Source organism: Candidatus Aenigmatarchaeota archaeon, assembly GCA_016932615.1.
Lineage (GTDB): Archaea > Aenigmatarchaeota > Aenigmatarchaeia > QMZS01 > QMZS01 > JAFGCN01.
On record JAFGCN010000001.1, the window covers coordinates 1 to 49,613 of the forward strand.

The 49,613-nt window shown below is 47.0% G+C and carries 32 protein-coding genes and 1 tRNA gene; 23 read left to right on the forward strand and 10 right to left on the reverse strand.

The window, feature by feature from the left end; translation table 11 throughout:
- The 5 genes from JW727_00005 to JW727_00025 all read left to right on the forward strand — a co-directional run.
- A partial coding sequence (locus tag JW727_00005; GenBank protein MBN2094407.1) for a hypothetical protein occupies positions 1 to 3,043 on the forward strand: 3,043 nt, incomplete at its 5' end.
- A 3-nt stretch (positions 3,044 to 3,046) separates the two neighbouring features.
- Complete coding sequence (locus tag JW727_00010) at positions 3,047 to 4,063, forward strand: hypothetical protein (GenBank protein MBN2094408.1); 1,017 nt, start codon at positions 3,047 to 3,049, stop codon at positions 4,061 to 4,063.
- A gap of 46 nt (positions 4,064 to 4,109) precedes the next feature.
- Positions 4,110 to 5,048 (forward strand): DNA repair and recombination protein RadA, encoded by a 939-nt coding sequence (gene radA / locus JW727_00015; protein MBN2094409.1) that lies wholly within the window; start codon positions 4,110 to 4,112, stop codon positions 5,046 to 5,048.
- Positions 5,049 to 5,070: 22 nt separating this feature from the next.
- Positions 5,071 to 5,523: a hypothetical protein gene (locus tag JW727_00020; protein ID MBN2094410.1), complete on the forward strand. Its 453-nt coding sequence runs from the start codon at positions 5,071 to 5,073 to the stop codon at positions 5,521 to 5,523.
- A 65-nt stretch (positions 5,524 to 5,588) separates the two neighbouring features.
- Positions 5,589 to 5,999 carry a hypothetical protein gene (locus JW727_00025; protein ID MBN2094411.1) on the forward strand — a complete coding sequence of 137 codons (411 nt, stop codon included), beginning with the start codon at positions 5,589 to 5,591 and terminating at the stop codon, positions 5,997 to 5,999.
- A 27-nt stretch (positions 6,000 to 6,026) separates the two neighbouring features.
- Here JW727_00025 and JW727_00030 read toward each other — a convergent pair.
- Positions 6,027 to 6,235, reverse strand: a tRNA-Ile gene (locus JW727_00030).
- Between the two features lie 73 nt (positions 6,236 to 6,308).
- On the opposite strand from JW727_00030, the gene JW727_00035 reads away from it, so the two are divergent.
- The 3 genes from JW727_00035 to JW727_00045 are packed head-to-tail and all read left to right on the forward strand — an operon-like array spanning position 6,309 to position 8,813.
- Positions 6,309 to 7,211: a hypothetical protein gene (locus JW727_00035; protein MBN2094412.1), complete on the forward strand. Its 903-nt coding sequence runs from the start codon at positions 6,309 to 6,311 to the stop codon at positions 7,209 to 7,211.
- Between the two features lie 30 nt (positions 7,212 to 7,241).
- Positions 7,242 to 7,811: an HDIG domain-containing protein gene (locus tag JW727_00040; GenBank protein ID MBN2094413.1), complete on the forward strand. Its 570-nt coding sequence runs from the start codon at positions 7,242 to 7,244 to the stop codon at positions 7,809 to 7,811.
- 6 nt (positions 7,812 to 7,817) lie between these two features.
- Entirely contained in the window at positions 7,818 to 8,813 is a 996-nt protein-coding gene (locus JW727_00045; protein MBN2094414.1) for a DHH family phosphoesterase, read from the forward strand.
- A gap of 184 nt (positions 8,814 to 8,997) precedes the next feature.
- Here the strand turns inward: JW727_00045 and JW727_00050 are convergent, their stop codons facing one another.
- Positions 8,998 to 9,519: a hypothetical protein gene (locus JW727_00050; GenBank protein MBN2094415.1), complete on the reverse strand. Its 522-nt coding sequence runs from the start codon at positions 9,517 to 9,519 to the stop codon at positions 8,998 to 9,000.
- 26 nt (positions 9,520 to 9,545) lie between these two features.
- Here JW727_00050 and JW727_00055 point away from each other — a divergent pair, with 26 nt between their 5' ends.
- Positions 9,546 to 10,208, forward strand: coding sequence for a hypothetical protein (locus JW727_00055; protein ID MBN2094416.1), 663 nt, complete (start codon positions 9,546 to 9,548; stop codon positions 10,206 to 10,208).
- Here the strand turns inward: JW727_00055 and JW727_00060 are convergent, their stop codons facing one another.
- Together JW727_00060 and JW727_00065 are read right to left on the reverse strand one after the other, a co-directional pair.
- On the reverse strand, positions 10,209 to 11,669 hold the full coding sequence (locus tag JW727_00060; GenBank protein ID MBN2094417.1) for a proline--tRNA ligase: 1,461 nt from the start codon (positions 11,667 to 11,669) through the stop codon (positions 10,209 to 10,211).
- A 10-nt stretch (positions 11,670 to 11,679) separates the two neighbouring features.
- Positions 11,680 to 12,123: a hypothetical protein gene (locus JW727_00065; GenBank protein MBN2094418.1), complete on the reverse strand. Its 444-nt coding sequence runs from the start codon at positions 12,121 to 12,123 to the stop codon at positions 11,680 to 11,682.
- 144 nt (positions 12,124 to 12,267) lie between these two features.
- On the opposite strand from JW727_00065, the gene JW727_00070 reads away from it, so the two are divergent.
- The gene (locus JW727_00070) at positions 12,268 to 13,284 is read left to right on the forward strand and encodes an iron-containing alcohol dehydrogenase (protein MBN2094419.1); all 1,017 of its coding nucleotides are present in this window, start codon (positions 12,268 to 12,270) and stop codon (positions 13,282 to 13,284) included.
- Between the two features lie 41 nt (positions 13,285 to 13,325).
- Here JW727_00070 and JW727_00075 read toward each other — a convergent pair whose 3' ends face one another.
- Both JW727_00075 and JW727_00080 read right to left on the reverse strand, forming a co-directional pair.
- On the reverse strand, positions 13,326 to 14,798 hold the full coding sequence (locus JW727_00075; GenBank protein MBN2094420.1) for a glycoside hydrolase family 57 protein: 1,473 nt from the start codon (positions 14,796 to 14,798) through the stop codon (positions 13,326 to 13,328).
- A gap of 50 nt (positions 14,799 to 14,848) precedes the next feature.
- Entirely contained in the window at positions 14,849 to 16,102 is a 1,254-nt protein-coding gene (locus JW727_00080; protein ID MBN2094421.1) for a glycosyltransferase family 4 protein, read from the reverse strand.
- Positions 16,103 to 16,402: 300 nt separating this feature from the next.
- Here JW727_00080 and JW727_00085 point away from each other — a divergent pair, with 300 nt between their 5' ends.
- The 13 genes from JW727_00085 (at position 16,403) to JW727_00145 (ending at position 45,795) form a co-directional block, all read left to right on the forward strand.
- The gene (locus JW727_00085; protein MBN2094422.1) at positions 16,403 to 17,161 is read left to right on the forward strand and encodes a P-loop NTPase; all 759 of its coding nucleotides are present in this window, start codon (positions 16,403 to 16,405) and stop codon (positions 17,159 to 17,161) included.
- A 57-nt stretch (positions 17,162 to 17,218) separates the two neighbouring features.
- The gene (locus JW727_00090) at positions 17,219 to 18,157 is read left to right on the forward strand and encodes a hypothetical protein (GenBank protein MBN2094423.1); all 939 of its coding nucleotides are present in this window, start codon (positions 17,219 to 17,221) and stop codon (positions 18,155 to 18,157) included.
- A gap of 1 nt (position 18,158) precedes the next feature.
- Positions 18,159 to 18,638, forward strand: coding sequence for a hypothetical protein (locus JW727_00095; protein MBN2094424.1), 480 nt, complete (start codon positions 18,159 to 18,161; stop codon positions 18,636 to 18,638).
- Positions 18,629 to 19,459, forward strand: coding sequence for a hypothetical protein (locus JW727_00100; GenBank protein MBN2094425.1), 831 nt, complete (start codon positions 18,629 to 18,631; stop codon positions 19,457 to 19,459). Before JW727_00095 ends, JW727_00100 begins: the two co-directional genes overlap by 10 nt.
- A 70-nt stretch (positions 19,460 to 19,529) precedes the next feature.
- The gene (locus JW727_00105; GenBank protein MBN2094426.1) at positions 19,530 to 20,288 is read left to right on the forward strand and encodes a P-loop NTPase; all 759 of its coding nucleotides are present in this window, start codon (positions 19,530 to 19,532) and stop codon (positions 20,286 to 20,288) included.
- Positions 20,285 to 22,771: a hypothetical protein gene (locus JW727_00110; GenBank protein ID MBN2094427.1), complete on the forward strand. Its 2,487-nt coding sequence runs from the start codon at positions 20,285 to 20,287 to the stop codon at positions 22,769 to 22,771. The genes JW727_00105 and JW727_00110 overlap by 4 nt, the downstream gene beginning before the upstream one ends.
- Entirely contained in the window at positions 22,768 to 23,520 is a 753-nt protein-coding gene (locus JW727_00115; GenBank protein MBN2094428.1) for a P-loop NTPase, read from the forward strand. Before JW727_00110 ends, JW727_00115 begins: the two co-directional genes overlap by 4 nt.
- Before the next feature lie 141 nt (positions 23,521 to 23,661).
- On the forward strand, positions 23,662 to 23,961 hold the full coding sequence (locus tag JW727_00120; protein MBN2094429.1) for a hypothetical protein: 300 nt from the start codon (positions 23,662 to 23,664) through the stop codon (positions 23,959 to 23,961).
- A complete protein-coding gene (locus JW727_00125) occupies positions 23,939 to 24,451 on the forward strand; it encodes a hypothetical protein (protein ID MBN2094430.1) in 513 nt (170 codons plus the stop codon). Before JW727_00120 ends, JW727_00125 begins: the two co-directional genes overlap by 23 nt.
- A 206-nt stretch (positions 24,452 to 24,657) precedes the next feature.
- Complete coding sequence (locus tag JW727_00130; protein MBN2094431.1) at positions 24,658 to 30,021, forward strand: hypothetical protein; 5,364 nt, start codon at positions 24,658 to 24,660, stop codon at positions 30,019 to 30,021.
- Positions 30,022 to 30,127: 106 nt separating this feature from the next.
- Entirely contained in the window at positions 30,128 to 42,469 is a 12,342-nt protein-coding gene (locus JW727_00135; GenBank protein MBN2094432.1) for a hypothetical protein, read from the forward strand.
- Position 42,470: 1 nt separating this feature from the next.
- The gene (locus tag JW727_00140) at positions 42,471 to 43,286 is read left to right on the forward strand and encodes a hypothetical protein (GenBank protein MBN2094433.1); all 816 of its coding nucleotides are present in this window, start codon (positions 42,471 to 42,473) and stop codon (positions 43,284 to 43,286) included.
- A gap of 13 nt (positions 43,287 to 43,299) precedes the next feature.
- A complete protein-coding gene (locus JW727_00145) occupies positions 43,300 to 45,795 on the forward strand; it encodes a hypothetical protein (GenBank protein MBN2094434.1) in 2,496 nt (831 codons plus the stop codon).
- Here the strand turns inward: JW727_00145 and JW727_00150 are convergent.
- The 4 genes from JW727_00150 to JW727_00165 form a co-directional block, all read right to left on the reverse strand.
- On the reverse strand, positions 45,767 to 46,210 hold the full coding sequence (locus JW727_00150; protein MBN2094435.1) for a hypothetical protein: 444 nt from the start codon (positions 46,208 to 46,210) through the stop codon (positions 45,767 to 45,769). The two genes, JW727_00145 and JW727_00150, sit on opposite strands and share 29 nt — an antisense overlap.
- Before the next feature lie 84 nt (positions 46,211 to 46,294).
- Entirely contained in the window at positions 46,295 to 47,653 is a 1,359-nt protein-coding gene (locus tag JW727_00155) for a hypothetical protein (protein ID MBN2094436.1), read from the reverse strand.
- 39 nt (positions 47,654 to 47,692) lie between these two features.
- Positions 47,693 to 48,646 carry a VWA domain-containing protein gene (locus tag JW727_00160; GenBank protein ID MBN2094437.1) on the reverse strand — a complete coding sequence of 318 codons (954 nt, stop codon included), beginning with the start codon at positions 48,644 to 48,646 and terminating at the stop codon, positions 47,693 to 47,695.
- Positions 48,647 to 48,653: 7 nt separating this feature from the next.
- Positions 48,654 to 49,529: a DUF58 domain-containing protein gene (locus JW727_00165; protein ID MBN2094438.1), complete on the reverse strand. Its 876-nt coding sequence runs from the start codon at positions 49,527 to 49,529 to the stop codon at positions 48,654 to 48,656.
- Between the last annotated feature and the right edge of the window lie 84 nt (positions 49,530 to 49,613).

Genomic DNA, 49,613 nt, shown 5'->3' on the forward strand with positions numbered 1-49,613 from the left:
CACAAACGGAAGTTATGCTTTAAACCTCTCGGTCCAAACAGACGGCGTATATAATATTACCGCCATCTCTTATGACCTTGCAGGAAACACTAACTTGAGCACAATCAACCTAACCATAGACACCATAAGCCCGCTTGCAGTCATAGAATTCCCCGAATCCAACAGCACCCTTAACTCCCGAACCCTGATAATAAACTTCACCCTTGTCGAGCCAAATGTTAACGGGACAAACCTTTCCATTAGGAACTCGACTGGAGATGTTGTAAATTCCACAACCTCATCTCAAAACGGCTCTGTGCAGATAAACCTTTCCGTCCCGGAAGACGGAAACTACAACCTGACCTTTCGGGCATATGACCGGGCAGGAAACAACGCCTCAGCTGTTGCATCGAATATAACTGTTCTTACCGCGCCGACTTTGAAGATAAGGCCTTCATGGACAGAAACCTATTATCTGGGAAATGCCACGATTTCGGCGGGGGAATTGGAAAATACAAGCACCACAAGGTCTCTTTACCTTAACTTAAACCAGACAAAGATTCTGCAATTCTTTGTCAACAACTCCGGCGTAAGCGCGCTTGAAAACCTTACTGCAGAGCTTTACGGGTTTTCAAACATCGAGGCAAACCTTTCCTGGGCAGACGGCTGCAACATCAGCGAGCCAAGAAATGTCTCGGCAGGAGAAGCTGTGGCGCTTAACCTTACAATTCACTCGAACGCTTCAGGTTTGTCCACCGGGGGAATATATATAAGCACCCTGAACGGCGAGCCATACCCCGACCTGAACATGTCTCTTGCCGTAAACTCCACAAACTTAACTATTGTCCGGCTTAACTCAAGCAGTGGAATATATTATTCGAACTCGACAGAGGAGGTGGAGGTTGAGTTTTGGGTTTACCTTTATGACAACTCCACTCTGGACACTTCCTGGCTTGGAGCTTACAATGCAACCCTTTTGAATTCCTCAGGGGAGGGAGCGCAAAACCTCACGCTTAGTGTTTTGGATGGGCTTTTCAGTGTGACTCTTAACACTGCGGGCTTATTGGATGGAAACTACACCTTGTTTGGAAACTGGACAGACCTGAACAATAACTCGGTTAGTTTAAACCAGTCGCTACAGCTTTTAACGCCGGTGGACATTTATGCAACAGTTCTTCCAAATGAGAATATGGTTGTCAAAGGAGACAATTTCACCTTCAGGGTTAACGTAACAAAGTCGGGCACTCAGGCCGTTGGAAACGGAACGGTTTGCATAGCCCTGCCAGGAGACATCACGAACCTTTCGGGAGGGCTTTGCCAGCATTTTACGGATTCTGATGGAAATTTTTCCATGCTCCTGAACTGGACGCTTGGCACCTCCGCAAGAGGGACTTATCCCATAAACATTTCCGCTAACTTTACGGACTTCCGGTTCGACAAAGACACGCAAAAGAATGTATCTGTAAAATACGGAGACCTTGACCTTGACTGGAAATACAGCTCTAGTGACCCTCCAAGCGGGGTTGACACTTCAGACAGCTTTTATGTGAGGGTGCAGGTGACAAATGAAGGTGACCTAAACGCGACCAGTGTAGGCCTTGAGATGACGTACAGCTCTTCTTACTTTACCCGGATTAGCGGCACCAACCCGTGTTCCCTTGGAACTCTCGTGCCGAACGAAACTGAGTACTGCACCTGGGTTCTTCAGGCGGGAAGCAGCACCGTGTCAAACAGTGTCATTCAGGTTTCCGTCTCCTCTGCCCAGAATGCTACGCTTCCCTCAGCCATCTCCCGCCAGGTGGATGTAAGCGTGCCATCCACTCAGCAGACAGAAACAACGACCACCACGACAAACACCGTTGCGCCAACCACAACAACCACAAGCATTGCCTCGGCAACTTTTATAAAGCCCACATTTTCTGACCTTACCCTTTTCCAGGGAGACGATTACTCATTTATTGTAAACGTCAAGAATAACGGCACGAAGAAGCTTAACAACCTGCACCTGCAGGTTTCGGGAATAGACTCCGCATATTATAAGCTTGGCTCGAACACAAAGACAATTCTTAACACTGGCCTTTCAAGGGACTTAAATTTCACGTTCACGATTCCGGAAGGCGCTTCGGCAGGCACTTCTGCGGTTGTCCTGAAGGCGGTTTCGGATGAAGGGACCTGGACAAAAAGCATAAACCTTAATGTGCGCGGCTTTGACCTGGCTGTTTCAGGACTTGAAAACCTTTCTGTCACGCAGGGGGAAAACAAATCAGTAAGCTTTTCGATAAAGAACACGGGGGGAAAGAAGCTTGACAACCTTTCCCTGTCTTTGCAGGGCATGGATACAGAAAAGTACACGATAAGCCCGCAGGTCGTTTCAGCCCTTGCAGTCGATGCATCCCAGAATTGTGCCCTATCATTTTCCCTGCCTGAAGATTTTGAGGTGGGCCTTGCAAACATAACGCTTTTGGTGGAGTCCACAGAGAAAAATTTCACTCGCGGCCTTGTTCTGGCGGTCCTGCCCTGCGAGGAAGGAAAGTCAGAAATATTGAACGAATACAAAAAGCTCACAGAAAGCTTTGAGCGGCTGCTTGAGGACTATGAAAGGGTCGATTACGAAAAGGCAAATTCCACTAACCTGACGAGTAAGGTCGAAATTGCAAACCAGACAATGGAGCTTATAAACCAGAGCATAGAGAGAGGAGATTACCTTGAGGCAAGCCGCCTAATAAATGAAGCCCAAACCTCTCTCAACGCTCTTGAGTCTTCAATCGCTGAGGTAAAGTCTCCGGCGGGGCCTGGCTCCACATTCCTGATTCTTGTTTTCGTCTTCGGCGCGATGCTTGTGGCAGCCGCGCTCTTTTACACATACTCGCCAAAACCAAAGCAAAAGGCGGGCAAGGGCTACTATGTCCCTATGCCCGGAGAAAAGGAAAAAGAAAAGCAGGAATCCACACCAAATAAAGGAATCAAAAAATACCTGGCAAAGTTTTCCAAAAAAGCAGAGCAGGACAAGGAGCGAAAGAAGATTATAGAAGAATGGCGAAAGAAATACGGGCCTTCAAAGTAGCATATGGAATTAGACGATAAAAGCCGGGAAATCTGCATACTTCTTTTTTTGTCGCTTATGATTTTCCTGGGGTTCTACCTTTTTTACGCTGCAGGCATGTCTCTGGATTATCTTATACGGATGAATGCAGAGCTTCCGGAGAAGATGGTGATGTCGGCGCAGGGGGAAAACGCTTCCTTTGTGGTTGATTTACTAATGCCTGTTTTTATGTCGATTACTTCGCTTCTTTGCTTTTGCGCCGTTTTTGCAGCGCTTTCAGTGAGAACAATTGGTAAAATCCACTATGCCACTGCAATTCCGATAATAGTATCTGGTGTGCTTTTTGGTTTTTCGATAATGTATCTTTTCTTTGCAGCAGGCCTTTTTGCAGCATCCATTTATTCTGTTCCGCTTGGGGAAACATATCGCCAGGAGCTCAAAAAATGGCGGGAGTTTCGGGTTGGAAGCAATACTGCGTCAAAAGCGCTTTTTGTGCTATTTCTTTTTGTTTTTGCAGGGTCTTACATTGCGCTCTCCCATGACGGCGGGTACAAGGACCATTTTTATTCTGAAGTAAAGTTGGGTGTGGCTGGGCTCGTGCAAAGAGAGGTGGACAATTCCCTGGCTCTCCAGGGTGCCTCAAATGAGGAATACCTTTCGGCATCGATGGCTGCACTTAAAAGCGACAACCCTGCTTTGACTGATGCAGAGATTCGGGCAGCAGAAACGGCAATGAGAGAGGGGCTTTCTGACCAGGAGGAGGATTACGCTGCTTCAAGGGCGCAGGTTGACGGGCTTGTCGAGTCAAGTTTAGAGAATTCACCTCTTATGGGCGCGATTTTGTTCTGGTTTCCGCTGGTTTTCAGCTTTACGATATGGGCCTTCCTGGAGCTTTTGCGCGGGACGATTCTTTCCCCGGCCGCCGGGGTTTTCTCATATGTTTTCTTCAGAATAGGCGCATCTCAGGACGGCTCTCGGGGACAAACACAAACACTAAAGCAAAAACCAAAGCAGATTGGCTATAAGATATTCCAGGAGTAGGTCTTGGATTATTTAAAGGAAACCTGAGGATAATATTATACTTAAAATGGCAGCAAACCCTTTGAAGGATTTACCCGGAGTCGGTGAAAAAACAGCTGAAAAGCTTGTCGAGGCAGGGTACGATGACTTGATGGCAATTGCAGCGGCTTCAATAGGAGAGATTTGCGATGCAATCGATTGCGGGGAGGGCACTGCCGAGAAGATTATTGAGGGTGCGCGCCATGCAGTCAAGATGGACTTTGAGACCGCAGAATCTGTTTTCGAAAAAAGAAAGCAGGTGAGAAGGATCACTACAGGTTCCTCCAAGCTTGATGGGCTTTTGGGTGGCGGAGTCGAAACTGCGGCAATCACTGAGGCGCATGGTGCTTTTGGCTCTTCAAAAACTCAGCTTGCGTTCCAGCTTTCAGTAAACGTGCAGCTTCCTGAAGAGCGGGGGGGCTTGAACGGAAGCGCAGTATTCATTGATACGGAAAATACCTTTCGGCCCGAGAGAATAGAGATGCTGGCTAAAGCTCTTGACCTGGACCCCTCCGAAGTTCTGAAAAATATTTATGTGGCCCGGGCTTACAATTCCGACCATCAGATACTTCTTATTGAAAAGGCAAAGGAGCTTTTAAAAGACAAAAATGTCCGGCTTCTTGTAATTGACTCTCTCACCTCACTTTTCAGAAGCGACTACAGCGGAAGGGGCGAACTGGCTCCAAGGCAGCAGAAGCTTAACCGCCACCTGCACAACATCCAGAAATTGTCCGAAGTGAATAATGTCGCGGTTTACATTACAAATCAGGTTATGGCAAACCCCGGGCAGCTTTTCGGAGACCCGACAACCCCGGCAGGAGGTCACGTTCTTGCGCATGCCGCAACCTATAGGATGTACATGAGAAGAAGCCGGGAAGACAAGAGGGTTGCTAAGCTCATAGATTCCCCATCAATGCCTGACGCAGAGGTAATCTTCCGCGTGACGAACGAAGGCATAAGGGATTAAATACATACTAAGAACAATATTTATGGATTATAAGAAGTCCAGCCCGTTTTTTATAGCTCTTTTGCTGTTGGCTGTTGTGCTGTTTTCGGGATGCATCTGGACGGAAAACCCTGACGAGTCTCTAAATAGCGAAGGCACGCTCCAGCCGCCCATGGAGGAATATCCCCCGCAGGAAACTCCTGAAGAGGAAATAGATCAGATCCCTGTGGAAGAATCGCTTCTTGAAGATGGAATTTCCCTTGTGCTTGGGGTCGGCGAAACTTTCTCGCTTCAGGGCGAGACGAAGCTTTTTGAGTTTGAAGTCGTCAGCATCGGTCAAAATGCCATAACCCTGAGGTATGGCGCAGACACCAGATTGATTTCTCAGGGCGAATTTTTCGACTTTGGTGACGTTCAGGTGAAGGTTATATCAATCCAGTATGCAGATTCTGCAGATGATAGGAGTGTTGAGCTGAGCATTGCAGGCATTCAATAGCAATGCGCAGTTTTAGAGTTTTATCTGTTTTTGATTGTTTCTTTTGCAAAAAGCCCTTAGAAATTATGCCAAGGCAGTATGAGAGGAAAGATTGCAATAGTGTTGCAAAGGTTGGTCAGGTTTTGGAGATAGAGGAGGGTTACCTATCCAGAGTTCAGGAGGTATGTAAACCAAACTTCACTTGTTGCGCGGATATTGAACTGGAAACCGCAGTGTTTTTTGCCGAGCCAGAAAATTTGGATGTCGCTGTTTGGGTTCCTTATAATTCCAGGATTTTGCTTGAGGGAAATAGGTACAGGGTTCTTAGGGGGAAGCCCTTCATAGACTGCCGGGGCGTTTGCTTTGGCACAGAATGTATTCAGGATGATTTTGGCAATCGGTTACCTATGGAGAATTTTGATGGAAAATCCGCCCGCGTGGAATATCTTGGCAGGACAATATTGCCCGATAAGGTTTATAAACCGTTGGTGTATTAGTCTTCTAAGCTGCCATTTTAAAAAATATGGGCCCGGGGAGATTTGAATTCAGTAAGCCCTTTTCTTCTTAAGAAAAGGGATTTCTCCTGACCTCCGGCTTTTACGCCTCATAAGGGGCAAAACTGCCCTTTAGTATGCTTCTCGGCACGAGCCGAAAAACAGGCCTTATAAGACCGGCGCTCTAATTGCCTAGCCAAACTATGGAAGTTTTGGCTTCCAAGCTGAGCTACGAGCCCATAAAAATAGAGCAAAAGTGATAAATTTAGGAACTCTTACCGTTTATGGATATATTATTTGTGTAGTTTCCTTATGGTAGTTAAATATCTTCCTAAAGCAATAGCCAATCATCAGAATATGGTCAGAAAAATTGCCCAGATGGACCTCCCGGAGAGTGAAACTTCTTTTTTAAGAAGCAGCCTTGGGAGGACAAACTCTTACGAAAAAGGGATACTTGGGCCTATGTTTTATCATCTTGGCGGTGGGAGTGAACACGATTTGGAGGCTCTTAAGGATGTGGGAGACTGCCTTTGGTTAATACGGGTGGTGGACAATGTCGTGGACGGACATATTACGGGTCAATCCATGGAACCTGACGCAAGAAAACTGTTTTTATATGGCGTGGCAGATTATATATCCGGCATTTCAGATGAAAAAGAGTTCAGGAAGGTCGTTCCGAAGGAAAGTGGTGTTTTGGGGGCAGTTGAGGTGGCAAAATTTTTTAAAGAAAGTCTTCACGATCCACCCACGCTCTACTTTAGAGAGAATTTGTCCCTTCTGGCGAGAGACACAATGGGACTGCCATCCACAACCATTCAGGACTATGAAAATAACCTGGTGGCTGGAGGGGGTGGTACGGGAACGCTACTCTTGGAATTGGTGTCTGGATATCCCGACTTTTCACACAAGGACCATGAAACCACACGGAGCTTTGCTTCGGATTTTGGTACTCTAATTCAGATTGCCGATGGTTTGAAAGATGGAGATTATTGCCTCTCTAAGTATGATAATTTAAGACTTGCTAAAAGCTATTGGAATCGCCTAAAAACCTACCATGATAAAGAAGAGAGATTTAGAACTTTCGAAAGAGAAGCTTATCTAAGCATAATGGCCTTAGGACTCTTGGGAGTAAGGCCCTATAAAATACTCAGGAATTACTCCACCCACAACATTTGGTCATTGACGGGAGAGGCACTAGGCCTACCCTCTAAGTAACCTATTCAAATAGATTTTCCCTTGCTAATTATGGATAATCTGATAAAACTTGCTGAAAAAATAAAGGACAAGGATTTACGAGAAAAGACCATTTCCCTGTTAAAAGACCCCAAGCTTTCAAACCCCGCCCTGGCTTGCAAGCCGCTGAAAATAGAGGATACTCCTGGCGGCTTTCCCGGCTTTGAGCACCATATGGAAAAAGGTGGGCTGATAAAGCACACGGAGGGAGTCACGCTTCTTGCAATGCAGATGGCGGATTTTGTTGAGGAAAGGTACGGCACTGTAAACAAGGACTTTGTAATCACCGCCGCCCTTCTTCACGACATTATGCGCCTCTACGACTTTGATAAGATTGGTGACGAATACTCCCTTCAGGACAATCTTCTGGAGCATGAGGAGCTGGGTGCGTGCGAGCTTTATGCCCGGGGCTTTCCTGAGGAGATAGTCCACATGGTCCTAAAGCACCTTAAGCCAGAAGGGCAGGGGCTCGAGGGGACAATTCTCCATTATGCAGACTCAGTGGACTCTTTCTCTGACTTTTATTTCCGGGAGCTTTCGGGGCATGAATGCGGCTGCGAATGTTGCCATGACGAGGACTAGCTTAGGATGAGACAAGACGCTCTGGAATTCCTGAAAAACCTGAAGCCCGAGGACAACGTAAAGGTTTTTTCCCACGTGGATGCTGATGGCATCTGCTCCCTTGCGCTACTTATAAGGTTCATGCGGGCAAGGGAAGTAGTCCCTCCAGACAAGCTTCCGGTTTATCAGCTTACTGATGTACCGCCTCTTTTTATAGACCCTGCAAAGAACATGATTTTCATGGACCTCAACTCTGACACCATTTTTGATTATCTCACTGAAACCACGCTCCTTGTTGATCACCACATTTTTGAAAAAAAGCCCACCTGCGTTTTCTACAATCCGCGTGAGACAGAGCCGGAAGCGTACCTTCCGGCAGCTTACCTTATGTATGACCTCTGCTCTGAGCTTGAGTTTATGGAAAACTCGAAATGGATTGCGGCAGTTGGCATAATCGGCGACAAGGGTGAGCTAAACTCTCAGGTCTGCAGGGATTTTTTGAAGAGTTTTGACGACCACGAGAAGCTCCAGAGGGTTGCTGACTTCATCTATTCTGTTTTCCTTGTTGACGGAAATGTGGGAAACGAAAAAATGGTCGAGGCGCTTCTCTCGGCAAGGTCGCCGGAAGACATTCTCGATAACCCCTATTTTAGATACTGCTATGATGAAGTTCAGGGTGAGGTTTCAGGATCAGTCAAAAAAATGGAAAAGGATGGAATTTTCCGCTTTATTGAAACAAAATCAAAATACAACATAAAGTCAATTGTCGCCGCGCAGGCGCTTGACAGGGAAAAAGGGATTATTGTCATCGCCTATTCATATAATGACGAGCACGCAAAGATGTCCCTTCGAACCGACACAATAGTTAACCTTGGAAAAATCACAAAACTGGCCGCGGAGAAAGTCGGGGGCAGCGGCGGAGGGCACGAAAAGGCAGCGGGCGCAAGGGTTCCAAGAAGCAGGTTTAGCGCTTTTAAGGAGGAATTGATTCTTGGCGTTGAAAATGAAACTCAAAGTTCCTAGCGGCAGAAATTGAAATCAATAAACTCATAAAAATGTGCTATTGATTTTTCAATAGTATTTTGCTTTCTTCAAGAGCTGCTTTTACTGCCCTGAAAATTATTTCGTGGCCCTTTGAGTTTGGATGAAGTCCATCCTTCAGTATTTTTTTGTATTTTGTGGTTTGAATCTTACTAAAAAGATCCACCTAGGGAATTTTCTCTTTCAGGCAGACCTCTTTGAGAATTGCATTATATTCTTGAAGATATTCATTTTTATAGCTTGCGTCACGGTCCCATGGAATTGGACTTGTTTTTGAATCATTTATTGGAGTAGTGCCTATAAAAATTATCTCTGGAGAGAACTCCTTGGCGTTTTTTATTAGCTTCACGATATTTTTTCTGAAATCTTCCTTAGGCACTGCAAAATTATTTTTGCTTTTTAGAAATCGCGAATCGTTCTTTCCTATTGCGAAGACAAAAATAGTTCTTTCATCTTTTTCGAACCGTGCATTTGCTTCATGTTTAAATCGCTTGAGTAGAGTCTGTGAATTTTCCCCGATTGTGGAAGCTACACCAAGATTATATACCTGATAGAATTCTTCCTTCCAAAATTCTGGAGTGGATAATAGCTTTTTTTCGAGATAGGTTCTGAGTTTCTGAATCCATCCTCCATTTAAATCCCACGCGCCCCACGCGATGCTGTCACCAAACACGAGTATGCGAGTCATAATAGTTCCTTGCGGGTAAATTAGATATGAATCTCAGGTTTGTAATCGACCAGGAATACGATGAATCATTAGTGGGGGATGAGTGCATGAGGAAAGCGTTTGGTTACAAAAAAGGCGCTCTGCAGAAAATGAGGGATATTTACAAGACTTCAATGCCTTACCTTAAGCTGACCCGCAAGCTCTACCAGGCCTCCTGGAACAAGATCAACAATAGCTTCTCAACGTATGTGGAACAGACCACCAGCTACAATTGGTTTTACACGAAGTATTCCTGTGTGCTCTCGGTTCTTCATGAAGGGGTCTCCAGCTGGGCGGAAGGCCCCAGGATTGTCAGATGGTGGAGAGAAAACCCTTACACTATGAGGAGAATTACTGCCCATGAATTGGTACTCTCCCATTATTTTGAGATTTACAAAAGGCACTATTCAGAACATGGCTTAACTGACAATCAGGTCTGGGCACTTGCTGAAATTGCTGCCTTTGCCCTGACCTCCCTGACACCAGAGGTAAAGAAATTCTGGCCCTGGGGAGATTCTTACTACACTGACCACAATTATCCACACATCGTTCCGCTTCAGAATAAGCTCAAGCGCGCATTTCTTAGCCGAAAAAGTTTTGACGAATACATCCTGAAAGGAATTCGCTTAGTCAAGAAATATCCTCGTATGAGCCCATTTGGGATTCAGTAATCAGTAGCTCCTGCAGCAATAAACATATTCTTTTGCCTCCCTTCCGCAGGCGATGCACTTTTTGCCCTGCGGCCTTGCACCCGAAGGGGTGTTTTCTTCATCAGGATAAACTGTTCCTGCAATCTCGGCAATTTCTTTTAGCGTTTCAGCGCAGGCCTTTCCATCAATTTCCCTCGAGCAGAATGGGACCTTGACAAAGCCCTTCTCGATTTTTTCCTTCAGGCCATCAATAGTTTCAGCTTCGAATATGCGCTCCTTAAAGTATTCCTTTGCCCTAACGCAAAGATTTTCCTCTATTGATTTTTCAATAGCTTTGATGGCTTGCTCCATGTCCTCAATCTTTGCCTGTGACTTTTCCCTTTTGTCTCTCCTGAATATGCTGACTGTCTTTTCTTCGGTTTCACGAAGGCCGACTTCAAGCCGTACAGGGACTCCCCGGATTTCCCACTTGTAGAATTTTGAGCCTGGGCTTTCGTCCCGGTCGTCGATTTTTACGAAGTACTCCTTAAGCCGCTCGCTTATCTCTTTTGCGTAGCAGAGGACTGCTTCCTCGCTTCCCTTTTTGAGAATGGGCACAATTACAATCTGGATTGGCGCGACTGAGAAGGGCAGGCTCAGGCCAAAATCATCCGAATGAAGTGAGATTATTGTTGCAGCCGTTCTTGAAATTGGAGGTCCGTAGCAGGTTTGGTGGACAAACTTCTCCTGCTCGTCCTTGTCTGTAAACTTGATGCCAAATGCTTTAGAGAAGTTTTGCCCCAGGTAATGGGTGGAGGGGAGTTGAAGCCGCTTTCCGTCAGGAAGCATTGTGTCTGCAGCAAATGTGGAAACTGCCCCGTTGAATTTATCCCAGTCTGGGCGCCTGAAAAATAGAACCGGCACATTGAAATGGTTTAGCACTGTTGCGGTGGTGTCCATGTCAGACTTTACCTGTGCTAGTGCTTCTTCTTCGGTTGCAAATGCGTCGTGCGCTTCAATCCACAAAAATTCCCTAAGCCGGATAAGCGGCTTTGTCGCCTTTGTCTCGTACCTGAAAACCGAGCAGCTCTGGAAGCATTTAAGGGGGAGGTCTTCATGCGACCTCACCCAATAAGGGTAGACCGAGTACATTGCAGTTTCGCTTGTTGGCCTTAGGGCAAGCTTTCTTTCAAATTTCGTCCCGCCTGCTTCAGTAATCCAGAAGACTTCCGGAGTAAATCCCTCGACGTGCTCTTTTTCCTTCTCAAAATTTTCCTCTGGAATTACGGTTGGGAAGAGAACTTTTCCGTGCCCCTTTTCTTTCAGCTCTTTTTCCCAGACCGAGTAAATCCTATCTACAATCTCCATAAGCCAGGGCCTCATTATGTAGAAGCCCTTTACATTGTACCTGTCTTCGACAAGCTCTGCCGCCGAAAGAATTTGTAGGTACCACTCTGAAAAGTTTTCTGACTTTGGAGTTAAATTTCTTGGCTTTTCTACCATAATTATCTAATTATTTCTTCTCTGGAGATGCCTTTTCCTTTTTTGGCTTTGCCTCCTTCTTTGATTTGGTTGGTCTTTCTTCTGCCTTCTTCTCCAGCTTTGACTCCTTTTCCTTTTTTGCAGGCGCCCTTTTGGCAGGTTTTTCCACCTTTTTCTTTCCGTTTATAATCTGGGTGTATTTTTTCCTCTTGTCTTTTTTTAGGCTCATTCTGGAGATAATTCCGCTTTCGTAAATTGCCTTTTCTGCGTCAGCAACCTTGTCAGACTTAAGCGCGATTTTAAGCTTTGTAGGAACCAGGTGCTTTAGGTTGCACCTTTTCGCCTTGCACATGCCGTATTTCCTGACTCCTGCGATATTTGCGAAGTGGCCTTCCACGCTTAGTACGATGCAATACCTTCCGGCCTCTCGCCCATATATCTTTTTGCATACCGTTCCAGCTTCAATAATCACCATTACTTACTTTCACCAAATTTTAAATATTGCCCCTTTGAGGGCAAAGAGGTGCATTTTGCGCCGGAAGGCAGGTTTCTGGGCATATATGCCAGAAAGCCATACAAAAACGCAGGCAGCATTGCCTTAAGTTTGGCCACTAAAGTTATGGAGCTTGGAGATATTCTTGCCGCACGCCGGATAGAGCTTAAGTATATAGAGGGGCCTTGCTACAAAAGTGAGAACCTGCCTCCAAAGCTGGTAATTACGAATGACGATGAGTTTACCAAAAATCTTCTCCGGTCTGCGGGTTTTGACAGGTTTCACCTGGTTTCATCGGCTTCAGTCGAGGTGGCGGACGCAATTTCGCATAGCGCTGGAGAAGGTGAAATACTGGGCGTTGGGGGCGGAAAGGCAATAGATGTGGCAAAAAGGGTGGCGCATATCCTGGGACGCCCCCTTATTGCGTTTCCAACAGCCCCCTCCCATGACGGGCTCCTGTCAAGAAACTGCTCCCTTGTAAACGGCTCCGGGAGAAAGTCTATCCCTGCAAAGTATCCCCGAAAGCTTGTCATTCCCCTTCACCTTTGGAAAAACTCCGGCCGGCTTCGCATGGCGGGAATATGCGACATTTTGTCCAATATTGTGGCGCTTGAGGATGTCTCCCTTGCCGCTGATAGAGGCGTTTCCTTTGACCCCTTTTACAGGGACCTGAGCTTGTCCTCAATAGAGCGAGTTGCCGGAATGAAATGCGACCGGGACCTGGCAGAAGCGCTTGTTATGTCAGGAATAGCCATGGAAAACGGCTCAGAGTATTGCTCAGGAAGCGACCATGAGGTGGAGCGGCTTCTTGAGGGGCACTTTGGCGGAAAATACCTTCACGGCCAGCTTGCAGGCACAGGGACGCTAATATCCGCAAAGGTCTACTCGATGAATGCAGGCCGCCTGCCGCGAACTCTTACATTTGACCCAAATGGGCTTTACGGCAAGGTTTTGGAGCGCATGAGGGAGAAGGGGGTTCTGGATTTTGCCATTATGCCCCTGAAAGATCCTTCCTTTAAGCCCAATCTTCTAAAAGGCCTTAGCGGAGTAAGGCCTGAAAGGTACACGCTCTGGAATAGCATCTCTTCCGAAAAAGTCGGCTGGGAAAAGGTGGTATGGGAAATTGAGTCTGACGGGCAGTAGGGACTCTGAATAAAGGAGCCATATAAACCCCAAAAACAAAATCACATTAAAGATAGTTCTGCAACCCTGGAATTGACTATTCTTGCCATCGTAGTCTGGTTTTGGGCCCTCCTGATTTTGTTTGCCAAAACAGCATCGCCCACAACGTGCTCGAGCCAGTTTGCAAAGTCGTTTTTAGTGGTATCTACATGGGCCTTGTAAGTGGTTGTGTCGAGCTTTCTGATGGCTTTGGCAAGCTCTTCCACCTTCCTGAAAACTTTTCCATCTTTGCAGTAGAATTCTTTGCCGGCAGGTACCTCGTTTAAAAGGTGTTTGCTCATAAAATTAGTCTTTTCTTTTTTAATATAATTTAGCTGGTGGCGCAGGTCAGCCAGGGCATTCATAAATACCACAAAGGCCTCATAGGGGTTATCGTATGGATTGAAGTACTTGTGGACGTCTCCGTCTGAAAACCACTTTGTGCACATATAGTAAAAGTGGTCTGACACCTGGAGCATCCTCCACTTTTCCAGCATTTCAGGCGTCCCATGCCGCTTTATTTCCTGCTCTATGGCGTATATTTCCTTTAGGGCCGCATCCTGCATCCCATTGCCTATCCAGGCGCTAAGGTCCCTTTCCGTGTCCGCCCAGGAAACCATGTGTGGAAAATCGATTTCGGAAACCACAGGGTACCTCTTTATGGCTTCGGTTGGAAGGACAAAATCGTCCCCTCTTTTCAGGATTTCATGCGGAAGGTGGCTAAGGAAGTCGAATATGCCGGTTTCTTTCCACTGGTGCTCGCCAAAGGTCTCGTAGTCCATGAAAAGGTTGATGAGGTTTCCATTGCCGTTGTGATGGCCCACCCAGTTGGCGAACTTGTCTGCAGTAAGTGGCCAGCCCTTCCAGCCCCGGTTTGAAAACCTAAATGCAATATCATCGCTAAGCCGGTAATTCTTCAAGAGAAGCTTTATGCCGCTCCCTTTTCCCTGGTAAACAAAGCAGGGACTTCTCCACTCGAGAACCTTGTCCCATCCCTCAGCGAGAACCGCCTTGTAGCCCATCTCCTCTGCGATTTTTCCCACGTCGTTCTGGTAGACCAGCTCGGTGTTTCTAAATATCTTGGGCCTAACACCAAAAACCTCCTTTAGGGTCTTTTCCTGCATCCTGACCTGCTCTTTGAATTCTTCTCTTGAGAATACATAAGCAAGCGAGTGGAAATATGTTTCCCCGACAATGTTGCAGCAGCCGGTGTCGACAAGCTTTTTGAAGCTTTCAATTATATGGGGGTATTCCTCAAGCTGCTTTAGGAGAATGCCGGTAATGGAGAAGCTTACCTTGAACTTTCCGTCAGTCCTGTGTATAAGGTCAAGGAGGTGCTGGTTTGTGGGCGCATAGCTCTTCTGTATGACTCTTTCGAGAATCTCCTTATTCTTCTCTTTGTCGAAGTAGTCCGAATGCCTCCCTACATCAAAGACCCTGTATTTTCCAAGCCGCATCGGCTGGTGCACGTGAAGGTACATGCAGACAGAAACCATAACAATATAATACAATTATAATACTCCAGGTCTCCTGCCTTGATTTAGTTTTACTCTTTGCCGGCAAGCTTGCCATATATTTTAAGGACTTCCTCGGCCTGGTTTCTCCAGGATATCCTGTCAAGCTCTTTGTAAGCGTTGGACGTCATTTCGTGCCTTAACTGAGGATACTTCAGTACGGAAATGATTTTGTTTGCCATCTCTTCAGTGTCCCAGAAATCCACTTCAAGGCAGTGCCTGAGCGTTTCTCTTGCCCCGGAGTTCTTTGAGATGATAACAGGAGTTCCGTGAGAAGCTGCTTCAAGGGCGGTAATGCCAAATGGCTCTGAGATGGAAGGCATGACGTACACGTCTGCAGCCCTGTAGATTTTTTCGACTTCCTCATCCGTCAGTTTCCCTGTGAAAAGTATGTTGCTTCCAAGCCCAAGGCAACAGGCAAGGCTTACAAGCTCTGGGAGCATCTCGCCCCCGCCAGCCACGACGAAAAGGGTGTCTGGCTCGTACTCCAGGACGGTTTTTGCGGCCCTTATGAAGTAATCCGGGCCCTTGTGCAGGCTGAGCCGCCCGAAGTAAAGGACAATCTTTTTTTTCTTAATGTCCTTTTCCTGGCGCTTTCCGTTAAAGTTTATGGCGTTGTGGACAACCTCGATTTTTTGGGGGTCTATGCCGTATCCTTCGGCGATTTTTCTTTTAGTGTAATTTGAAACCGCGATAATTTTGTCAGCGCTCTCAAAGCACTCCTTTTCTATGTCGTACGCCCTTTGGTTTCGCCCGCCGCAGCTTCTGTCAAGCTCGGTAGTGTGCACATGCAGGACCAGGGGCTTTCCGGTCAGTTTCTTTGCAAGAAGCCCAGCTTTGAAGGTAAGCCAGTCATGGCAGTGTATGACGTCAAAGTCCTCTTTTTCGATAAGCGGCACGCACTTTTGGGCGAAAAGGTCAAGCTCCTCGAACAGGTTGCCCCCATAGAGCTGCGTCCTGCCCTCTTTTAAGGGCATCTGGTTTATCACAAACGGCTTTTTTCCGGGATTACTTTCGCCGTAAATCTGGGCGTATTCGCTCTTAAGCTCCTGAAGGTAGGTCTTTTCGTTCATATAGGGCTTAAGGACCGTTTCTATGCAGTTTACGGAAACGCTGGCCGTTACAATCTTCATTTTCTCGGGGTTTTCACATTTGCCCTTTACGGGGAGAAACAGGGTAATCTTGGTTCCAAGCTCTACAAGGGAATTTGTAAGGTTATAAGTCACATTTCCAAGTCCGCCTACAGTGTGGGGAGGGAACTCCCAACCGAACATTAAAATGCGCATAATATCTATATTAGGATTTTGTATATCTTAAATAAAATATTCTGCACACCCCAGATTTTATCTTTTCAAGATAGTCAAGAGTCTGAAAAATAGGAAACTATTGAGAGAATAGCCCCCTAGCCACCGCATTTTTGGTTTTCTGGCCTTCAGGCAGAATCATTGGGAAATGAAGAATAAGGAACGGGGCATTTATGACTTCAAGGTTATCTTTTGCGCTCTAATAAAACCATAAATATATCTGCGAAGCAATATTATGTATTCGCTGGAGTTGTAACTTTCAGTGAAGGACAACCCACTAGTATGAAAAAACTTGCGATTGTTTCGGGAAAGGGAGGCATAGGAAAGACCACTTTAGCAATGAACTTGGCATACCTTTTGCACAACAAGTACAACGTTGACTCGGCAGTTGTCGATTGCAATCTCACCACCCCGCATTTGAGTGTTTCCCTTGGCTACTACGACAACAACCGGACACTGAACAGGGTTCTTACAGGGCACACTCCGCTTGAGGAGGCAATTGTCGAGCACCCGGTTGGGCTCAAAGTCCTGCCGGCGTCAAACGACATAAAGGACCTTGAGGGGGTTGATATAAACCTTCTTCGCTCTGCGATACAAAATGCCAGCACTAACCTGATTCTGGACTCAGCACCCGGAATAGGGCGGGAGGGTCTTGCCTCTATTCAGGCAGCAGACGAGATACTTTTCGTCACCCACCCTCACAGGTCGGCCGTTGAAGACATACGAAGGTGCAGCAAGGTGGCAGAGATGCTGGACAAGAAAGTGCTGGGTGTTGTCGTAAACTGCAGGAAGGGCTTAAAGCATGAAATGACCCGGGAAGAAATCGAGGCAATTACGGAAACGCCCGTTCTTACGGAAATCCCCTATGACCTTGACATAGAAAAAAGCGTTTCTGCCCGGCTTCCTCTGGACGTTTACAAGCACACTTCAAAGGCAAACGAGTCATTCTACAAGATCTGCTCCGAGCTTACAGGCATACCTTACAGGAAGCCAAGGACTGTTTTTGGCCGGCTTTTCTGGAAGATTGGGCTTAGGAAGTAATCCTGCCTTGATTTTTGGCTGCATTTTGGCTATCTTATTATTTTTGCCTCGAAATTTATGAGGTATTTAGCTACCCTTTCCCTCCTGGCGTTACTGGTTCTGTGTCCGGTAAGCGCTTTTTCGATAGGGACCGCGCCAGGAGTGCAGTATGTGGGAGAGTTTAGCCCCGGGGAAAATACTTACGTCAAGTTTTATCTTCTCACAAATGCCCAGGGTGATATTCTTACTACACTTTCTTATATGAGGCCGCACCTGGAGCTTTATTACCCCGGGAAGTTGAGGTATATTTCAGCTTACGAGGCCTCCCAGCAGGACATTACGGGCTGGATTGCCTTCCAGCAAAACCCGGTTCTTGTTTCGCCCCGCAAAAGCATCATAGCAACTCTTCAGGGAGGCGAAGTCGTAAAGGCAAATGCGGAAGTCGTATTCAAGCTAAGCATTCCCAAGAACGCGGAGCCGGGTTATCATGTGGGCTCTGTTTCTCTTGCCCCTAAGGTCGTGACAACCGGAGGGGGAACGGGAGTTTCGACGCTTGGCATAACCCGCTATGTTTTCATTTTCAAGGTGCGAGGCCCTGCCGAGAGAAGCGGTGAGGTAAAGACAATGTACGGCGACAGGGTTGATGAAAGCCGGGCAAGGGTCGACGTTTTGTTCAAGAATACCGGAAAAGATACTCTTTCAGTCTGGGTCGAGTCGCTTAACATATATGATGATTACGGAAACACTGTTGCAAATCTTGAGTCCGGGCTTGTTTATGTGCCGCCTGGGGAAACAAAGATTCTGCCTGTATATTGGAGCAACAGGAACGCAAGCGGTGTTTACCAGGCAGAGGTCAAGACGAACTACATTACTGGCTTTGCGACAAAAACCGTTTCAATTGAAATACCTATCCAGCCATCAATGCCTGTTCCAGAGAGCCCCAAGTTCCAGATTCCGTGGTGGCTGATACTGCTGGTAATACTTCTGATAATATTAATAATTTATTGGAAGTACTAATATGAAAAGCACTAAAAGCAAGAGTAAGCTAGGCATAAACCCGGTTATTGGCGCGGCGGCCGTCGTTCTTTTGATAGCAGTCCTGGTTTTGGGCGCAAGCGCCAAAGTCCAGGAGACAACATATCCGCTCAAGGCAAACGTGACTGAGCTTCGGCTTAACGACAGCAAAATCCTGATTGGCGTTTCGAATGACGCTGACCAGCTTGATTTTGGGGTTGTTTCGGTGAATATGAGCGTACAAAAGGAGCTTGACATAAGGAACTTCGAAAAGGTGCCTGCCAAGGTCATAATATCCAGGTCTGGAAATATTGCACCCATGGTTTCCGTTTCGGAAAGTTCGATTGTTCTTTCAGGAGGCGAGACGAGAAAAGTCTTCATCGAGTTCAACGCTACCGAGAAAGGAGAATATAGCGGAGTTTTGACTATGGTTGTCAGGACGCCCAAGTATGCGATTCTAGCCCCACTTTCACTATGGAAATAAAGCCCCTTGTTTTGTTTGTTTTTCTTGCATTTGCTTTTTCTGTTCCAGCCAGCGCAATGTCGGTGGATATCGAAATAATGGATGCCCTGAATGGAAGGAGCTCTTTTCTTGAATTTAACAACACGACTGCAGCATATTTCAGCTTTGACTGGGAAAACATTGGCTCTCTCGATTGCAATGCCCGGCTTAGGGTGGACATAACCGACCCGGAAGGCAGGGTGAATTCAGTGTGGAGCAGGGAAATTCCACTTGCTCCCGGTGACAGCGGTCTTTTTGAGGCATATTACTTTCCGAAGGAGAGAGGAAGGTACCGGGCCGAAATCTACATGCAGTACTGTAACGAGTTTCTCAGGGTCTCAAGGTTTAATTTCACTTACTCGCCTGCAAACCAACTTCTTTCTTCAGGCGACCTGAAAATTTCCGCAAGTTCAGATGAGGATGAGGTCTTCTTTTCACTTGACCCGAAAATAGACCTGACGGGCGTGCGGATAATCCCCCTAAGCCATCCCAAGACCTGGATATTCGAGCCCGCAAAGGTAGGTGAGATTTCAGCGGGAACACACAAGGAAGCGGTATTGGGCTATAAGCCAGCGGTATGGATGCCGCGAAATGTCACCTTTGCGGTGGTTTCCGATGAGGGCTACCGGGAGGTGAACGTCCAGCTTGAAAGGGGTAAAAACCACACATCAACCCTGATATTTTTGCTTGCTCTCGCTCTCATAATCTCCATTGCCTTTAACCTCTCCTTTTTTAAGCTTCCAAAAAGGCCCGACGGCAAGGAGAAGGAAAAAGAGGAAACCCCCAGGAAGGGCAAAAAATAACTGAAAATCTCAAAAACGCCAGGAAAACCAAAAATATTCAATAAATATTATAATACCTCGGTATATAGTTATGGTCTATGGTACGGGGACTAAGATTATAGGCGTTTCTTCTGGCAAGGGTGGGGTAGGAAAAACCACTTTTTCCATAAACCTCAGCGCAGCCCTGTACGAGATGGGATACCAGAATATTCTTGTCGATGGGGACATTTCAAACGCAAACCTGTCCGTTCAGCTTGGCCTGCAGCATAATACCATAACTGTCCAGGACTTGGTTACCGAAAAGCTAAACCCAATGCACGCGATAAGGATTCACCATTCCGGGCTTAGAATACTCCCTGCAGCCCTTTCCATTCAAAAGGCAAATGTCGAGATGCATGACCTTCGCACACGCCTGTCCCCACTCAACGAGACCTTTATCATGGATTTTCCGCCTGGTATTGCAAGAAATGTCGAGCAGCTTATGGAGCTTTGCGATGAGATAATTGTCCTCACCACACCGGAAGTCACATCCATAACAGACGCGGTAAAGACAGTAGAGCTTGCAAAGCAGCTTAGAAAGCCATTTTTAGGGATGGTGGTCAACAGGGTTTCCGGGGAGTGGTTTGAGCTTACTCCCGCCGAAATACAGTCGATGTCCGAGAGCCACATTCTTGGAACTATCGCTGAGGACAAGAAGGTGAAAAGGTCTAACTTTGAGTCCCTCCCATATGTATTCAGGTATCCTTATTCGAAAGCGGCAATAGACACGCGGCTTATCGCCTGCCGGCTTTTAGGCAAGCCCTACTCCGGGCCCAAGTATAACTTCTTGAGGAACTTGCTTGAAAGATGAATCGCAGATTGGTTTTGGCAGGGGCGTTTCTTTTGGTGATGGCGGCAGTGATTGTGCCAGCATTCGCTGCCGAGGATATAATTTCAGACCTCACAATTACAATTGACGGGCAGGTGGTTACAGACAGCGGGGTTTGGATAAGGGAATATTCCGGGCAAAGCACGTACGAAAAAAACAGCGGGCCTGTGCTGCATGCAGTTTCCACCTGTAGGAGTGCTAATGGCACTTCCGGGGACCTGGCGCTTACACTTTACCCGATTGGAAGCGCTTACCTTCGAAGGACATTTACGGGTGACGCAACAACAGACTTTACCCTGAAAAACCTTTGGGGTTATGGTAGATATACGATTGAAGCCAGCTGCTCGGTTGGAAACCAGACTTCCGCAATCTCCAAGAGTTTCTCTGTACACAAGATGGAATTTTTCTTCCAGAACTCTGACACTATTGAGGCCGAAATCGGTTTTGAGGCAAAAGTGCCCCTTATTTATCGGCTCGATGGGAATATAATTGCCGATAAAAACAACATCACCATCCGTCTCAGAGACGCTTCACACACATACCTTAGCTCAGTGCCAGACTACCTTGAAAGCATTGGAGGGGACTACGTGGAAATTTCTGTAGCCGTGCCTTATGACGTTCCTGAGGGGAAAAGGACGCTTGATGTGATAACTAATTACGAGGGCTATTCAGTAAACATAAGCAGAAGCATCGAGATACTTTCTCCGATAGATGTCGAGATTGAAACCGAGTCGGTTTCCTGCAGGGCGAACGAGTATTGCCCTTTTGAGATTTCTGTTCTTGTGACAACAAACGGCCCTAAGTCGGTTTCGGAATACGCCACTGGAAATTTCCTGGTTGGAATTTACCGGGCAAGTGACGGGGCGCTTTCGGATTACCCGTCGATAACCAGGGTTGACTGCAACGAGAACACGAAGCGGTGCATTCTCAAGCTCATGACCGACGAAAAAGTCACTCCCGGAGACTACACACTCAAGGTTTCTGTAGTGGATAACCAGCTTGGAAGCGCGCCAAAATTCCTGCCTCTATCATGCTCCTACTTTTTGCAGGGCACCATAAGAAATGCGGAAAACAGCGCGGTGAGGGCGAAGATGACCTTCATAAACAAGGACACAAAACGGGTCGTTACAAAGGAGTTTTCCGGAGATTATGTAATTGAAATACTGAGGGGAACCTATGACATTTCGATGGACCTTCAGGGCGGAGCCCTTATCGCGGAGGTGACGAATGCAAGCTTTGAAAATGCGCTTCTTGAATCAACAAAGAACATAAATTTCGATTCCTTCGAGCAGGCAGACCTTCTTGCAGGAGTGCATACCGTAAGAGTGGTTGTCCTTGAGCTTGGATTTGACTTCGAGACAATGAACCTTAAGATTCCTTATAACAATGTCAATGTTTACAATGAGGAGAACCTTGAGGTTTACCGTTGCCTGAACTGGAACTTCGGGACAAGAAAATGCAATGGAAACTGGACTGTGGTTGAGGGAACCGTCCTGAATTCAGTTGCTGATATTGTTGAGCTTGACACTGAACGGGCTTCAGCGCTTTTACTGGGCGAGAAAAAATTCCTTCACTTCAATACTGTGGGCTCTGCCACAAAGGAAACCGGGCTTGGCGGAGTGGTTCCCATTGAAGGCCAGATTCTGGACTCTGACGGAAAAGAGATTTCCGGCGTAAATATTACTCTGAAGGCAGATGGGTACCAGACAACTGTTGGGACTGTCAACGATGGCTCGTTTCTTGGCTATGTGACACTTCCCTACAAAGAAGGGCTTTTTGATGTCCAGGTTATTGCAGAAAAAAGCCCTTATGTTGGCTGCAGCGACAAGGTCGTGCTAAAGACTGTAAAAAAGGAAGGTCTTGCAATGGTTTTGCCTGAAGACCAGATTTCACTTGCCCTTGATGAGCCGAGAACTGTAGAGATATCGGTTGTAAATGACGGGCAGGTTGAGATTACAAACATTTACCTCCGGCTTGACGGAATTTCAACTAAAACTTACGCGCTTGTGCCGGACAATATCAATCGGCTTTCCCCAGGCGAAACCAAGGTGCTTAAGCTTAACCTAAATATGAGTTCTGAGGAGTGTGGGGAAAAATGCCTCCAGTACACCTCGGTTGGCGTTGAGGCAAGAGGCCAGTCGGAAAGCGGGCAGGAGGTGAGCGTTTCAGGAACTTTCATAATAGAGCTTCAAAAGTCGCTTGGCATCGCCTCTCAGGAAAATTCCGGGCTTTCTGGCCTGTCGGGAATGTTCTCATTTCCGGCGGTTTCCAATACAATGCTCCTGAATGGTGTGATAGTTTTGTGCATAGTGATTGTGGCGATACTTATAATAAAGAAGAAGAGGGGTTCGCCTTCCGGGGGAATAAGGGGTCCTTACCAGCAGCCGCTCGGTGGGGGCGCTCCAAGAACCAGCGTCGTATCCTCGATAAAAACAATAAGAAATGAAATCAAGAACAAAAAATGAGCAAGCTTGCAATTGTTTCCGGAAAAGGCGGCGTTGGAAAGACAACTCTTGCGCTTAATCTCGGCTACCTGCTTCACAACAAATTCAATCGCGATACCACCATAGTTGACTGTAATCTCACTACCCCTCACCTTACAATTAATCTCGGCTCTTATTCGGGACCGGTCACTCTCAACCATGTCCTCAGGGGACAAGCAAAGTTAGGCGAGGCCATTGTTGAGCATCCTGTAGGAATAAAGCTCGTTCCAGCTTCACTAGACCTCAAAGAGCTTGATGGAGTGGACATCTCCGCCCTTGAAAGAGTCCTTAAGAGCTATGAGTCTAACCTGATTCTGGATTCTGCGCCGGGTCTTGGGAGGGAAGGCGTTGCCTCGATTGCCGCTTCAGATGAAATTTTGTTTCTTACCCAGCCATACACGAGCGCTGTTGTTGACATATTCAGGACGCGAAAGGTCGCAGAAGTCCTGAACAAAAAAGTCCTTGGTGTGGTCGTAAACTCACGCCGCGGGATGAGGCATGAACTTACAAACAACGAAATAGAAAAAATCTGTGAGGTTCCTGTCGTTGGAGAAATCCCGTTTGATATTGAAATCGAAAAAAGCCAGGCATCAAAGTTGCCTCTTGCCCTATATAATCCTGCTGCCAGGGCAAACCATGCGTTCTATGAAGTCTCGTCCAACATTGCTGGCTACCCGATACAGCCGCCAAAAACCTTTTTGGAGCGGCTGTTTGAAAGAATAGGACTTTAGGTCTTTTTGCATTTTAGGATTTATTTGGGGCTTGGCTTTCTGCCAGGCCCAATTATCTTACTCTGAAGCCTGCAGACGGTTATATACTCAGGCACTCTTAATTATGGGGCGTTCTTCCTCCGGAAGTCCGTCTTGAAAAATATGGAAGGGCTTCTCCTGATGGGACTCGAAATCGCATTTTTCTTTGGAGTGATTTTTTTTCTGGAGTACCGCAGGCATATTTCTGCTGCTGCCGGAGGAGGGGTTTTTGTTTCCGCCCAGCCCAGGGTGTACCTTACGAACAGAAATATCGACAAGGCCTCGGTCCTTTTTGCAGAGGAGTTCCGGAAGATTCTTGACGCCTCTGAGAAGGGGTATGTTTCTTTCGGAACGCAGGACCTTTACACCACGATAAAAAAGCTGGAATCTAATTTCGAAGATGCAAGACGAACCGGGAATTAGCTCTCCTGTCTTTTTTGCGCTTCTTCTGTTTCTTGCAGTCTTTTTAATAATTTCTCCTTTCGTTCATGAAATGGGTCATATTGCGGCAATAAGGCATTCCGGATGCGACTATACAATTCACCGCTACCAGCTTTCCCTTCTGGGCGGGCTTGAGGCATCAACAGAGATAAAGTGCCCTCTTCCGCTGGAAGTTTACCCCCTTATACTTGTTTCCGGGTCTCTTTCCACGTTTATATTGGGGAACTTTCTCCTTCTTTGCTTTTTTCTTTTTTTGAGAGTCCGCGGAAAAATGTGCCTTAAGATTTTTTTCCTGGCTCAGGGCTTTATTCTGCACAGCATGGTCTACTTTTTTGAGAGGGGAGAATTCGACCTTTTTCTTCTTCTGGAAGGGCAGGGTTATTCGACAGGCACCCTTCCGGTCGTTGGAACTGTGCTGATAGCCATGTACCTTTCCCTTGCGTACTTTTCCATAAAGAAGTATGTTGCCTGACGTGCAGGAAGCTTGCATTAGGCATTGTCGGGGGGACAATGGGATTCATTTGCTTCGGGTAAAGGGGCTTTTCTTAAATGCCTCTTTTAATTCAGAATTGGGGCATATTTCGGCTATATAGCGTTTCCCTTAAATAAGTTATGCGTGCAGAGTTGAGAGTATCCGCCGTATTGCTTTTGATTGGCTTATCGGCACTGTTATTTCAGATGGGATTTGGAATTTCACATGGCGAACTTCCTGAAACTGCTCAGAATCTGGTTGTAATGACGACAATAGGGCATGATGAAAATTTTGTTGTCGGCTCAAGCATAGATGTTCTTTGCTTTGGGGAAAGGATTGGGATAGATGACTCCGAGGGCCTGGCGGTTGCCACAGGGCCAAGCAAAATACAGTTTACTCCAACAGAATCAGGAAGCTATACCGTCTTTTGCGGTAAGGAAAGCCGGACTTTTTTTGTATTAGGGCTGGAGGGTTCGGAAGAGAAGGCAGAATCGGTTTCTGTCATTTCAAAAGACTCTAGTGTGGAGCCGAAAAGTGCGCCTGAAGTTTTGTCTCAGGAAACTTCCGAAACAAGTATGGGCTTAGAAAACTCTAAAAAGGTATTTTCCCAGGAAATCCTTTCAGCTCAGGACTTGCCTGCAGGCGCCTCTGAAGTGGCTAGCCGCACACCTTTTGCGCAAGACAATGGAAGCATAGTGCGCTTTAGCAGCAAACTTAAGGATATAGGCATAAATGTCACTTTGAAGTATTCCGGGCAGGCTCCTGAGATTGAGGTCAGCAAATGGCAGGGTGAGGGTAGGGCAGTCCTAAGGGTTGGCTCAGAGCTTAGCGCCAAGGTGCACAAAAACCTTTCCGGCACAAGTATGTTTGAGTTCAATTCTTCTGGCCTTGTAAACCAGTTCTATGCAGTGGACGAGGGAGAGGGTACATTCAAGTGGAATATGGTGCTGGACAAGAAGCCTGCGCAGGACAACTGGTCTTATGAAGTCATCCTCGAAGGCATTGAGTGCTACTACCAGCAGCCTTTGGTTCAGGAAATAAACTGCACTCTGGCTGGCTGCGCTGCCTGCAATGAAACTGACTGCTGGGGAGAATCTGGAGAAATTCTAATCCACCGCCCTGAAGATGTTGTGGGGACTTATGCCTGCTACGGAAGCCAGAAAGGAGACTATAGCGCCATTGGCGGAAAGAATTATGCAACTGGAAAAGCCTTTGACATAAAAAGACCGCTATTCATAGATGCAAATAACAAGACTTATCTTGGCACAGTAAGCTTCTTGGAAAGCACTCTCACTGTAACTGGTGACCGTGACTGGCTTGAAAGCGCAGCTTACCCTGTAGTAGTTGACCCTACTTTTGGATACACTACTGCCGGCGGCTCTTACACAACAGTTGGCACGAATGCTTTCTATGGGCTTATCGCAACACCGCCTGCAAACCTTGCCGTGGATTACCTGAGGTTTTATGGGCGTAACGCGGCCAGCATTAAGGGAGTGATAACTGCAGACTTGGGCACTTACGCAATAGTGCCTAATGGGGTAAGCAGCACAAACACCAGCACCAACACAATAATCTGGTATAACCTGTACTATTCCTCGAAGCCCCTTCTTTCAAGCGGAAACCATTATCTAATTGGGATCATTCCAAGCGCAAATGAAAGGTTTTATTATGATACCGGTATCCAGACAAACTCCTCATATGACACTGCAAACAGCTATGCCACTCCACAGGACCTTGGTGCAGTCACGACTTCGACAAACCTCTATTCCATTTACGCAACATATACTTTGTATATCTCATCACTCAGGATAAACACGCCTGCAAATGACAGTTTCACGAATCAGACTAATCCTTCGGTTAACTTCACAGTCCAGGGCGGCTCGCTGAATTACAACTGCACCTGGCAGCTGAATGGAACAAGGAAAGGCTACAATGGCTCGGTATCCAACAATACTGCAACGCTGATGCTGAACTCAACCGCGCTGTCTGAAGGCCCTTATGCAGGAAACGTGACCTGCCAGAATAGCACAGTTGTGATGTCCGGGCTTTACAACTTTACCTTGGACAGCATAATCCCTCAGGTTTCCATATCTTCGCCGCAAAACAGCACATACACAAACCTGACAGAACTGGACTTCATTTACGAGGTTTCTGAAAGCAACATTAACCTTACAAACGTCTCAATATACAACTCGACGGGCTCGATTGTGAATTCCACCACAAACTCCTCGACAGGGACTGTCCACTCATACCTCGCAGTTTACAAGGATGGAGTCTACACTTTTAACGTGACTGGCTATGACAAGGCGGGCAACATTAACCAGTCAAGGGGAAACTTCACAAGGGACACTTCTACCCCCCAGGTTTCAATAATATCCCCCATTAACAGCACCTGGACCAACCAAACCCTGCTTGATTTCTCTTATTTGGTTTCAGACGAGAATCTGAACCTCACAAACCTTTCAGTCTATAACTCAACAGGCCACATTGTAAACTCCACGGCAAACTCAAGCACCGGGACGGCGCACTCCTGTCTGTCTGTCTACGCCGACGGCTACTATGTCTGGAATGCGACGACCTGCGACAAGGCAGGAAACTGCAACCAGTCAAGGGGAAACTTCACGAGGGACGCATTGGCTCCAGGCATAGCCCCCGCATATCCGGCAGACAATACCTACACAAATGACACTCAGATATGGGTGGTGGCAGCAATAACTGAAGGGAACCTGAACACGACAAACCTGTCAATTTATAACTCGACAGGGGCACTTGTAAATTCGACGGCAAATATGAGCACTGGCGAAGTAAACTTCTATGCTTCATTCTACGCTGATGACTGGTATAATCTAACTCTTATTTCCTACGACTATGCTTACAATGTTTATTCAAAGTCAATACAAAATGTCACTCTTGACCGGGAAATCCCTCAGGTTTCAATAATCTCCCCCGAAACAAACTCAAGTGTTACCAGCAGGCAGGTGGACATAACCCTGAGCGTCACGGAAACCAACATAAACCTCACAAACTGCACGATAGTCAGCGCGGCCGGAGAGGCCCTGAACAGCACGCTAAACACAAGCACCGGAACAGTGCACTGCTACCTGACTCTTTACCAGGATGCCAATGTAAACATAACCGTGACAACTTACGACAAGGCAGGAAACATAAACTCGACACTCAAATCAAACATTACTGTAGATGAGGCAAAGCCGCAATACTCAAATGTGCAGCAGTCCCCAACAGGGAACCCGGATTATGGCCTTGAAGTCCAGTGCAACGCGACCTGGACGGATAATGTTGGGCTTTCTTTAGTTTATTTACGCTCAAACTTCTCTGGCTCCTGGCAGGACTATGAGCCTTTATCCAACGGGGATGAATATTACTACACAATCCCCATAAGCGAGCTTACCGGCCTTGAGGAAGTTGGCTGGTACTTCTGGGCCAACGACACTTCAAACAACATCAACAATACTATGCCAATCCAGGCATTCACAGTCCAGAAGGCAACACCCGAATTGTCACTTTACCTTAACGGAACTGAGGGGGACAGAAACTACAGTAGAAACGAGTATGCAAACCTGACTGCGGCGCTTAGCGTTTCTGGAGAAATTGTTGAATTATGGGCAAATTTCACTGGAGGAGCAGCTTCTCTTTTGGACCTAGGCCCAAGCCCGCTTCAGAACATAACGTATTTGGATTATACGCCGGGCTATTATCAAGTAAAAGCAAACTTCTCGGGGAACGAGAATTACACCGCTAGCGATAGTGAACACCTTTTGGGAATTTTCCCGGAGCCCCCCACAATAAACCTGCAGCAGCCAATCAACCGTTCCGGAGACACAGACGGAACTGTTGTCTTCTATTACAATGTCTCAAGCCCGGTGGCGGTTTCAAGCTGCAAGCTCATCATAAATGGTTCGGTAAATCAGACAAATAGTTCCATAAATGTTGGAGAGACGCAAAACTTTACTGTTAATGGGCTGGAGGTCGGAAAGTACAATTGGAGCATAAACTGCACCAATTCCTGGGGGATGAAGAATAACTCAGAAACGAGGGAGTTTAGCATTATAGTTATGAGCTCTTTTGGTGGGCTTACAACAGACATTTCAGGACAGGATGTCTCTGACCTAGCATTGTTTACTCTTGAAAGGGAGGGTTATGGAAAGATTGTTTTCAACGAGACAGTTGACCTGAGCGGAGGGTCAGACCTGGAGAGCAATGTCTCCATCGGATTGGGATATATTTTTGTAAATTCCTCGGGCGAACCAAGGATTAACAAGTCTGCAACCCTCTCGTTATATGGCTTGTCTTACCTCTTTCCACCAGTTGTACTGTCTGGGGGAGAGCTTTGCAGCGGCTGCGTCCCTGAGTCCTACACTTCAAACACCTTTGTTTTCAATGTCTCACACTTCACGAATTATTCTGCCGGCGCCAACTCCAACCTGACAATATTCGACTCTACAGACCCTGAAGGCGGAGAGCATACAGTTTTTGCCGGGGATCAGGCGATTTTTTATGCCGGATATACAAATGCCACTACGGGCGAGCCGATAGTGGGCGGTGAGGCCTACTGCGAAATCAGGTTTTCGGACTTGGTAAAGAACATGACCTACAACTCTACATCAATGCTTTACGAGTATAACCGAAGCTTTGAAGTTTCGGGAAACTACCCTTGGAATATCACCTGCAACGGAAGTTCGCTTGGCTTTGAAGCGCTAAACTCTACGGACGCTGTTTCAATTGGATCGCCTTATCTGGAGGTTTACCTGATGATTCCCCCATCAGTGGAAGGTCAAGGAGATGCGACTGAGGATGGGGGGTACCTTGTCGGTCAAAACCGCACTTTTGTCATAAAGGCAAATGTCACCTGCCGGGCGGGGGACTGTGGGATTGTTACGGGATTTGTGCGCTATAACCACTCCAGCGAAAGCCCGGACGCAAACCTCTCAACCTTCCCGGACACGCCATTCTATGTGGTAAACTCAACTTCCGGCAGCGCACAGAACCCAGTGTCCTGCGGAATGCTTAATGAAGGTGATTCCTGCACACTGAACTGGACAATAAATGCTACCGGAAACCTCAACTCGCTCTGGAAGATTGATTCTGGCTTCAACTCGACAAATTCAATAAACCATACCAGCTCAGCGACCATAAGAATAGTAAAGGTCATACTGCTTTCCCTTTCCTTTACGGAAGTTGACTTTGGCGTCGTAAACCCTGCAACCTCTGGCGACCAGAACCCAAGCCCCAACAACGGAAACCAGAAAGTAATGGTCCACGTGAACTCAAATGATGTCGAAAATCTCTGGATAAAGGGGACAAACCTTACTCCGGAAAAGATTTCGGGTTATGGAAATGTTACTTACTCCATTGGAGTTGGAAATATCACCTGGAATACTGAAGCAGAATACTCCAGTTCCAAAAAACTCTCCTCTGAGTACCAGAATATTATGTCAAACCTTAAGTCTGGCGAAAACCAGAGCATGTACTTTTGGATAACTGCCCCTCGGGGGCTTGAGGCGCAAAAGTATTCCGGAAAGCTCTACATTCTTGCAAACGCTACAAGTTAGGCCTCTTTTGGCATCCAACTCCGCAATCTCTAAATTGGCTAAAGGTGCTGGAATTTTGGGCTCTAGAGGGCATTTGAAGTATAAAACACTTCTGGCGAGATTAATTATGCGTGCAGAGTTGAGAGTATCCGCCGTATTGCTTTTGGCTGTTTTATCCATATCCATTCTTCAGTTTAGCTCACTAGTAGTGCATAGCGAAACCAGCCCAGGTGGCAAGGCGCTTGTTATAATGACGACCCTGGGGCATGATGCTAATTTTGTTGTTGGTTCAAGCATAGACATACTATGCATGGGGCAGCTCATAGGGCTGAACGATTCGGAGGGGGTGGGTGTCGATGCAGGCCCAAGTAAGATACAATTTGTTCCGCAGGAACCTGGAACCTATACAGCCGTGTGCGGAAGCGAAAGCCAGACCTTTTATGTAAGGGGGCTTGGGGAAGGAGTGGAAACTTCCCGGCTAGAGGAAAGCCCCTTGTCAGTAGTTGACACAGCTATGGTGGATGCCCCCTCAGATGTGGAGCAGCAGGTTTCTGAGAGCCAAACGTCTTTGGTAAATACCTCTGCGGATGATTCCCTTAAGCTCAGTTCCTTTTCCATACTGGAGGCCCCTTCAACGCTCTCTCCTACAAACGTTCAAAAAAATACTCTCTCTCTTCGCTCTTCCTCAGGTCAGGTCCTGGACGCAAACGGGACTCCAAGGAATTTTACCGAGGTATTTTCCCTGAAGTGGGCTGACGGCGCATACAACCTGTCCTGGCTTAACCGGTCAGTTGCAATAGAGGTTTTCTTCTTCTATAAGGGCCAAAGGCACAATTATTCTCAGGCCAGAGCTATGTTTCCCGGGCTTAGCGTAGCAGGCGTAATAATCAATAATACCGAGGGCTATAAGTACTCCCTAAACATAACGGGCATTTCACCCAATCTTTCTGAGGGGCTTGAGTATGTGGGACTTGAAGTAATCGGTGCCGATAGATTAGCCCTTCCGATGAAGCTTGGCGAAGACAAGGCGTCAATCATAATTGGTGAAAATCTGCAGTTTGGCTTTTTGGACCTTGCTCAAAACCACACACTCGTTTTTTCAGGAAACTCGACTCTTCTCATAGGAAATGTATCAAACCAGTCGGGGCTGTGGCTTGACCCCACAATCCAGCTCCAGGCGGCAGACACGCAAAACCTGAGAGATACTTATGTTTACTCTTATTCTCCAAGTTCGAACTATGGCAGCAGCACAGGGCTTATGCTAAGGGACAGGTCTACGCGTAGGGGTAGGATTTACCTGATGTTCAATATCGATTCGGTCCCGGTGAATGTTTCCCTGACCGATGCAAGATTTTGCATGTATCTTTACAACAATGGCAATACAGCAACTGGCTCCATATACCATGTGACTGATCATTCCTGGGATGGCTTGACAGAGTCGAACATGAACTGGACAAACCAGGTATGCGGCGTTAACTTTGATGATTCCGCTGATTGCAACCTTACTGCTGAGGATTCTGAGGCTACAACCTCTACAGGCTGGAAGTGCTGGAATGTTACAAAAATGGCTGGCGCTGAATACGCAAATGGAGGCCAGAACTTGTCGATGGTTATCGTTTCTCCCGAAACATCTGGCTCAAACACTGAAGATATGTTCTGCTCTAAAGAATCCTCCTCTGGAAACCCCACCGGATGCAGCGCAGCAAACCGGCCTTACCTGAATATAACTTATGCTGATTCAGTGCCTCCGGAATATTCTGGCCTTCTCCAGTTCCCTTCCGAAAACTCCACCTATGGCCAGCCGGTAGAATGCAACGCCACCTGGACAGATAATGTTGCTATGGGGACAGTTTACTTTGAGTCGAATTACACAGGTTCCTGGCATAATTACACGCCTTCTGTTTCGGGGGCAATATACAACTACACGATTCCGGTGTCTGAGCTTCCCGCCGGAAGGACGGTTTACTGGAGATACTGGGCAAATGATACTTTTGGCAACACGAATGATACAATGCCTTACCAGAATTTTACTGTTCAGAAGGCAACCTCAACAATAACGCTTTACCTGAATGGAACTGATGGAGATAGAAGCTACTCCGAGAATTCGAACGCCAACTTTACGGCAGAACTCAGCGTTTCGGGAAAAGTGGTTGAAATCTGGGCGAACTTCACTGGCTCTCTTACGCCATGGCAGTCAGGCACAAGCCCGCTTCAGAACATCACGAACCTCACCTACAGCATGGGAAGTTACCTTGTGAAGGCAAACTTCAGCGGGGATGAGAATTACACCTCAACAGAAACTTCACATGTAGTCACAATCACGCTTGACCCGACGCCTCCGGTTATTTCAGAGGTTTCTCCGGCCAACCTTACCTTTGGGCTTGGAAGTTATATTACTGTAAGGGCGAACGTCACTGACAATGGAGTAGTGGACAAGGTAATAATTAACCTGACGCCACCCAGTGGTCCTTCAGAGATTTATGAGATGGTTAACAGTACTCCCGACATTTATGAGTATTCCTTCTGGGCGTGGGAAAATGGGGATTACTATTACACAATCACCGCGAATGACACTTACGGGAACATTCGCCTCTATGACCCTTACATATACATATATTCGAATGCGACGCTTGGGATTTCATCTGGAATGGCAGCATATACTCCTGGCGAAGACGTGATTCTTGCCAGCCCTTCAGTCTGGCCTTCAGCAAACCTGGAGATGGGAACGGTTCAAAAGAAAGGCATCCTGAATGACCCGGTATGGGTGCAGCTCACATATGATAATTTCGAGTCCGGGTTTGGCTCATACACTGACGGAGGGGCTGACTGTGAGCTTTACACCGGAGGGACTTACTCTCACCAGGGGAGTAATTCGGTAGATATCCAGGACAACACGGGGGACGCTGCATCATTCTACCACACAAACAACTACGGTCTGGATGCTTCCGGGTACACGGCGGCAAAGGTATCTTTCTGGTATTATGCCACGGGCTTTTCTGCAGGAGAGGACTTCTGGCTTAGGTACTCTAATGACAGCGGCTCGACCTGGACCACTGTCGCCAGCTATGTGGCAGGAACGAACTTTTCAACCGGCGCGTTTTACAATTCCACCGTTTACATAAATGACAGCGCATATCCATTCACAGACCTGTCAAAAATAAGGTTCCAGTGCGATGCTTCCAATGACAATCAGGATGCGTATATAGATGAAGTAAACTTTTCTGCCACAACCGGGGAATACCCGGATATCGAGGTAAACTCGACCTACTCTACCTATTCTGAGGTTGTCCTGGAAGAAATCTCAGACATATACCTGCTTAAGCTCACGGCCTACATATCGTCTTATAATTCTTCGGGCTCGGATGAGCGGGGAAATACTCTACCCTATCTAGAGGCAGAATTTTACAATGGAACTTCCTGGGTCACAATAGGAAACCTGTCTCTAAACTCTACCGGAAACGTAAGCATTTACACAAATGATTCTTCAATTGTTTCCGGCTGGTCAAATTCATCAAACAGGGACATCCGGATTAGAGCCATGATGCTTGACTACTACAACTCCACGCATTATGATGAAATAAACTGGACCGGTATCTGGGTTGAAATCTATAATGGCTCTGCACTGGCAAACACTGGCTGCACAAACCTGTCCGGCTACCTCTGGGCGTATGTCGAGTCAAATCTTTCCGGCTCCTGGGAGATTGTTGGAGAGGTGATAAACGACATTTCCACAGCAACACTTAGAAATATCGGCCAAAACGGAACCCTGGATATTGCGTCTCTATGGAATGCCGTGCCCTGGAACGCAGGACAGAACCCTTCCGGGACATATAGGGCTCGCGCAAGGTTTGTTGACTCCAGCGGCAACCTGCTTGTTGACGCAAACGGAAATGCAATGGAAGCGTCGGGCCTCTTCATACTGACCTCTTTTGGAACGATAAACGCAACCCCGGAACTGATTGGGTACGGAAACACCGTAAAGATTTCAGCGGAAGTCCTTGACACAGAAAGGGACAAGGTTTATGCCTATATTAAGCGTCCGGGAGAAGCATATACAGCTTACGAGATGACAAATGTTTCTTCATCTGTCTTTGAGTACGATTTCAATAACACCTGGAAACGGGGGGATTACCAGTATTATGTCTGGTCAAATAACACCGACGGATACAACTCTACGAGCAGCCCCCAGTATTTTTACCTCAGGTCAGACCTGTCTCTCACAGTGATGACTGAAAACCTGACTTATGGTCCTAACGAGGACGTAAACCTCTACGCAAATGAAACCTCCTGGTGGAACGATACTTACCGGTACCGGAAGAAGCTCAACATTACAAACCTCAATTCCACTCTCTTGATGGAGGATGGCTACTCCGTAAATGTTGTTGTTGACACGGCTTCTCTTGTCAGGGCAGGAAAGCTTCATTCAAGCGGAGATGACCTAAGGATTGCCTGGTACAATTCGACAGACCAGTCATGGCTCGAGCTTGACAGAATAAATGAAACTCCGTTCAACTCAACCTCAACTGAGATCTGGTTTGAGACAGTTGAAGACCTATCCGCTTCCGCTTCAGACTCGAATTACTATCTCTATTACTCAAGCCCGGATGCGGAAAACCCTCCCGCAAACAGAAGCAAAATCTACTTGTGGTGGGATGATTTTTCGTCCAATACTCTTTCGCTCTACAGCCAGGCAAAGTGGGTAGACATACACGGAAATGCTGTTCAATATATTGCTCCAAACTATAATGCCACCACTCAAAAAATGGACTTTGACACAGGCGACAATTACCAGTCCGACATGTACCCGACAGGCGTCAGCGCAAAAGACCTGTTGATGGAAGTCAACTATTATATTACGGGCGCTTACCCGACAAACGCGACGATTGCGCTTATCGGCAGAATCGAAAACCCCGGAGCCACGTCAACCCATTATTACCTTGATTATTCCGCACAGTCTGAGTACCCTTCACCTGGAATTACCGTTGACTCGTGGACCGTAGGCGAGAGAAGCAACACGATTTACCAGGCAGACCCCTATTATTTTTTCCAGTGGAATGCGGTGCAGAACATGAAGTACGCAATCTACGGGGATGTGCACAGCGTCTGGATAAACTCGAACCTTAGTGAGCTTCCTGACATTTATGCCAGAGACAGCAACCACACCTCTGCCGGATATTTTGGGCTTTCCCCCGCCCAGGCAATCGGTTGGCTGGATAATTATAAGGTCCGGCGGTTTGTCGGAACCGACCCTTCAGTAACATTTGGCGCGGAAACTGACCGGCTTAAGTCCCGCATTTACAATAACGGTTCCACAAACTCTTCAGGTTACCTTGAGATGAGGGTGCAGAGGTACAGCTCGGGATCCTGGGTGAATTTCGAGGCGCCGTTTGTCAATGACAGGATTCCGCCACAGAAGTTAAGAAACCTGACTTCTGGCCAGACACTGATGCTTGATGAGATATGGAACCCTGCCGGGTGGAACACGCTTGTCAAGACTCCAGGTCTTTACCGGGCATATGTCCGGCTTACTGATGCAAGCGGCGGAACGCTTCTAAACGACGACTCTGCGGAAGTCGCGGGATGGTACCAATTCACCATTCTTTCCTCTTACCTGGAGCTTACGGCGCTCAAGCACGAAAACAATTTCACGTACGCGATTAACGAGTACGAAACCGGAGACAACCTGTCCTGGATAAATGTCACTGTCATCAACAGGAACACAACTTCGATAAATGCGACAATTACCCTGAATGTCCTTGACGCGGCCAGCAAGGGCGTTTCCTGGGGACCTCTAAGCGAGAACAGCTCTTGCGGAGACCTGGCTGTAGACGAGTCCTGCGAAAGGCAGTTTGACAATAGCACCATGGGATATGTAATTCCGCTTAACGCGACTTCCGGAAGCTATAACTTTTACTGGAATGTCACGATGTCATCGGCATCCGGCTCGACAACACAGAACAAGACACTTTATTTCACGCTTCACAAGGTTTACGAGAACACAACTTCAAAGATGGAGCGGACAAAAATTTTCCAGAACCAGTCGACAATCTATAACTTCACCATAACCAACCCGTGGTCAAAGAACCTGACGCTCGTGAATGTTTCCGTGAATTTACCTGAGCTCGAAGGGCTTAACGCAACCTGCCTTTCCACGGGCCTTCCATACTGCGAACTTGGAAACCTCACCGGGTGGACGGCTTACACTTTTTCATTCAATGTTACCACCAATAACACTCCCCCCGGAGACTACGTCCTTAACGCAACCCTTAATTACACCAACCCCGGAAATGAAACTCACTCCTGGACAGAGATTCGCCCGCAGCCTTTTCTCATCAGGATTCCCGGGCAGTTTGTGATAATAGACCATTCTCCATCAAACCTAACCCGCGGCGAATATGAAGAGCTTCGGGGTTACTCGAACAACACGCTCGACGACTCAATGCACAATGTTTATCTCAACTGGACCGTGCCTGCGGGCTGGACAAACTCGACAGGTAATTTTAGCGTAAACGTCACCGAGCAGGTTCCTGAGGAAATTATCTGGAATAATGTGACCGTTTATGTCGGGATTGGCTCGGCTATTGGACCCCAGACGGTTCAGCTGAGGTCAGACTCCGAGGAAGGGTATGAGGACTGGGATACGGCAACTGTGACAGTTTACGCAAAAACAACAATCAGCCCTCTTAGCACGAACAACTCGAACCCTGTAAAGGGCGAGATGGTAAGGTTTTCTGGAAAGCTCATAATGGATAACGGAACCGGTATACCGGGAGCTACGGTAAGCGTTGATGACGAAACTGATGATGTGTTCATCGGGGCTAACACGACAGACGCAACAGGACAATTTTATATCTATTATACGGTTCCGGAAACTGCCTCTCTTGGAGACCACGCAATCAATGCTTCTTTTGCAGGGCTTTTGGATTCTTATTATTATTCCTCGTACAACACGACAAACATTACTATTTATGACAAGCCAGACATAAAGAATGTCTCTGCAACTCCAGAAACCCAGGGGTACGGATATAACGTCACAATACGGGCAAACATAACTGACCCTTCAGAGGTGTCTGCCGCGCTTGTCTGCATAACTCCACCTTCCCTGTCAGAGGCCTGCTACCCTATGGAAAATTACACTCTGGAAATGTACGAGTACAACCACTCAGACACCTGGGTCTATGGAAACTATACTTACTATATCTGGGCGAACAATACTGCCGGGAAAATTTCCACAAGCCCCACTTACCAGTTTCATGTAGGCGCGGGAATAGAACTCTATGTCAAGACCCTGAATAGCTCATACGGCCCAAATGAGATGGTAAATCTGACGCCGCTTTCAAATTGGTGGAACTATTCATGGTCTTATAGGAGGCCTATAAACATCACTGAGCAAAACAACACACCACTTACGGATTACGTAATCAACGTCACTCTTGACACCCAGTCGCTGATATCCGCAGGGAAGATGAAGTCCGATTGCAGTGACGTTAGGGTTTTGCAGAATGAAACTCCCATTATTTACAACGTCAGGAACTCAACCTGCAACACCCCTTTGACTGTTGTTGAGTTTGAGGTAAACCTCTCGGCTAGCGAAAGCAAAAATGAATTTTATATCTATTACGGAAATCCTCTGGCTTCCTCAAACGAGTCGCTTGTAGGATATCATAATGATTCAGATACAGTATTCCTTTACCACTTTACTGAAGGGTCAGGCCTTTCGGTATATGATTATTCAGGAAACGGGAACAATGCAACTCTTGAAAGGGGGCCTCAGTGGTCGTCTTCGGGAATCCGGTTTGGCGAGTATGCGATTTATCTCCCTGGTTCTGACGAATATATAAAAGAGGGCACTTCCATGGACGTTGACGACGGGACACTTGAAGCGTGGTTTAAGCTGGATGAATCATTCAATTCCTCAAGTCAGTATTCTCAAGGCCTTTTTGGAGTCTGGCAGGACACTTCGAACAGCCTTGAAGTGAGCTTATGCGGCCAGGACAGGGCCGACTGCGTAAACGGCGGCCTGATGTTCAGAACAGAATCTGCCGGTACGGGGGTTGACAGCTGCACAGCAACAAAAAACAACTGGACTGCGGGCCAGTGGTACCATATTGCGGTTACCTGGGACGGAAGCGTGAGAAATATCTACCTTGATGGAACTCTTAATGCAACCTGCGCTGACAACGGTATTTCCAATTTCCCCACGTCCAGTCTGATGATTGGCGCAGCAAGGATTGATGATATTGCCGATGACCCCACAAAATACTTCAAGGGAACTGTTGACGAGGTTAGGGGCTCAAACATTGCAAGGGCGCCTTTAGACCTCCTGTCAAGGGGAATCGAGCCGCTTTCATACTTTTCAGGCATCGAGCAGAACTTCACCGGACAGTCGATTGCCTACAATGATTACGCCGCGGGATTTAAGGGGTACCTTTTGATGAAGGTCCAGATGCTAAATGGCACTGCTTGGCAGGATATTCCTTCAGGAAATCCGGTTATCAATGACACCCTTCCAAGGGAAATTTCAAGCTACGGCAACCTGTCCCTTGCGCCCATATGGAATGGCCCCGGGGAAGGGAGCGGCTGGAATACCTCAAAGGAGACTCCTGGAATCTACAGGGTTTATGTGCAGATTTCAAGCCCTGATGGGACAATCCTGGAGAATGATGATGGTAATTACCTAAATGCCACTTATGAGTTTAATATCACAAAGCCACCGTCAATAATACAGCTCAATACTATCCGGGTCTACGATGTTACGGATGCCTCTGACAAGAAGGTGGATGCAACAAACCTCACAAGTTCCGGGCTTAACACGACATTCAACCTGCTTACCGGAAAGACCTACCGGGTCGAGATTGACTTGTGGAATAATGACACCAGCCAGTCTTCCTGGCAGATAGATTCTACAGACCTGTTTTACCATGAGGGCTTGAACTCGACCTGGAACCTGAGCCCTTCGGATAACATCTGGTATTCAAACGGCTCAAGCAATTTTACCGGAGGAAACTGGACCGGCGGAAAAGTTGTATGGAATACGACGCTTGGCGGAATTCTGTATGTCAACCGGAACCTGACTCTGTATTATGTCTTTGAGATAAACTCGTCAGAATCCGCGGATTACGGCGTGCACCTGCAGATTAATGACACTCAGTTCAACCTGTTAGATTATTCAGTTGTCAAGGTAGTTTTCTCGGAAAGCATGCCTCCGCAGCTTTATAATAATGTTTACGATGTCACAAGGGACGTTGTTCATAGAGGAGAGTCATTTACCGTATATGGGCGCTGGGTGGAGGAAATCGCCCAGGCAATAGCGGAGTATAACACCACAGCATATGCATTCCAGAACTCCACATTGGCTCTTCCTTCGCCGAATTCCGAAAACTGGACAAACTATACCCTTAGCACAAACTCGACCTGGAAGATTGGGCCCCACCTCGTGAAGCTTTATGTCTCGGACATGAGCGGAAACTGGAACAACACCTTAGACTACCTGCCTTTTGAAGTCTGGGGCTGGGCGTCTGTCAATCAGTGGAACCTCAGCAACAGCACGATAACAAATGGGAGTGTGTCCGTGATTAACTGCAGGGTTACTTCAGATAATGCAACGGCAATCCCTGGATATACGGTTTCATTTTACAACTCGACAGGACTTATTGGGACAAACACCACCAACTCTACTGGATGGGCTTCCGGGTATTATATCGATTATTCCCTTGGCTACGAGAACCTGACGTGCAACATAACCCATGACGAGGATTTATATTACAATGCAACCTCAAACAGTTCAAGGTCTTCTGCCCTCAGGACAGTTGAACTTACCCCCCCATGGCACGAAGACCCTGATTCAAATGCGACAAAAGTTTACCGTGGTGAAAATATAACTTTCTCAGTTGACTGGCACGACAATTACCTGCTGGACTATGCCTGGCTCGAGTCAAATGAGTCTGGAGTACTCAAAAACAGCTCAATAGCTCCGTCAGTGTTTTTGGGCGCTTCAAGCGCAACTGCATCCTTTGATTCGCTTATCCCGAATAATTCCCGCCTTGGTCCGATGGCCTGGAGAGTTTACGCAAATGACTCGAGCAGCAACCTGAATCTCACAAGCCCGTTCAATTATACTGAAGTGTGGGGCTATGCGATAATAAATGAAACCTCGCTTCTTCCAAACCCAATATATGAGGAGGAGAACACTATCATGGGTTGTAGGGTGGTTGATTACCATAACGGCACAGGCATTTCCGGCTACCAGGTTTCCTTCTACAGCAATGAGACTGGCTACCTTGGAAGCAACGATACAAACTCCACCGGGTGGGCGTCCTGGACATACAACGACACGACCCTTGGCTGGGAGATTATAAGCTGCAATATCACAAGCTTGGCCTCGGCTTATTATGACGCCCACTCTCCATATAATGCATCGATTGCTCTCTATGCAGCAAGTGTTGGCGAAGACACGACGCCTCCAAGCGCACCCACATACGGGGCCAATGATACGTCTGTCTGGAAGGGAGAATCCCTGAAAGTTTACGCCGAGTGGACAGAGGATGTGGGCGGCGCAAACGTTACCTACAACACAACAACAAGCGCCCTTCAGGTGTTTACTCCGGATACAATCTCTGGAAAATGGACAAACCATACGATAGCCACTAATTCCGGATGGAGCGTTGGGCTTCATGCTGTGAAGATAAATGCCTCAGATACCTGGGGCAACTGGAACAATACGCTCTCCTACCTGAACTTTGAGGTCTGGGGAAGGAGCAAGGTTGAGTGGTATTCCCCAACAACAGATGCCCCGAGGGGGATAATTTCTTTGAGATGCAGGGTTTATGACAAGGACAACTCAAGCGGAATATCGGGCTACCCGGTTTACTTTTATAACTCTACCTGGGAATATATGGGAACCGCTGCGACAAATGCTTCCGGGGTCGCTACGCACAACTGGAACTCGGGAAATGAGTCTCCTGGAGAAATAACCTTTAACTGCATTATTTCGAGCAGCGGCTATTATAATGTAAGCGCTGGGGATGACGAAACTTCAGGAATATTCAATCTCACCGGAAAGCTTAATGTTACAATAGACTCTCCTGCCGCACTTTCGGCTTTTCATATTGGAGACACGGTAACGCTGAATTCGACGACGCGCGACGAGTATTTCCAGGCCGTCACCCCGGTTTCTGCTACCTGGAACAATTCCACCTCGGTTATTGCCTCCGGTGAGGATACTTCCTGGGCTATTCCGATAGGGCATGCGCTGGGGCCGCAGCAGATTAGGGTCAATGTGTCTAAAGAGCACTACTTGGACAACTCTTCAAATACTTCGATAATTTTTTGGGGATGGTCGAACGCTACCTGGACTTCTCCCGACGGAGGAAATGCAAACCTTGGCTCGGTTGTGCCCCTTGTCTGCAGGGCGATTGACGCAAATTCGTCCTCCCCAATAGCGAGCTACCCGGCGTCATTTTACTACAAAAATGACACTGAAGGCACATATCACTTTATTGGGATTAATCTGACAAACACTTCCGGGCACTCTGCATACTACTGGGCGACCACAGGCCTTTCAAGCACAAACTATTCCGTTAAGTGCAATATTACCCACAATGCGACACTCTACTGTAACTCAAGCCCTTCAAATTACGCAAATACAACTATTGAGCTTGTGGAGAGCGGCGGCTCGCTTGAAGTCTATCTTATGCTTCCCCCCACTATTCCTGGCGGGGGCGATGCAGAGCTTGAAAGCGGCTACAAGGTAGGGAGAAACAGAACCTTTGTGCTTAAGGCAAATGTTACCTGCAGTGGCGGCTCCTGCGGGGCAGTGCAGGGCACCGTCCGCTATAACGGCTCTTCGGAGAATCCGGACACAGCACTAAGCACTGGGAGCGCCGTGCCGTTTTATGTAGTGAATTCTTCCTCTGGAAGCGCGCAAAACCCGCTTTCCTGTGGAAATCTTGATGAGGGTGAGTCCTGCACATTAAATTGGACAATTAATGCAACCGGTGGCCTGAATGGCTTGTGGTCGCTTGATGCCCTGTTCGACGGGGCGTCTACAACAAGCAATAATACCGATGATGCAACAATCGATATTTCCATAGTCCTGATTATGGCACTTTCATCGCACCAGCTTAATGCAACCGTCCTTCCAGACACAGTAGTTTCCAAGATACCTCTTGAAACCTGCCCTATTTATGTCTCCCTTAACACCAACTCGAACGACGCAGAAGGGCTTTATATAAGAGGGACTAACCTCAGCGGGCCTGCGGGCTACAATATATCTGTGGGCAACTTAAGCTACCATACTGCAAACCTGCCGGGCTTTTCCACGCCTTTGGCCGAATCCTACAAGACCTTGCTTTCAACAGCGCCTTCAGGAACCAACCAGTCAACTTACTACTGGGTGAACACCCCTCAAGGAGTTACCGTAGGGAATTATTATGGCTACATCTATATTATGGCAAATGCCACGAGCTAGCATGGTACCAAAAGATAGCCCTTTGGTTTTTATTGCAGTCATGTTTTGCCTATTTTTAAGCCCTGCCCTCTCAGACAGCACTCTTGGAGGCACGATGGATATTTCAAGCATTCAGGTTTCCCCCGGAGGGGTTGGAAAGTTCGAAATCTATCTTTTTTCGCTGGATGATTCAGAGCTTGACCTCAGTGTGTCTGCTGGCTCTGTGAGTGACCTTCAGGTAGAAGTTGCTCCAAAAACCCTGCAGATTTCAGGTGGAGAGACATATTCTCCTGACCCTGCCTACCGGTGGGTTATTTTGGGAGACAAATACGTACGTATTTATCCGGTTTACGTTTACGTAAGGGTTCCGCAGAAGATAACAAAGAACCATTATGTCATTCCTGTGACCGTTTCCGGAAGCACTTCCCTGGAAACCTCCTCAGAGGGAGGAGTGGTGCAAAAGGTTGTCCAGGTACTGCAATATAACCTGGCCGTAACTGTCCCGGGGGAAACCTACCCTACAGATGAGCCAACTATTGAGGAAGAATTTGGCTTTGGGGAAATAGATATTCCCGCTTATACTCTCCCAAGTCTTAGCTCTATTGGCAGCGCAGTTTCCCAGATACTGTCAGGCGGCTCTCCTTCAAGTTCCTATGAAGAAAATGAAGATGGAGATGAAGGTCAACCCTCTTCTTCTGAGGACACAGCTAACCCAAAAAGCGTGCCTTCTGGGTATATCGTGATGGAGGAGCAGGATAATGACTCTTTAGTGACTTTTGGGCTTGCAGCACTCATACTGGTGCTCCTGGCGACAATATTCTTTTTGTTAAAGAAATGAGTGGTAAATAGTTATGGTCGACGCCCGGATTATGCTTTTTATGCTGGTTTTGGCATTGCCTCTTGCAATTGGCGCAGATATCCAGTCATGGGTCGACCCTCCGTACGGCACGCCGGGGAATTATGTCTATATTTATGCAAACCTGAGCGGCGTAAATATCACGGCGGTAGAGCTTAACATCACCAGCCCGTTAAATGCAAGCGAGTCCGGGCTGATGGACACTTCAGATAACTTCACCTACCGATATCTCAAAAGCTTTCCGGACAACCAGTCTCTTGTTGGGAGGTATGGCTATTTTTTGAGCTTTATTGAGGACGGAAACTCGACCCTTTCGGAAAATTACACCTTTTTTGTCCTGCGGCCTAATGTTACGGTCTGGGCAGACCCATTTTTTGCTGAGCTTGGGGGAAACCTACCCATATATGCAAACCTATCAGGGCTTAACATTTCAGGAGTCTACCTGAACATAACTTTGCCTTTTAACGAAAGCGAAATTTATCCAATGGCCAGTCTTTCTAACGGCACCTATTTTTACAATTATTCTGTTCCCGATAATGAATCTTACCTTGGGACCTGCCCTTATGTGGTTTGGTTTTTGGAGCAAAACTACCCCTTTTTTTCGGATACGGCTTATGTATACGCACTTAAGCCGCAGGAGCACGTAATCATCGTCAACATAAATGTGGTTCCAAGCTGCATGGTTAACATTGTCCGTTACGTGCCTTTTGATGTGCAAAAAGAATACTCCCAGAACATGACGCTTCCAGTTCTGGTTTATTTTGAAAACACTGGAAATGTTCCGGTCAGCGAGAAGTGGTTTACTCTGAAAATAGAGGATTCCCTTGGCTCGTACATATGGAATGTTTCGGGCGGGGGCTTTCCCGACAGGAATATCACCAGTGGCGACAATGCGTTTTACTGGAATATTTGGAGTATTGGAAAGACCCCTTTGGGGAATTATACCGCCATAGCCCTGGTGACCTACTTTAGCAAACTAAGCGGCCAGGAACTAAATTTAAGTGTAGCCATACTCAATTCAACCACCAACTGCACCGTAAATGGCACGGACATGGACTGTGCGACTGGAAGAAGCATATCTGGAGTTTCTTATACTGATGCCGAGTATTATATAAACACAAGCACTCTCTCAAACTCTACTGTTCCCGCGATGAAGAATGGCACCATCGGGTATGAGGGCATTGGGCAGATAAATGGCACAAACTACCGGGCTTTTTCCTATATACTTGAAACCTGTGACAATTATTGCTACTCCTGCCTTTCAACTGACCTTTCTTCTGAAGTTGTTTCCCTTACTGATGCGGACTGCACTTTTGAGGACTACAGCCCCCCAAACTACGATTTTTTTGCCGAAGATATTTCCGAAAACGGAACATGTGTGGTTTTTGGAACGAGAATCCAGGTAGGGAGGTACATAAATATCACCTATAACTGCACTATTCTCGATGATAACCTTACTGCTTTCTGCCTGGAAACAGTAGAGTGCAGCGGAACAGTTGAGCGGCGTGAGAATTTTAGCATTGTAAATATTACCATGGATAAGCCCGCGCCTCAGCCAGAGCCTATTCCATCCCCTGAACCCGAGCCCGAACCAGAGCCGGAACCAGAGCCGGAACCAGAGCCCGAGCCGGAGATGGCAAAGCTTGCAATTGACATAAAGCCGCTTAACAGCTCCATAACCGGAGAGCAGGGCGCCTGGATTCCTGCAATATTTAATGTTACTAACATCGGAAATGTCAATGCTACAAATATAACCCTTATCCCAATAATCCCCGAAGACTGGGAGTCGAAGGATGCGCTGGTTTCCTTTCTTGAAGTAGGCGCGACTGTCAACAGGACAGTTTTTGTCAGGCCCCCATATACTGCTCTGGGACAGTATGTAGTTCCTGTAAAGGCAGTGGGCGAGAATGTGACGCTGGATATTGATTATTTTTGGGTCACAGTAATAGAAGGCCCAAACCGGACGCGGCTTGAGATCATAGAAATCCCTCGTGAGATAGGGCTGTATGTGGATTCGGAAAATGTTCTTCCGATATTGGTTGAAAACACGGGTCGGCTTTCTCTAACCGACATAAAAGTGCGAATCGAGAATGCAGAAGCGTGCATCGAAAGCTATAATTATACGGCTATAGATGTCCTTAACTCTTCGGATACTGGCTCGATAGCGATTATGCTTAAGACGAAGAAAACTCCTGCAGAGTGCAATACGACGGTTATTGTCTGGAGTAGGGAAGGGGCCTATGCATTTGCGCCTCTAAATATATTCACCAGCCCGCGGCTGATGGCGCCACCAGTACCCTGGCTTGCTCTCATAGCATTTTTGCTGATTTTCCTTGAAATGGCGCTTGTCCACCACAAAAAGAGAAAGATGGAGCGTGGCGAAGACGCGAGATTTACGGACGTGCTGATTATTCTGGTCTTTTTTGCATTAGTGCTCAATTTTATCCTCATAACTATTGAATTTACGGGGCTTCCGATAGTAAGGATGTAGCTACTCTGTTTAGCTCTAAAAGGCAAAATCCTCCAAGAAAGAGCCCGAGTATTATGGATAGGGATTCAAGCCCGAAAAAGGACAAAATTGTCGAGAGGTCGCTTCCAGAAAACATTGCCAGAGTCGGGTTGAGGAGTAATCCCACTCCGGAAATCCTCGACACGGGCGATTCTTTTTTCCTCCCTACCAGGAGCAGAAAAATCCCTGCTAAAATGCTCGTAAATATGCCAATGCCTACAAAAATTATCGTTTCTGCCATTCCCGCTGATGAAAGCATCCTTATTGTGCCGTAGGTATTTGGGTATATCTCAAGGTCCGTAATATAGGGCGTGCCTGAAAATTCAAGCGCCAGAATGTGGGCCGATTCATGAATCACAGGGGATATAACCAGGCATGTCGCCAGGAGGCATACCATAAGCAAAGGCAATCTTCTCATAACACTATTTATAAGAAGTAACTATTTAAAGGTAGCATCTATATCTCAAAGCCGGTTTTGGGCTTATTTTCCAATGAGGTTTATTGGAGGGGTTCTGGAAAAGCGAGTGGGTATTTTATCCTTGTCTCCAAGCTTTTTCACCATCTTGTCTGCCAGGTCGAGCGAAAAGTCAGATGTTATTGTCAACTGCTCGCCGCGGTAAACGTCCTGAAGGATTTGGCCGAAGAAGTCTATCAACAAGGTCTTTATCTGTGGGTCAAAATCCCTGGACTTGATTTCAGCAATCATCTCGGAATAGGTCAGGGTTCTGGATATCTGGAATTTTATCTCAAGGAACTGCCGGATAATGTAGCTGATGCCAATTACTTTTTTGCGCTCATCGCCAAGTTTTGACACTTTTTTGAGGTTGTCTGAGGTAAGATTTTTGAGCCGGGTTTTCTCGTCGGGGGTTCTTGATAAAAATGATAGCCAGCCGCCCCCCATCTTTGGCTTTGCATCACCTGCGGAAGCTTTTTCTGGTGTGTTTTCTGTTAGCTTGAACGCATCTTTTATCCTAAGGGAGGGCAGGTCCAGCATAATCTCCTGTTCTGCTGATTTAAGGCCGTTTTCATTTACATTTTGTCCTGGAGCCGGAGAAACCACTTCTTGGACCGGAGCAAGAGTGGCCTGAGTGGGAGTTTGCGCATCCGCACCTGCCGGATTGTGGCGGTGTGCTGCCCAGAGCTCTTTGAGGTATCTTTGCTGCTCCACCTGTACTTCGATAATCTTTCTCAGGAGCTGGTTTGTGCTGTATTTTTTAAGGTCGTCTGGAGAAAGCTCTTTGATGTTTTCAGGTGATTTTGTCTGAAATGGGTCCGACGCCTGAGTGGCTGTGTTCTGCACTGAACTTGCCGTTTCCTTTTTTTCGGGGTTTTCTGTACCCCGCTGGCTTTCGGTAGGCACTTCCGAAGACTCGCCAATTTTGCGGAAGATTTCGGAGTACTTGTCAAGCTGCCCTGCACTTGCGTCGAGGTTTTTCATATAAGTGTCCATTATCTCGTCAGAGTGCTCGTTTTCGATATTGTTGAGATGGGTTATGGTTTCCGAAATTTCCTTTTTCATTTCCTGCAGGAGCTTGACGGTGCACGCTTCTTCAATAAGCTCCTTTTTACCTTCTATATGGCTCTCCCTGAAATCTATGAACTCTCCGCTCTTTCCGATTTCAGCAGCCCTCTTAAGCTCCTTGTCGAGAGCTTCGTCAAGCTCTTTTTGTATCCTTTCCAGAAGGGCAATAAGCCGCGCCTCGACTTCGGTGGCGAACTTGCGGTTTCTGCCTATCGTCCTTTTTGGCGCACTGGAGTGATGAATGGTTTTTTTAGTAGGTCTTTTAGAAATTTTTCTTGAGGTATGATTTGGTTTTCTGGCTCTGGAAGTCTTCGCCATAATATATCATTTTAATATAGAAACTAGGGAAACTATTTTTCAGGGTATTACGCGGTACTTTGTTATTTCAAGCCCCCAGCCGATGAGGAGAATTATGCATGCCAAAAAAAGAAGGTAGAACTGCACGGAAATCACCTGGTTTTCCTGGTGGACCGCTTTGTCGATGGCTTCCTTTAACTCACTTGTTTGGGAAACCCGAAAGTAGCTTCCTCCGCTGATGTTTGCAACTTCCCTAAGCTCGTGCTCGTCGATAGAGGGGAATTTGGCTGCTGTGGCATTAAGGTCTTTTAGCTCTTCTGGAACCTCTGCGGTTTCATTTATATCCTTTCCAATGCCAATAGATACCACCCTTATCTGCTTTTCAAGGAGAGTATCATAAGTTTTGTTTACTTCAAGCCCCCGGTTGTTTCTTCCGTCGGTTATAAGCAGGATTGTCTTGTTGTTGGTACTGTTTGCAAGGAGAACCGAAGAGACTATCAGGGCTTCACCTATAGAGGTTCCTGCAGAGTCATCTGCCTGGAGGGAAAGGATTACCTCGTTAAGCTTTTCTGAGTCCTTTGTAAGCCCCGTTTGTATATGGGTTTCACCTGAAAATGTGACTACCCCAAAGCTTCCCATGCCGTTTTCCTTTACGAATTCCAGCACTGCAAAGCGCGTGGCCTCGAGCCGGTTTGGCTTAATGTCCGGCGTAAGCATGCTTGAGGAAGTGTCTATTGTGATAATGTAGTCTGTGTCAGAAGAAGGCAGGGAAACTATCATTTTCGGGGCAGACAGGGCAAGGATTATGAGCAGGATCGCAAGAATGCGAAGGAATAGGGGTATTATGGAGTAAGATAGGAAGTTTTTTCCTGCTACTTTTCTTAGAGTTTCGAAATTTCCGAACTTTATCGCCCTTCTTTTGGAAAGCTTTCTCGAAAGGAAGTATAGGGCAATCACAATTGAAACGAGCGCTATCAGAAGGTCGGAGTGCTCGAGAGTAAACGAAATCTCCATAATATTCCTAGTATCCTTCAATAAACTTGAGATATTTGATTGTTGGGTCGGCAAAACACTCATTTGTAAATATCTTTATAAATCCAGATCCCGAACCTACAAAGGTTTCTTCAACTTTTTTTGACTGCTCTTTTGCCTCTGCCTCGAACCTGGACCTTATCTTGTCTGCATTGACTGTCATGGTGGTGTTTGAGTATGGGTCAAGAAGGGATATGTATCCAATTCCTGGAGGGATCTTTTCATCCCGGGGGTCGCGCAGCATGAATCCAAACACCCGGTTGAATTTTGCCGCGCACATATTGACCTGGTCGTCAAAGTCTCCGCACCCCAAAAAGTCGGATATTATGAAGAGGGCGGTCCTTTCGGGGACATTGTTTATCATGGTGGTCAGGGCATCAGCAAGGTTGCACTTTCCGCCATAATTTTTTTCGTCAGTTAGGGACCTTATTATCTGGAAGTACTGGTCTTGGCCCTGAGAGGGCTCATGGAAGGTTACGACTCCGTCATTGAACATGGCAAGCCCCACCTTGTCGCCGACTTCTATCCCGGCAAAGGCAATGGTTGCGGCGAGGATTGAGGCGTACTCGCTTTTGAGCTTTTCCTGCGTCCCAAAAAGCATGCTTGAGGAGGTGTCCACAAGGAGAAAAATGTTCAGGTCTTTTTCCTCCTCGTATTGCTTTATGTAAATCTTCTGCCCCTTTAGGCTTGCCTTCCATTCGATTCTTGAGGCGTCATCCTCTCCCGGGACGTATTCCCGAAGGCCTGCAAACTCAAGCCCTGAGCCCCTGAAGAGTATCCGGTATTTCAAGAGGTATGTGAATAGCTCGACAAATCCCCTTGCATTCTTGTTAACCTCGTCAACAAGATCGTAAACCTCAATCACTCAAATCACCTCCACCTTTCCCAGTATCTCGTCAACGATATCGTCCGTTGCAATATTTCTTGACTTTCCCTCGTAATTAAGCAC

Bases quoted from the DNA above. Each gene is read 5' to 3' on its own strand.
- JW727_00090 (MBN2094423.1), top strand. From the start codon at position 17,219: ATGAGGTATTTAGCTACCCTTTCCCTCCTGGCGTTACTGGTTCTGTGT.
- JW727_00070 (MBN2094419.1), top strand. From the start codon at position 12,268: ATGGAGCTTGGAGATATTCTTGCCGCACGCCGGATAGAGCTTAAGTAT.
- JW727_00120 (MBN2094429.1), top strand. From the start codon at position 23,662: ATGGAAGGGCTTCTCCTGATGGGACTCGAAATCGCATTTTTCTTTGGA.
- JW727_00025 (MBN2094411.1), top strand. From the start codon at position 5,589: ATGCCAAGGCAGTATGAGAGGAAAGATTGCAATAGTGTTGCAAAGGTT.
- JW727_00040 (MBN2094413.1), top strand. From the start codon at position 7,242: ATGGATAATCTGATAAAACTTGCTGAAAAAATAAAGGACAAGGATTTA.
- JW727_00085 (MBN2094422.1), top strand. From the start codon at position 16,403: ATGAAAAAACTTGCGATTGTTTCGGGAAAGGGAGGCATAGGAAAGACC.
- JW727_00020 (MBN2094410.1), top strand. From the start codon at position 5,071: ATGGATTATAAGAAGTCCAGCCCGTTTTTTATAGCTCTTTTGCTGTTG.
- JW727_00065 (MBN2094418.1), bottom strand. From the start codon at position 12,123: ATGGTGATTATTGAAGCTGGAACGGTATGCAAAAAGATATATGGGCGA.
- JW727_00075 (MBN2094420.1), bottom strand. From the start codon at position 14,798: ATGGTTTCTGTCTGCATGTACCTTCACGTGCACCAGCCGATGCGGCTT.
- JW727_00135 (MBN2094432.1), top strand. From the start codon at position 30,128: ATGCGTGCAGAGTTGAGAGTATCCGCCGTATTGCTTTTGGCTGTTTTA.
- JW727_00055 (MBN2094416.1), top strand. From the start codon at position 9,546: ATGAATCTCAGGTTTGTAATCGACCAGGAATACGATGAATCATTAGTG.
- JW727_00150 (MBN2094435.1), bottom strand. From the start codon at position 46,210: ATGGTATGCCTCCTGGCGACATGCCTGGTTATATCCCCTGTGATTCAT.
- JW727_00010 (MBN2094408.1), top strand. From the start codon at position 3,047: ATGGAATTAGACGATAAAAGCCGGGAAATCTGCATACTTCTTTTTTTG.
- JW727_00115 (MBN2094428.1), top strand. From the start codon at position 22,768: ATGAGCAAGCTTGCAATTGTTTCCGGAAAAGGCGGCGTTGGAAAGACA.
- radA (MBN2094409.1), top strand. From the start codon at position 4,110: ATGGCAGCAAACCCTTTGAAGGATTTACCCGGAGTCGGTGAAAAAACA.
- JW727_00155 (MBN2094436.1), bottom strand. From the start codon at position 47,653: ATGGCGAAGACTTCCAGAGCCAGAAAACCAAATCATACCTCAAGAAAA.
- JW727_00095 (MBN2094424.1), top strand. From the start codon at position 18,159: ATGAAAAGCACTAAAAGCAAGAGTAAGCTAGGCATAAACCCGGTTATT.
- JW727_00060 (MBN2094417.1), bottom strand. From the start codon at position 11,669: ATGGTAGAAAAGCCAAGAAATTTAACTCCAAAGTCAGAAAACTTTTCA.
- JW727_00145 (MBN2094434.1), top strand. From the start codon at position 43,300: ATGGTCGACGCCCGGATTATGCTTTTTATGCTGGTTTTGGCATTGCCT.
- JW727_00140 (MBN2094433.1), top strand. From the start codon at position 42,471: ATGGTACCAAAAGATAGCCCTTTGGTTTTTATTGCAGTCATGTTTTGC.
- JW727_00110 (MBN2094427.1), top strand. From the start codon at position 20,285: ATGAATCGCAGATTGGTTTTGGCAGGGGCGTTTCTTTTGGTGATGGCG.
- JW727_00100 (MBN2094425.1), top strand. From the start codon at position 18,629: ATGGAAATAAAGCCCCTTGTTTTGTTTGTTTTTCTTGCATTTGCTTTT.
- JW727_00080 (MBN2094421.1), bottom strand. From the start codon at position 16,102: ATGCGCATTTTAATGTTCGGTTGGGAGTTCCCTCCCCACACTGTAGGC.
- JW727_00160 (MBN2094437.1), bottom strand. From the start codon at position 48,646: ATGGAGATTTCGTTTACTCTCGAGCACTCCGACCTTCTGATAGCGCTC.
- JW727_00130 (MBN2094431.1), top strand. From the start codon at position 24,658: ATGGGATTTGGAATTTCACATGGCGAACTTCCTGAAACTGCTCAGAAT.
- JW727_00050 (MBN2094415.1), bottom strand. From the start codon at position 9,519: ATGACTCGCATACTCGTGTTTGGTGACAGCATCGCGTGGGGCGCGTGG.
- JW727_00105 (MBN2094426.1), top strand. From the start codon at position 19,530: ATGGTCTATGGTACGGGGACTAAGATTATAGGCGTTTCTTCTGGCAAG.
- JW727_00045 (MBN2094414.1), top strand. From the start codon at position 7,818: ATGAGACAAGACGCTCTGGAATTCCTGAAAAACCTGAAGCCCGAGGAC.
- JW727_00035 (MBN2094412.1), top strand. From the start codon at position 6,309: ATGGTAGTTAAATATCTTCCTAAAGCAATAGCCAATCATCAGAATATG.
- JW727_00125 (MBN2094430.1), top strand. From the start codon at position 23,939: ATGCAAGACGAACCGGGAATTAGCTCTCCTGTCTTTTTTGCGCTTCTT.